The following is a 57,671-nucleotide window of genomic DNA, read 5'->3' as shown; positions in this document are numbered from 1 at the left end:
CATGGAGAGACAGTACAAACAATATTAAGTGAAATTGTTTATTTTGGTATCGCGTTTGCAGCGCGTAACATAGTAGTTCGAACATCACAAATATTAGTGGAACGTTTTGCCGAAAAAACAGGGTCGTTACTAAGAAAACAATTGATAGAGGCATATTTCACATTAGGTCCAAGGTATGTTCAAACTGTTGGAACGGGTCATCTGGTTACCTTATCAATTGAGGGGATTGAGAAATTTAAAACATATATTGAATTAACGATTCCTAAAATGATTAGAAGTAGTATCGTTCCAGGTCTAATTGTACTATATGTTTTTACGCTAGATATTGAGTCTGGAATCATTTTAGTTGTAACGATTCCTATCGTGATTATATTTATGATTCTTCTCGGATTAGCAGCGCAAAAAATGGCAGATAGTCAGTATGAGATATATCGTGTACTTTCGAACCATTTTGTAGATACGTTAAAAGGTTTAGAAACATTAAAGTATTTAGGGAAAAGTGAACAGCACGAAGGAAAGATTGAAAAAGTAAGTAAAAGATATAGAAAAGCAACGATGCGTACTTTGCGAGTTGCTTTTCTTTCTTCTTTTGCATTAGATTTCTTTACGAGTTTATCAATCGCGTTTGTGGCAGTTGGATTAGGGATACGTTTAATAGATGAAACGATTATACTATTACCAGCCCTTACAATTTTGATTTTAGCTCCGGAATATTTTCTGCCGATTAAACAAGTGGGAGCAAATTATCATGCGACATTAGATGGACAAATTGCGATGGAGCAAATAGAAGAGATTTTGCAACAACAAAAAGGAATACAAAAGAAAGATTTAAATGAAGATATAGTATGGAATGCCTCTAGTAGCTTGAAATTACAAGATATCAAAGTTAATAATGCTGAATCTGAAAAGGCTATATTAGAAGGGATTAATTTTACTTGGGAAGGTAACGGTGCTATTGGTGTTATTGGTGAAAGTGGTGCAGGGAAATCGACGTTAATCGACGTATTAGCAGGTTTTTTATCTCCTTCGAGTGGAAAGATGTTAGTAAATGGTGTAGAAGTTGATGGATCTACTCGTGAAGATTGGCAAAAAAATATTGCTTATATTCCGCAGCAACCCTATATATTTCCGCTTTCATTAAAGGATAATATTCGTTTTTATGAAACAAATGCAACAGATGAAGAAGTTGAAAGAGTTATTAATGAAGTCGGCCTTCGTTCACTCGTTACATCACTTCCAAATGGGATGCACGAAAGAATTGGAGAAGGTGGACGTATGCTAAGTGGCGGACAAGAACAGCGTGTTGCTATGGCGCGTGCGCTTTTAAGTAAAAAACCAATCATTTTATTAGATGAGCCTACGGCACATCTTGATATTGAAACCGAATTTGAAATAAAGCAAGCGATGTTACGTCTATTTAATGGAAAGTTAGTATTTTTAGCAACTCACCGTCTACATTGGATGAAACAAATGGACCATATCCTTATTTTAAATAAAGGGGAAATGAAAGAAAGTGGGACGTATGAAGAACTTTTAGAGAATGAGACATTACATTTTCATAGGGAAGAGAGGGGAGAGAAATGAGTAACTGGGTTAAACCTTATATAAAACAAAATAAAGGTAGAATGACTTTAACTATTTTCCTTGGTCTTCTTGGAGTTAGTTCAGGAGCGATGTTACTTTTTATTTCAGGTTATTTAATCTCAAAATCTGCCCTTAGACCAGAAAATGTAATGGCTGTATATGTTCCTATTGTTGCAACAAGAGCGTTTAGTATAGGGCAAGCTGTGTTTCATTATATAGAGCGCTTAGTCGGACATGATGTCGTACTACGTATATTAGAAAAAATGAGAACGAAGCTATATAGAATAGTAGAACCACAGGCGTTATTTTTCCGTTCTCGATTTCAAACGGGTGATATGTTAGGAGTGTTATCCGAAGATATAGAGCATTTGCAAAACCTATATTTACGTACAATATTTCCTAGTATATTAGCGCTAGTTGTTTATAGTATCTTCGTACTTGTTATCGGTGCATTTGACCTTGTGTTTGCACTTATTGTAGGTTGTATGTTAGCTATTATCGTGTTTCTTCTTCCATTTGTATCATTACTTTTGATGAAGAAACACCATGTTACTTTAAAGCAAGGCAGAAGCCGTTTGTATCAACAACTGACAGATGCTGTTTTTGGATTATCTGATTGGCAAGCAAGTGGTCGTAAAGATGAATTTATTAATGAGTATGTAAAACAAAATGATCAGTTGTTAAAAATCGAAAAGAGAGTGAAACGCTGGTATCATATTCGGGACAGTATCATTCAATTAGTAGTAGGTATTGTAGTTATTTCGATGATCATATGGACTGGGAATGGAGCGGCAAGTGAACAAATTGCTCCTACAGTTATCGCAGCTTTCGTATTAATGACTTTATCTGTAACGAACGCGCTTATTCCTATTGCAGATGCCATCGATCGAATACCGTCGTACGTAGAATCTACCCATCGTCTTAATGGCGTAGAAAGTGATAGTGTTTTACATGATGAAACGGATTTGCATGGAGAGAAAGATTATATTGAACCAAAACATGTAGATATTGAACTGAATCACGTATCGTATAGTTATCCAGATAGTAATGAGATTGTATTAAAAGATGTATCATTACAAATAAAAGCAGGGAAGAAAATTGCTATTTTAGGGAGAAGTGGGACAGGGAAATCTACTTTACTAAAATTGTTAACAGGGGCGTTAAGCCCAGTAAATGGCCAAGTTGTATTGAATGGTGAACGAGCTCATACGAATCTTTTATCTAAATATATTTCTGTATTAAATCAAAAGCCGCATTTGTTTGATACGACAATTGGAAATAATGTACGAATTGGCAAACCAGAGGCGACGGATGAAGAGATATGGAAAGCTTTAGAGAAAGCACAACTAGCTTCACATGTTACTTCTCTTCCAGACGGATTACAAACAAAAATGCATGAAATGGGAAAGCGGTTTTCTGGTGGGGAAAGACAAAGAGTTGCTTTTGCTAGAACTCTTATGCAAGAAACACCAATTATTGTACTTGATGAACCGACTATCGGTTTAGATCCAAAAACAGAATTGTCTTTAATTGAAACTATGTTTTCTGCAACGGAAGAAAAGACGGTTATTTGGATTACGCACCATCTTGTAGGAATAGAACATGTAGACGAAGTTATATTCCTTGATCGTGGCCAAATTGTCATGCAAGGTAGTCATAAACAACTTCTGAAAGAAAATGAAAAGTATCGTAAACTTTATGAGTTAGATAAAGGAATATAATTTGAATAAGCAATAATTGTAAAAATAGCTACGCCTAATGGTGAAGCTATTTTTTTGTTAGATTGCAGGTGTATATGATTGTTACGAATTAAAAATGAATTTCATATTATACATATAATGGAGGGATGTGCATGAAGGAGCAATATAAAATCATTGTTTTAAGTGATGAATTATCAGGGGATAGGATTCGAAATACATTAGACAAAAATAAATGTAAAACAATAGTTCATGTTATAGACGTTTCAGATGTTGTTCGAATAGAAAATTCTTTTCAATATATAGTCATTTGGAGAGTGGACGCAGAAAAACTTACAAATGACTTGATAAATAGGGGCGTGCAAAGTTCAAAAATTATTAATTTAACAAAATACATGTATGAATGGAAGGATAAATTAATTTCTATCTATCAAATAAATCCGGATCTTATGTCTTTATACATTTCTATAAAAAAAGCAAAGAGTGATCCGACGTATGAATTGTTTGCTACCGGTTTGTCTTATCCACATTGTGGCATAAGTACGGAGCTCCTCTCAAAAAAGTCAATAAAATTAACACTTCCATCTCAAGATCTATACTATGATTATTTAATAGCGTCACAAATTCTATCAAACACTCATTCATTTCAATATTGTTTAATAGGAATAGCCTATTTCTCGTTTTACTTTGACATGTCGTTATCCTCTGAAGCATATAGAATTCACAAAGTATATTATCCATTGTTTCAAGATGGTCATCATACTGTAGTTCATTCTCCTCTACCCACTGATGGATTCTTACATCTAAATACTCCGAAACCACTTCTTTCTATTTTTAATTTGCATTTTGAATATATTTTATTAGACGAACTAAAAGATGAATCATTGATACTGCCTTGGATAAACGCTGAATGGAATATCATTCCACTTCACATTCCTTTTGAAGAACACGGGAAAATAAGAGCAGCTTCACATGCTAAATTGGTGTATCCTCATACTTTAGTTGAAAATAAAATGATTTTTAAGAAATATTTAGAATTACTGTTGAAAAACGATATAAAGCCATTAATTGTTGTGTTCCCCGTTACTTCACATTATTTCAATTGTAGTAGTAAGAAATTAAAAGAAGATTTTTATAAAGTTATAAATGAGTTTCAAACTCAATATTCTTTTCAAATCATAGATCTATTTGATTCGCCATTATTTTGTGAGGATGATTTTTATGATAGTGATCATATGAATAAAAAAGGTGCAAATAAAATGTCCGCGTTATTAAATATGTTTATTCAGGAACGAAAAGTATGATATTTTGTTTCGTGTTTGCATAAAAGTATATAGGCTCCATACAGTTAAAGTAATGTGATTTTTGTGTCGCGTATATAAATAGTATGCGAAGAGGTGAGAGAGTTAAAATGAGAACTCGTATTGAAAGAACTGAAGAGGTGGTAGAGCAACTTCCATTGGTAAGTGTATTAATTCCTACGTATAATCGTCCTCACTACTTTGAAAAGGCTTTATGTAGTGTGTTAGAACAAACGTACCCTAATATAGAAATTATAGTTGGAGATGACAGCACGAATGACGAAACAGAAAAGATGTTACAAAAATATTTATGTAATCATTCAAATATTATTTATATAAAAAACAGATCAACTCTCGGACAGTTTGAAAATGCGTTAATGTTATTTCATGAAGCGAATGGTGAGTATATAAATTTTTTAATGGATGATGATATATTTCATGTGAATAAAATTGAAAAGATGATGAAGTACTTTTTCAATGATCTAGATAATGAAATTAAGCTAGTAACATCTCATCGTCAAGTAATTGATGATAAAGGGAAAGAACTACGACATATTTATTCAACTGTCCGTTTATTTGAAGAGGATACGATTATAGAGGGGACAGAATTAGGAAATAAGGTAATTGTGGATCAAAAAAATTATATTGGAGAACCGACAACAGTTTTATTTCGTAAAAATGATTTGCAAGAACCGTATGGGATTTTTGATAAGAGGCGGTATTTATGTAACGTAGATATAGCTTCATGGTTATCTTTATTAAGTAAAGGAAAAGCAGTATATATAGCAGAAACACTTAGTTACTTTCGATTACATCCAGATCAACAGTTAAATGAATCTAATAAAATGATGGATGGGTTAGAAGATTTTTCACACAGTATTATAGCAGGAGAACAATATGGTTTCTTATCCACCGAAAAAGAGTTAGACAAAGCGGTAACTAATTTTCTAGATTATGCAAGAAGGATAGTTCCATCATCCATATTATATACATTAGACTATTACCAAAAAATTAGAGCGAAGAAAATAAACATAGAAAAGAAAAAACAACATATAAATAATAATTCTTCTTTACCGAAAGTAAGTATACTTATTCCTGCGTACAATAGACCTTATTACTTGGAATTAGCGCTCAACAGTGCTCTGAATCAAACATATGAAAATATAGAAATTATTATTTCTGACGACAGTACAAATAATGAAGTCAATGCTATGATTCAACCGTACTTACGTGAATATGAGTGTATTACATATGTTAAAAATGAAACGCCGTTAGTTGCCGAAAACTTTAATAAGTGTGTAGAACTTGCGGATGGGAACTATATAAACTTTTTATTAGATGATGATTTATTTCATCATGAAAAGATCGAGAGAATGATGCAATACTTTTTGACGTTAGAAAATATTTCATTTGTGACGTCATATCGTGAACTGATTGATGAGAATGGAGAGATATTACCACCTTCAACATTAAATATGAAAATCGCGAAAGAAACTACACTTTTTGAAGGAAAAGAATTAGGGAATTATATGTTAAAAAACTTGAAAAATGTAGTTGGTGAGCCGACAACTGTTTTGTTTAATCGGAATTTGTTTGACGGGAAGTTTGGATATTTTAAAGGAAAGGCTTATTCTGCTATTAATGACATTGCAACTTGGCTAGATATGATGAGGAAAGGAAAAGTAGTTTATATACAAGAACCTCTTAGTTATTTTAGACAACATAGTGGACAAAATCAAAAACAAATGCATTTTATTTTAATGACAATTGAAGAGTGGGTTGAATTAATTATAGATGCATATAATAGTGGATTTTTAAGTTCCGAAAGTGAGTATAAAGAGAGTTTATCTTATTGTTTAGAAAATGCAGGATTTATAGTTAAGGATGCAGTAAGAAATGGCGAACTAGATCAAATTTATAATGAAAAGATAAAAAAAGGATTAAACAAGTTAGTTGCTCATATGTTCGAGAAAGAATCTTGTTATTGTCAATATTGCAATCAACAATTTGAAAAATTTTCACCTTGGCCAGCACATTATGATTTTCCGAAATATAAATTTGAGATGTGGAATAAAGATACAGGGATATGTCCAGTTTGTAATTCGATGGATCGTGAAAGATTGTATCGTGCGTACATTGAAACGGAAACGGACTTGTTAAATAGAAACTATACAATGCTTCATATTGCACCTGAAGCGAAGTTAAGAGATTGGTTTAACGAGTATAAAAATATTACGTATGTATGTGGTGACTTAGAACCAAAGGATCCATTAATGAAGGAAATTGATGTTACAAGGATTACATATGATAGTAATACTTTTGATGTAATATTATGTAGTCATGTGTTAGAACACGTTCCTGATGATGACAAAGCAATGCGAGAGTTATATAGAGTGTTAAAGCCAAATGGATGGGGAATTATTCAAGTACCAATCGTAATGAATGTAGATTTTATTGTAGAGAATGAATTAATTGTAACACCACAATTGAGGAAACTAGCTTTTGGTCAAGAAGATCATGTGAGAATTTATAATCAATCGGGATTTATTCAACGATTAATGAATGCAGGATTTAAGGTAGAATTATATAACATAGCGGAAAAACAAGGAATGAAAAGTGCTAGGAAATTTGGATTATCTGAAACAGATATGCTCTATATTGTCCGAAAATGATAGGAAGGAATAGATAGATATGGAGAATATTCCTTTTTTACGTGCTTCAACTGTACCTGTAAGTGAGTATTTGGACGAATTGAAGGAAATTGATACATCTCACATATATACGAATTATGGACCTATAAATCAACGTTTTGAGGAAACAATTATGTCAGCGTTTTTTCAAAACAGGGGAGCTGTTACAACAGTAGCAAACGCAACGTTAGGGTTAATGGCGGCTATTCAACTAAAGAAAAGAAGAAAGGGAAAGTATGCTCTCATGCCTAGCTTTACATTCCCTGCGACTGCCTTAGCCGCTATTTGGTGTGGATTGGAACCTTACTTTATTGATATTTCAATAGATGATTGGTATATGGATAAAACGGTACTTTTGGATAAGATAGAAGAATTAAAAGAAGAGGTTGCGATTGTTGTCCCGTACGCCACCTTTGGATCATGGATGAACTTAGAAGAATATGAAGAATTAGAGAAGAAGGGGATTCCGGTTGTCGTAGATGCGGCGCCGGGATTTGGATTAATGAATGGAGGGATGCATTACGGTCAAGATTTTAGTGGAATGATCGTATATAGCTTTCATGCAACAAAGCCGTTCGGAATTGGTGAAGGAGGGCTCATATATAGTAAAAACGAAGAAGATATACAACGTATTAAAAGAATGGGGAATTTCGGATTTGATAAAAATCGTGAATGCACGATGATGGGGTTTAATTGTAAAATGTCTGAATACGCAGCAGCTATTGGGATTGCGACTATAAAAAAGTGGGATCAAAAATTAAAAGAACGCACCCGTATTTCTGAATGGTATAAACAGTTGTTACAAAATACTGGGTTAATGAAAAAAGGGTGGAAAGTCCAAAAGACAGAAGCAGTTATTCACCAATTTATGCCTATCATTTGTCCAGAAGAAGTTCGCAACATACAAGTAATAGAAGAACTGAAAAAACAGAAAATAGAAGCTAGATTATACTTTTCACCATCTTGCCACCAACAAGTTCTTTTTAAAAACTATAAGTCTACAGATTTAACAAAAACGAATAAAATAGCAAAACGAATCGTAAGTTTACCTTTATGGGAAGGAATGACGAAAGAACTAGTAGAGCAAATTGTAATCTGTTTAGAGCAGAAGGTGGTGTCGGTAGATGAATAGTTTTTATAGTCAAGAAGAACTAAAGAAAATTGGATTTTTATCTGTTGGGAAAAATGTATTGGTTAGTAAAAAAGCAAGTATATATAATCCGAGTGCTATATCAGTTGGCAATCATGTAAGAATTGATGATTTTTGCATTTTAAGTGGTAAAATCACAATTGGAAGTTATTCGCACATCTCGGCGTATACAGCGTTATATGGAGGGGAAATTGGGATTGAAATGCATGACTTTGCAAACATTTCAGCTAAAACAATCGTATATGCAGTACTTGATGATTTCAGTGGAAATACATTAATGGGGCCAACCGTCCCGAATCAATATAGGAATGTGAAAGTAGGAAAAGTTATTTTTAAAAAACATGTGATTATTGGTGCTAATTCTATTATTTTTCCAAATGTAACTGTAGGAGAAGGTACGGCAGTCGGCGCGATGAGTATGGTAAAAGAGAGTTTAGATGATTGGTATATTTACGCTGGAGTTCCCGTAAGGAAAGTAAAACCTCGTCAAAAAAAGATGCTAGAGTTGGAAATTGATTTTTTAAAAAGCATTCATTCTTAATAAAAAAGAATGAATGCTTTTTATTTTTATCTCGCTATTTGCCGGGCAGTAAGACTTCACCTCAAAATTCAGCGAAAGCAAAGAAATTAGGTGGGAGCTGATTAAAGTTTCACTTTATGATAGAGCAGAGTGTATCTTAACTTATTATGTTTTAAATTTTGCTGACCAAGGCAATACTGAGCCATAGTGAATGTAAAGTTGGAGGGCGAGCGTATATGTTTGATGAGGATGGGATTGTTTTAATTATGGAACCAGCTGATGAAAGAAACTTGAGGAGATTTATTTTTTCAGTGCCACAGTCAGTGTATGAAAAGAAGGGGATTACATTACACTATGGAGCAGCTATAGGACAAGGATATATGGATATAATTGAAGATATTATAAGCGTACATATAGAAATAGATGTTGTAACAATAATAGGGCATGTAAGAGTATAAATAGCTATTTGAAAAAGGTTGTAAGCAATTTAGCTAGAAGTTATGATAGAGAAAATTATAGACAATTATAAAGACGAAGGGAGTCTGAAATGAAAATAAAATCAATTTTATTAGTATTTATAGTTTCAATTGGTTTAATGGGATGTTCAATAGTGGAGGAAGGAAAGAACTCCATAGATTATGCTCAAAAGGCGACAGACTATGTAAATGAAATAAGCGCATTTGCAAATGAAGCACCGGCATTAGCAGAGAAAGCTATTAACGATGGGACAGCTCGAAAAGAATTAGAAACGAAGCTGAATGAAATTAAACAAGATATACCAGCTTTCAATGAATTAACGCCACCAGATGTAGCGAAGGATCTTCATCAACAAATCGTTGGATATAATGAAAAGCTAAATTCGTTAATTGATACGTCTATGAAAAAGATAGAGGAAGGAAAAATGGACGTAGAGCAATTTAAAAACTCAGAGCTCATGCAGACGATAGATCAAGTTCGTGATTTGAAAGATAAGGTGCAAAATTTAGGTCAATAACAAAAAGCTCCGTTTGTAACAAACGGAGCTTTTTGTTATTGGATACAATAAACGATTACACCAACGATAATAATCATGTTGCCGATGAGTTTACGTTTCGTTATTTTTTCCCCTAGGAAATACCAACCGAAAATTAATATGATGATATAACTTAAGGATTCTAATGCTGATGCTTGTTTTAATTCCATGCCCTTCATGGCGATTACATTTAATCCAGCATTAAGTACAAATAAAGAGTAACCGATAATAACATAAGGATTCACATATTCTTTTATTCTAGAATCGTATTGTTGTAAAGTAGCTTTTTTTAATAATATTTGTGAGTAATTTGCTAAAATTATCCCGAAAATAAACAATAGCATATAACTATTCATCTTTTGTCACCACCACAATTCCGACGATAATAATAGCTGCACCAAGTAAATGATTCCACTGAATTGTATCTCCAAATAGAAATACTGACCAAAGCATTGACCATAGTATAATAATCCCTCGATGTGAATATGCTTTTGAAATTTCGAAATGTTTAATTACTTGTTGCCATAAAATTGCATATCCGAATAAAAGTATAACTAGTCCGAAATAAGCAACAAAAAATGAGATTGAAGCAATTGGAAATTGAGCTGCCCATTTCATGTAAACCATAATGATAGAATATATCAAAAAAGCTACATGTAAAAATACATAATTTTTAATAGTTGGTTTCATTTATTCACTCTCTTTTACATATAAATATCTATTTATATCTGTTTTTTTAATGATAGATATAGAAATATATTTTGTTTAATCTTTCACATTCCAAATTATATAGTATCATGGCTTTTATTGTAAAACAATAGAAGCCATGCATTCATTTTTTCCAAGATTCTACAATATGTATCGTTTTATTTGTTGCATCCAACTCTACTTGAACACCGAAAGGTATAGTAATCATTGGATGTGTATGACAACAATCGAAGTCAGCTAGAAAAGGAATTTTTTGATTTTGAAGTACTTCCAACAGTATTTCAAAAGGTTTTCGATTTGTACCACAATCATCAAATTGCTCATGTTTTCCAAGAATGATACCTGAAATTTTATCAAATACACCGTTAATTTTAAGGAATGAAAAGCTTCTTTCGATAGTAGCTGCATCTTTTGAACTGTCCTCAATAAAGAGAATATCGCCTTCTTGAATATGTGGCATATAGGGGCTAGCCCAAATTCCTTGTATCGTGTTTAAATTCCCGCCAATAATACGCCCAGTAGCTTTTCCTTCAATTACTGAAATCCAATTGTTTGGTCGAAGTTCTTTCTCCTTCGTCTTTTCTTCCCAATTAATAAATTCATCTGACCAAAATAATGGTTGTTTTATATGATAAGGAAGAGATTGATCATGTAGTAAAGTTTCTGCAAAATATTTGTATGTGCAGTTAACAAAAGGTTCAAATTCGCCAAAGGAAGGGACGAGAGCGGGCCCATAAAATGTAGGGATTCCTGTTTTAGCATAAATTCCTAGTAATAAAGCAGTTGCATCTGAATATCCAATCATTATTTTAGGGTTATTTAGAAAAGCGTCATAATCAATATAAGGTAATATTGAATTTGAATTCATCCCACCAATTGTTGACATAATACAAGAAATATTAGGGTTTCTTATCAAGGCATTTAGTTCATCAGCACGCTCTTGTATACTACCAGAACGATAAAAATCATATCGACCTGTTAATGAACCTTCTAATATACGAAACCCTTTCTGTTGAAAGTAAGATTTTGCTCGTTCAAATCTTTTTGGAGAAGTGTAGGTTACTGGTGAAGAAGGGGAGTAGATCCCAATTGTGTCTCCATATTTTAATGATTTTGGAAGTAGCATTTGTATGAATCCCTTCTATTAAATAGTTTATTTACAAGATTTTATTGTTGAATATTCTTATATTTCAGTATTATAAGTGTAACATAAACAAATTAAAATAATAATTCCTGTATATGAATAAATATACTTTTTACCTTGACTGTATAAAGGAATTGTTGTTAAGGTTAAATGTGAGTGTATAAAAGGTTTGCTAAAGGAGTTTTGAAATGAATCGGTTAAAATGGGGAAGGATGACAGTCCTATTAGTCATTATTTTAGGGATATGTTGGTTCTTATTCCAAGGAAATCAAAAGAGCGTAGCGAATGTAGAAGGACAACCTTTGCAAGTGGCAGAACTACCTAAAGCAGGATTTACTGAAAAAGTAGTCCCGCCAAAGTACATCCCACCAGAAATTAACGCAAAAGCGGCTATGATTATCGATGCGAGTGATGGAGATATTATTTATCAATATAATGAAAATGAAGCTTTTGCACCGGCTAGTATGTCTAAGATGATGACAGCGTATCTCCTACTAGAGAGTATACATAACGGGAAAGTTCGCTGGGAAGATCCAGTTAAAATGAGTGCGAAGGCGGCACAAACAGAGGGAGCGAGAATCCCAGTACAAGTTAATGACACATTAACTGTTAAAGATTTATATCATGCATTAATGATTGAGTCAGCTAATAATTCAGCTGTGGCTTTAGCAGAACATATGGCAAAATCGGAGAAAGATTTCGTTCAGCTTATGGATGCAAAAGCGAAACAGTTAAAAATGTCGGAACATGCTAAATTTGCAAATGCTTCTGGATTACAAGAGCCAGATGGAAGTGAAACAAAAATGACGGCTGGTGATGTAGCACAATTGGCGTATCATCTTATAAAAGATTATCCGGAAATATTAGAAGTGACTCATTTACGTCAAAGTCAGCTAGCATTTAATAATATTAATGTTATAAGCACAAACGACATGTTAAATAAAAATAATAAAAGTTTATATATAGAAGGAATGGACGGACTAAAGACTGGATTTACAGATAGCGCAGGATACTGTTTTACGGGGACTGCAAAGCAAGGTGATAATCGAATTATTACAGTGGTCATGGGGACATCAAGTAAAACAAAACGTTTTACAGAGACAAATAAGTTAATGTCGTATGCATTTGGATTAGTTAATTAAGTAAGTAAAATACGAATCTAGATCGCTACATAAGTAAGACTGTTTGTTGTTACTAATTTTAGATAACAACAAACGGTCTTTTTATTTTAACTTTAAAAAGGAAAAAGATTCTAAATACAAGTGTTATCATTTGAGTTTATTTGTTGCTGTGATATTATAAAGTTATAAGCTTATTAATAATAAGTTTGAGGGGCGTAATATGACATATACATATGAAATAGCCTCAATTGAAAATTGGAGGGAATTATGATGGCAAAAGATTTTTACTCAGCAATTGAAGACAGAAGATCTATTTATGCAATTAGTAAAGAGCAAGTAGTTTCTGATGAAAAAATTCAAGAAGTGATTTATCATGCTGTAAAACATACACCTTCAGCTTTTAATTCTCAAAGTGCTCGCGTTGTTGTTTTATTAGGAGAACAACATGATAAATTATGGGATATTACGAAAGAAACATTAAGAAAAATTGTACCTGAAAATAACTTTGCACCTACTGAAGAAAAAATGAATGCATTTAAAAGTGGTTATGGAACGGTTTTATATTTTGAAGACAGTGAAGTTGTGGAAGGCCTTCAAGCAAACTTTGCATTATATAAAGATAATTTCCCAACTTGGTCTCAGCAATCATCAGGAATGTTACAATTTGCAATTTGGACAGCTTTAGAAATTGAAGGGTTTGGTGCTACGTTGCAGCATTACAATCCGCTAATTGATGAAGAAGTGAGAAAAGAGTGGGATGTTCCAGTAAATTGGAAGCTCACTGCGCAAATGCCATTTGGTAAACCGGTAGTACATGCTGGTGAAAAAGAATTCCAACCGTTAGAAAACCGTGTGAAAATTTATAAATAAAATAATTTGATAAAAGGTGAACAGGAATATAACCTGTTCACCTTTTTTATACGTAATAAGGGTTTTTTTGTCCAGCATTTTTCATCTGATTTTTTAATTCATTTTTACGTATTTCAATAGCTGATACTTTTTGTAATGTTATCATTGAAACGAATTGAATAAAAGCATAGTATAGCTCTATATTTTTTTGTATTGGATCATCTATTATATTTCTCACAAATATGCCTCCTCTTTTTATTTCAATAAAACTCGGCATGAATGGGAAGTCCGAGTGGTGAGGACTCTAATAATCATTGGGGATGGATAAAAGCCCTATTGGTTAAAGTTTTACTTTATAAGGGAATGAAAAAATATCAGTTCGCTAAAATTTCAATTTATTTAGATGTGTATATAATACTATAAATATCCTATAAATTCCATGGTTAGAAAAATAGAACAGTTGGTATGATGTGTGTTTTCTTTAAAGGAGAAATGGTTTTTGTGAAATAAATCTTACAATTCGTCAAATTATTTCAAAATTGTAGATAGTATAGAAATTTAGTTTTCTAAAAATATTATACTATTGATAAATAGAGTGATTTTTGTCATGATGAAAGTATACTTCATGTAAGGAGCTTTATAAGGAAATACATAATGTGGTTTGTATTAGGTTAATAGAATTTTTTATAGAAGATAGAAAAGGGATGTTTTATATTGAGATATTAAATGAAATGTCGAATTTTCATGCGATATATAAGAAATTTGAAAAAATCATTGCAAAAACACTATAATTAATGATAAAGTTCACATGAAGTTCACACGGATTTCACTTTGTTCATTTAAAATGAACTCTGTGTGAAAAATAAAACTCTTGCTAAAAAATGGAACTGGATGAATATTTTACTTTGATAATATTGTAAAGTATTAAAGTTTTAAGTTTTTTTTAAGAGGATAGTAGGGAAAGGAAGTAAAGACAACTTATGAAAAAAGTAATTGCAGGTTTAGCAGCAGCTTCTGTAGCTGGCGTTGCAGTTCCAGGAATGGATTCTGCTCATGCACAAGTTTCAAATGAAGCGCTAAAAGAAATTAATGGACAAACTCAAACTCAAACGACTGTAACTGAAACAAAAACTGTAGAAACAACTTCTGAATTAAAATACACAGTAACTGCTGATGTATTAAATGTTCGTTCAGGTGCTGGTACAGGACATAACGTTATTTCTAAAGTGAAATCAGGTCAAGTGCTACAAGTAGTTGGACAAGAAAACGGTTGGTTCAAAGTAAACGTAAATGGTCAAACAGGTTATGTAAGTGGTGACTTCGTAACGACTGGTGGCAAAACAGGAACGACTGTTCAACAAGGAACAGGTACTTACACAGTAAACGTTTCTTCACTTAACGTACGTACAGGCCCAAGTACATCTCATACAGTATTAGGTTCTGTAAACAAAGGTAAAACAGTACAAGTTGTAGGTGAAGTACAAGATTGGTTTAAAATCAACTTCAATGGTGGAACTGGATACGTAAGCAAAGACTTCGTAACAAAAGGTGGTTCTGCTGTATCTAACGAAACACAACAACCAACTACAAACAACAATACTACAACAGTTCAAACTGGTGGTTCTTATGTTGTTAACACTGGTGCTTTAAAAGTACGTACAGGCCCAGCTACATACAACGCTGTAATCGGTGGAGTAACAAATGGTAAAGTACTAAACGTTACTGGCGCTGAAAATGGCTGGTACAAAATTAACCATAACGGCCGCACGGGTTACGTAAGTGCAGACTTCGTTAAGTTTGTAAAAGGCGGAGTAAACAACGTTACAAATAACAATAACGTTACAAATAACGTTCAACAACCAGGTAAAGACGTACAAAAACCAACAACAGGTGGAGATACATCTTCAATCGCTGGATTCGCTAGATCTTTAAAGGATTCACCATACAGAACTGCTGGTACAACACCTGATGGTTTTGACTGCAGTGGATTCATTCACTACGTATTAAATCAAACTGGTCATAAAGGCGCTCGTCAAACAGTTGCTGGATACTGGAGCTCTAAAACAAAAACTAGCAATCCACAACCAGGTGATTTAGTATACTTCCAAAATACTTATAAATCAGGTCCTTCTCACATGGGTGTTTACTTAGGAAACGGTCAGTTCATTAGTGCAGAAACAGATGCAACTGGTGTACGTATTAGTTCTGTAAGTAACTCTTACTGGAGCAAGCACCTATTAGGTTACACAAAAGCATACTAAGAAAAAGTAGTTTTATATACTTTTCGTATAGAGAAAAGGCTTTCCAAGGAAACTTGGGAAGCCTTTTTATAGTTGTATAAATTGGAAGTTTAATAGTTTTTATTTTAAATTTCCATTTAAAAATCGATCATATAAGTCATGGAAATAGTTAGGACGAAATAAGTTCGCTGCATGTCCTGCTAAAGGTATTTCCTTATATAGAACGTTAGGTAAAATAGATTTCAAATCAAATAGACAAGATTTATAGAGATGATCATGCTCTCCCATTACCCATAGTATAGGGTGAGGAAGTGATTTTAATTTAGACTTTAAATCGAATTCTAACCGATGTCGTAATGACTGGGCAATAATGGATGAATGTAATTGTAATCCGAAACGGTAGTAAATATTTCTTGAAATGACTGCAAACGGATTTGCTTTTAGTATACCACTTGGAAAAATAGTATTTGCGTATTGAGAGAGCCATTTAGAGTATTCATCCCCTCGCTTCTCCCAAAAATTTTGGAATACGCTATATAAGCGAGAAGGGTTATTGTAATGTCCTCCAATATGACAAATACTTAATACTTTTTCTGGATGCATTTGTGCAAAAATTGTAGAGATGTAACAGCCGTAACTTAGCGCACAAATATGAGCTTTTTTAATACCTTCTTGTTCATATAAGTTTAATAATTGATCTACGAGACGTTGTAATGAAAAGTCGATTGCTTCTCCTTTATCATCACCGTGACCTAATAAGTCATAAGTTATAATGTTGTAGGAGGCAGAAAATCGTTTTTGCTCCTTTTTGAAGGCGCGACGATTGCCAACTAATCCATGAATAAAAATAATTGTTTCCTTTTCAGAATGTATATTTGTTTGCAAAAAGGATACTCCTTTCACTAACTGGAGATTTATATCGTGTTTTAAATTATTTATCTATAATTCACATAGAATAATATTAAGTACCAGGTAATAATATCAGATGTTTATATCTGTTGTAAAGATGAGTTTTTATGTATATTTTGTAAAAATAGAAAAAGTGTGTTTACATTCAGTTTACATTTGTATCGTATTCTAATTTTAGCAAGAACAGTTTGGTTTAACACGAGGAGATGAACAGGAATGGAAGTTAGAAATGAAATGAAGAAAAAAGGGAGCTGGAGGCAGTTTTTACGCCTTATTCAAGATACAAATCCTCCGAAAGGAATTTTAGTTTTTGCGTTATTAATGAGTTTGCTTTCTACGGGAGCGAGTTTATTTATTCCTATGCTAACAAAAGGATTAGTAGATAATTTTTCGCTTTCTTCAATTAGTGCAGGACAAATTGTTGGGTTAGTTGCTTTCTTTGTAATGCAAACTATTGCGGCAGGGTTGTCTATATATTTACTCAATTATATTGGGCAGAAGATTGTAGCGGGACTAAGAGAACGTTTGTGGAAAAAGGTACTTATCTTGCCGGTATCTTATTACGATCAAAATAGAACAGGTGATACCATTAGCCGTATGACGAATGATACAGGTGTTGTGAAAACGTTAATTTCTGAGCATTTGTCAAACTTATTAACAGGTGGTATTTCAATTGTTGGATCGTTAATTGTATTATTTGTGTTAGATTGGAAAATGACTGCGTTACTTTTAACGGTTATTCCGTTGTCTGTATTAATTCTAGTTCCACTTGGACGAAAAATGTATAAGATTTCAAAAGCGCTTCAAGATGAAACGGCATCTTTTACAAGTGTGTTAACGCAAGTGTTATCAGAAATTCGTTTAGTGAAATCTTCAAATACAGAAAAAAGAGAATATGAAACGGGTAATACAGGTATACAAAAGTTATTACAATTTGGTTTGAAAGAAGGAAAAGTGCAAGCATTAATTTCGCCAGTTATGTCGTTTGTTTTAATGGCACTACTTGTTATTATCGTAGGATATGGCGGGATGAGAGTTTCTAGCGGTGCATTAACAACTGGTGAACTTGTAGCGTTTATTTTGTATTTAGTTCAAATTGTAATGCCGATGAGTCAATTATCTATGTTCTTTACACAATTCCAAAAGGCAATTGGTGCAACGGAAAGAATTAGTACGATTTTAGAATATAAAGTAGAAGATCATGAAACTGGTGTGAAAGTGACAAATGCTAAGCAGCCGATCGTTCTTGAAAATGTACATTTTGAGTATAACGAAGAAGAGCAAGTTTTAAAAAATATTGATTTCATAATTGAATCTGGAAAAGTGACAGCGATTGTAGGACCAAGTGGTAGTGGGAAAACAACGTTATTCTCATTACTGGAACGTTTTTATGAGCCAACTAGTGGTGCCATTAAATTAGGAAAAGAATCAATTACGAGTTATTCATTACAGTCATGGCGACGTCAAATCGGTTACGTATCACAAGATAGTCCGTTAATCGATGGAACGATTCGTGATAATATTTGTTACGGCGTTGAAGGTGAAGTAACGGATGAAGAAATTGAAAAAGTAGCAGCAATGGCATATGTTGATGCATTTATTCATGACTTACCAAACGGTTATGCAACAGAAGTTGGAGAACGCGGTGTGAAGCTTTCTGGTGGACAAAGACAGCGAATTGCCATTGCCCGAGCGTTACTTCGAAATCCGCAAATTCTTATGCTCGATGAGGCAACTTCAAGCTTAGATAGTAAATCTGAGTCTGTCGTTCAAAAAGCGTTAAATAACTTAATGAAAGGCAGAACAACGTTAGTGATTGCGCATAGACTTTCTACTGTTGTAGATGCAGATAAAATTATCTTTATTGAAAAAGGGAATCTTACAGGTAGTGGTACGCATGATGAATTATTACAGACGCATGATATGTATCGTGAGTTTGCAACGCAACAATTGAAAATTAAAGAGGGTGCATTTTAAAAAAATATATTAGATGCTAAGTAGAAAGGAAATGGTTCCTTTGATACCTAAAATGTTAATAGTAGACGACGATCCACACATTAGGGAACTCGTTTCTGTATTTTTAGAACGAGAAGGTTTTCAAACATATGAGGCAATTGATGGAGTAGATGCACTTCGGAAAATGGATGACGTAAAAGTCGATATGGTTATTCTTGATATCATGATGCCAAATATGGATGGATTTGATGTATGTTTTGAATTAAGAAAATACTATGATATCCCGGTTCTGATGCTAACTGCCAAAGGGGAAACATCACAAAAAGTAAAAGGATTTCACCTTGGGACAGATGATTATCTTGTAAAGCCATTTGACCCTATAGAACTAGTAGTGAGAGTAAAGGCATTATTGAAACGTTACCAAATTACAGTTTCACAATCGATTCAAGTTGGAAATGTATTATTAAATCGTAAAACATTCGAAGTTACATCTGGAGAACAAACGGTTATGTTACCGTTAAAAGAATTTGAGCTGCTTTTTACTTTAGGGTCTAAATCGGGAAGAACTTGTTCGAGAGACCAATTAATTGAAGAAATATGGGGATATGATTTTGAAGGGAATGAACGTACACTAGACGTTCATATTAATCGGTTACGTGAGAAGTTTCAAGAAGAGCAGTCGAAATTTAGTATTAAAACAATAAGAGGATTAGGGTATCGCTTAGAGGTAAGTAAATGAGAAAAAGAAAACGAATGAGTAAGTTGAAGATGCTGAAAGTATTTGGAGCGGTATTAGCGCTCTTTTCTTTTCTTACTATCATTTGGTCTATCGCATTTTATGTAGCAACTAGTATATTGAATGCTTTTGACGTAAACGTATCGCCATTTGTTGCCTTTCTAATTAGTGATATGGTCGGTTTTGTATTTATTATTCTTATTTGGACATTAATTGGAATATTAATGAGGCCAAAACGAGAGGCAATGATTTGGACTATTATTGAACCGATACAAAAAATTGCAAAAGGAGACTTCTCCGTAAAAATACGAAATGAAGAAAAGTATGATGGAGAAATTGGTGTGCTCGTAAAAAGTATAAATGATATGACAGATGAACTGAATACGATGGAGAAAATGAGACAAGAATTTGTATCGAATGTTTCTCATGAAATACAGTCACCATTAACTTCTATAAAAGGGTTTGCTAGAGCACTACAAGACGATAATCTTTCTGAGGAAAAAAGAAAACATTATCTTACCATTATTGAAACTGAAACAACGAGATTATCTAAACTAAGTCAAAACTTATTGAAGCTAACTCTTTTAGAATCAGAAGAGTATATACCAGAAAGAGTGAGTTATCGATTAGATCAGCAGTTAAAGCAAATTGTGTTAAATAGTGAACCGCTCTGGGCTGAAAAAGAAATCGAGTTAGAACTAGATTTAGAAAAAGTACATGTTATTGCTGACCAAGAAAGTATGAGTCAAGTGTGGATTAATTTAATTCATAATAGTATTAAATTTACTCCAAGCGGTGGCACGATTACTATCCAGTTAAAGGAACATGAAACAGTAGTGGAAGTGCGCATCCATGATTCGGGAATCGGTATATCAGAAGAACAGAAACAACATATTTTTGAGCGTTTTTATAAAGCGGATTCTTCACGAAATCGTGCCTATGGAGGAAGTGGCTTAGGTTTAGCTATTGTAAAGAAAGTACTCGACCTTCATCAAGGAGAGATAAAAGTAGAGAGTGAAGAAGGAAATGGAACAGAATTTATTGTGTGTATTCTTAATTATGAAGAAAAATAGTGTTAGAAGGAGAGCCTTCTAACACTATTTTTCTTTAAAAATGCATTTACCGTTACTGCAATTATATTGATAAGCTTTTCCTTCGCTATTCATACGGTATGAGTAATCAGATTCTTTATCGTTCTTAAAGTCAACGTATGCTTCTGCACCGTTTTTATCGTCATCTATATCAATGAATTGAACGTTTCGTATAGAATAATCTTTCTTTTCTCTTAAACCTCTTCCTTGCAAGTTTGTATGAATACCATCTACTAACTGGTCAAACAAAGACCAGTTTAAATTAAGATGTTCAAATGACTCAGTATGTCTTCCTAAAATACCGTTGTCTTGTATTATTTTTTTATTATCATCGTATGTATAAGAGTATGTAAAATATGGTTCGTCTTTATATACTACTGTTGCATAATAGCCAATATTATAAATGGGAGTATATTTTCCGGTTATGTCTTGTATTTCTTCTTGCTTATAACCTTTTTTAATATGGAGATAATTGCTAGTATCTTTTTCTATTACTTTATAATTTAGTGGATTACCAAATATAAAGTACAGGGCAAACAATATGATAAATAGTCCGACTGCAGTTAGTAACAAGACCCATTTTTTTCTTTTCATACACATACACTCTCCTATGCTGGATTTGTTTTTATTTTACATGAATAATGGTAAAAACATGAAACTTATAAACAAAAACTTTCTATAGTTACCTACAAGTAACCTACGCACATGAAAGTGCATCATTGCCTTTTTACATAAACATAGATACAATTCTAATATAATACATAACTGAGATGATTAAGGAGTGTTATACTTGGCAGAATTATTACAAGGTAAAAATGCTTTAATTACAGGAGCAGGTAGAGGGATTGGTCGCGCTGTAGCAATCGCATTAGCGAAAGAAGGTGTAAATGTAGGCTTATTAGCTCGTTCAGAAGAAAACTTAAAAGCTGTAGCGAAAGAAGTAGAAGCAGAAGGTGTAAAAGCTGTTATTGCAACTGCTGATGTTTCTTCATACGAAGAAGTGACTACTGCGATTGAAACGTTAAAAAATGGTTTAGGATCTATCGATATTTTAATTAATAACGCTGGTATTTCTAAGTTCGGTAAGTTTTTAGAATTAGATGTTGCTGATTGGGAAAAAATCATTCAAGTAAACTTAATGGGTGTATATTATGCAACTCGTGCTGCTTTACCAAGCATGATTGAACAACAATCTGGTGATATCATTAACATTTCATCTACAGCAGGACAAAAAGGTGCACCTGTAACAAGTGCATATAGTGCTTCTAAATTTGGTGTCCTTGGCCTAACAGAATCGTTAGCGATGGAAGTTCGCAAACATAACATTCGTGTAACAGCTTTAACTCCAAGTACAGTAGCGACTGATATGGCTGTAGATTTAGGATTAACTGATGGAAACCCTGATAAAGTAATGCAAGCAGAAGATATTGCAGAATTTATCGTAGCGCAGCTGAAATTAAATAAACGTACATTTATTAAATCTGCTGGGCTTTGGTCTACTAATCCATAGGAAGTAAATTTAACTTTAAAAGAAGGGATATCTATTCTGTAAGGGGTAGATGTCCCTTCTTTATTTTTTGTATTCGAGACAGAATTTTCGGTATAATCAAAAGTGAATGCTAGAAAGCATTGGAAAATTGAAAGGGGTGATATTTGCATGAGTGGAATTGAGAAATGGACGGCTGTTGATCAATATATGAGTGATGTATTAATACCGAAAGATTCTACATTAGAAGGGGTTCTTCAAACTAATGCTGCAGCTAATTTGCCAGCACATGATGTATCACCAACGCAAGGGAAGTTTTTACAACTGTTAGTACAAATTCAAGGGGCTCGTAATGTTTTAGAAATTGGCACGCTAGGCGGGTATAGCACGATATGGCTTGCTAGAGCATTGCCATCTGGAGGCCGAGTTGTTACATTGGAAGCAAGTGAAAAACATGCTGAAATTGCACGTAGCAATATTGAGCGTGCTAATTTGACTGATAAAATTGAAATACGAACAGGATTAGCGTTCGATTCTTTACAACAAATAGAAAACGAGAAGTATGAACCGTTTGATTTTATTTTTATAGATGCTGATAAACAAAATAACCCTGCTTATTTTGAATGGGCACTAAAACTATCACGACCGGGTACTGTAATTATTGGGGATAACGTAGTACGTGAAGGAGAAGTTATTGACAATACTAGTACCGATCCTCGTGTACAAGGGATACGTCGTTTCTATGAATTAATAGCTGCTGAGCCACGTGTTAGTGCTACAGCGCTTCAAACTGTCGGAAGTAAGGGATACGATGGATTTGTAATGGCAATCGTAAAAGAATGAGGTAAGGAGATAGATAGAATGAAAAAGATGTTTGAAAAATTATAACATGTATCTTGTATAACGAGATTAGCTCGTGGGCCTCCGACATACATAACACTATATTATATATCAAAAAATTGGAGGCTATAAGTAGATGAGAACTGAAAAAGAAATGCTAGACTTAATTATTAATACAGCAAAAGAGGATGGAAGAATTCGAGCAGTTATCATGAATGGATCGCGTGTAAATCCAAATGTGAAAAGAGATTGTTTTCAAGACTATGATATTATGTATGTTGTAAATGATATACAATCTTTTACGTCTAATCATAATTGGGTTCATAGATTTGGAGAAATAATGATAGTACAAATGCCAGAAGAAATGTCGTTAGTTCAACCAGATGAAGATGGGAAGTTTCCGTATTTAATGCAGTTCATGGATGGGAATCGGATTGATTTAACGCTAGTTCCAGTTGAGTTAATAAAAAAGTTCGTTGGACAAGATAGTTTAAGTAAATTACTTCTCGATAAAGATAATTGTATGGAAGGATTCCCGCCAGCAAGCGATAAAGATTACTTAATAAAAAAGCCTACAGAAAAAGAGTTTTTGGATTGTTGTAATGAATTTTGGTGGTGTAGTACGAATGTGGCAAAAGGGCTATGGAGAGAAGAGCTTTCTTATGCAAAAGGAATGCTTGAGGGACCAGTGCGAGATATGTTCATCGTAATGCTAGAATGGTATATTGGTATGAAAACAGATTTTACAGTTAATGCAGGGAAGTTTGGAAAGCATTTCGAGCAATATATTGAAAAAGATATGTGGGTGCAATTTAAAAGAACATTTTCTAATGCAGAATATGAAAACATATGGGAGTCATTCTTTGTCATGGGTGATTTATTTAGGGAAGTGGCGAACGAAATCGCTAACAAATATGAATATCAATATCCGCAAGATGATGATGATAAAGTGACGAACTATTTAAAACATGTGAAAGCTTTGCCAAAAGATAGTACATCGATTTATTAATAATAGTAAGCAGTAAGACTGTCCTAATTAAGGACAGTCTTATTTTTGTTTATGAATAACAATTTCTCTAACAAAGTGCAGATGAATCACATATGAAAATTTAGGGAGGTTTTTTATCATGTATTATTTTTATTCGCCAGAAATGTTTGCTCCATATCAATGGGGACTAGAACGAGATGTTTCGTATGCTTATATGCCATATAACTCATTTTATTATGGAGACTATATAAGCGCATTGCCATACGCATATATCCCTCAAAGCTATGAAGTACAAATGAAAGCAGATGATCGTGGATCGTGGACACCATTTACATGGGTTGAAAAATATGCGTACGCATTTTCAGGACCGTATAATAAAGCGGAAGTAGCTCTTACATTTGATGATGGACCAGATTCAGAATTCACGCCAAAAATATTAGATAAGTTAAAACAACATAATGTAAAAGCTACTTTTTTCTTACTTGGTGAAAACGCAGAAAAATTTCCGAATGTAGTAAAGCGTATTGCAAATGAAGGGCATGTAATTGGTAATCATACGTACAGTCATCCGAATTTAGCGAAAGTAAATGACGCTGAGTACCGTAATCAAATTATAAAAACGGAAGAAATATTAAAACGTTTAGCCGGCTATGCTCCTAAATTTATACGTCCACCGTATGGTGAAATACTTGAAAATCAATTGAATTGGGCAACTGAGCAAAATTTTATGATTGTACAGTGGAGTGTTGATACAGTTGATTGGAAAGGTGTAAGTGCCGATACGATTACAAATAATGTGTTAGGGAATTCATTTCCAGGTAGTGTCATACTGCAGCATTCTACTCCAGGTGGGCATTTACAAGGATCTGTTGATGCACTAGACAAAATCATTCCGCAGTTAAAAACGAAAGGGGCACGTTTTGTAACACTTCCAAGTATGTTCCAGACATCGAAAGAAAGAAAGTGAATGTGTTATAAATTGGAAAAATAAGGGTTGTGTCGTATAATGAAAGTGTAAGTTAGGGGGGGGATATAATTGATTGATGCACTAGTAAACATAGGAATAAGCATATTGATTGGTATTATTTTTATACTTGCGGCAATTATTCTTCAAAAAAATCCACCGACCGATATTAATGCGGCATATGGTTATCGCACGAAACGATCTATGAAAAATAAGGAATTATGGGATGCGGGTAACAGGTATAGTGCAGAAGTGATGAAGCAAAACGGATTTATCATGATGTTAATTGGAAGTGTTATTAGTATACTGTTTAGATATCCACATACAATAATAGCGATTATAGTGGTTATGCTGTTATTAATCATTCGTTTATTTATACAAGTAGAGAGTAGATTAAAAATACTTGAACAATAATAAAAAATAGGACTCTACGCAATATTATGCTAGGAGTCCTATTTTATTTATAAACTATTATTTTTTAATAATTCTTTTCCTTGCTCTATAACAAATTCATAGTATGCAAGATCATACGGATAAATATCTTCAAATGTTATCGTAATCGGTGTATTGTTTAAGACTGAAATAGTCGTTAAAGATGAAATCTCTCCTTTTAATAGTTGTAGAAAAGAAGTTGCATGTACTTTCATCACATCGTCTACTTCTTCACCTGGTGCGAATGGAAGTGGATTGATGACGTTGTGAAAATACATATGACAAAACTCGCGATCAGTAAGATTTGAAATTTCATAATCTATTTTAAAGATTCCCTTGTATGTTAAATCATTAGTTTGAAAGGAAAGCCCTAATTCTTCCTCAATTTCACGAAGACCACCAATTTGTACATCTTCATCATGCATAATATGTCCAGCTGAAGTAATATCCCATATACATGGAGCTTCTTTTTTATTTTTAGAGCGTAATTGGAAATATAAAAACATATCTTCATTATCTTTTTCTACAAACCAGCAATGAAATGTTTCGTGCCAATCGCCGTCACGATGCACTTCATCACGTAATTTCTTCCCAAGTGTATTTCTTTCAGAATCAAATATTGTTAACCACTCTGTCATTTTAATTCCCCTTTCCTCAAATTTTATTATACAATATTTGTATTGAATTTTGGGAAAATAAAGAAAAAGGAGTGGTTATAAGTGGGGATCGAGCGTACGGAAATAAAATCGATTATTTCAACAGAGGAAGAGTTACGGAAAATATTGGGGCAACCAAGTGAGCGAGCGTTGAAAAAAGTCATTTCATCATTAGACCACCATTGCGTAGATTTTCTTTCTAAATCTCCTTTTCTAGTATTATCCACTGGAAATAAGTTGGGGGAGTGTGACGCCTCGCCGCGAGGAGATGCACCTGGATTTGTATACGTACTCAATAATAATAAAATTATCATTCCAGAAAGACCAGGAAATCGTCGTATAGACTCCATTTTGAATATTATTTCAAATCCACATGTAGGACTAATCTTTTTTATTCCAGGTCTTGGGGAGACACTCAGAATAAATGGCCGAGCGTATATTACAAACGACGAAGAAATTTTGAAAGAAATGCAGGCGAATGGACGCAATCCGTTGCTTGGAATTGTTGTTGAAATAGAAGAGTGTTATATTCATTGTGCAAAAGCGTTTATTCGTTCTAAGATGTGGGATCCAGAATCTTGGTTAAATAAAAAAGAGTTACCATCAGCAGCAAAAATGTTGCTGGAGCATGCGAAAGTGAATACTTCAGAAGAAGATGTTGCACGTTCTTTAGAAGAAAGTTATACAAAAAGATTGTATTAAAAATTTTATTAATATAGTTTTGTAGAGCGGATATGTACGGGTTTTAGAATGGGGAATTTATATATGAACCGTTGATTTATAAACTGGAGAAATAACAAAATAGGTAAATTGAGTGGCGGTTGCATAATGATATTGTGAAATATAATAAAAAAAATTCTTGAAAATAGTTAGTAAAAATAGGCTTGCTTTTTAAAAAGTTGATAACTATAATAAATTAACAAATAGACATGAACGAAAAAGTAACGATAAGGACAAGAAATCATTTTTACGGTTTACAGAGAGGGAAGCCAAGGGTGTGAGCTTCCTAACACGAGAAATGATTTTACCACCTTTGAACTTCAATAGTGAACGAGTAATCTAGTAATTATTGACGGTATCAGCCGTTATCTGAACTTGAGCAATCTAGGGAGAAATACGTCTAGATTGGAACAAGGGTGGAACCACGAAAACACATTCGTCCCTTTCCTAGGGATGAGTGTGTTTTTTTACGGATTTAGAGATTGAAAATTTAAAATAATTAAAAAATAGTATTGATTTTGTTTTTTATGCGAGTATAATGAGTTAACAAATAAACATGAACGAAAAAGTAACGATAAGGACAAGAAATCATTTTTACGGTTTACAGAGAGGGAAGCCAAGGGTGTGAGCTTCCTAACACGAGAAATGATTTTACCACCTTTGAACTTCAATAGTGAACGAGTAATCTAGTAATTATTGACGGTATCAGCCGTTATCTGAACTTGAGCAATCTAGGGAGAAATACGTCTAGATTGGAACAAGGGTGGAACCACGAAAACACATTCGTCCCTTTCCTAGGGATGGGTGTGTTTTTTTTATTACTTTGAAGGGAGGTGCGGTAGCATGAAACTATTTATAAGTACGGAAATAACCACCACCTGCATGACAAAAAAGCAGAGTAAGGTGATTTATAGGTGTAACAATTAAACTTTTAGGAGGAGATTAGAAGATGAATAACGTTATAAATGTTGGGGTATTAGGTTTAGGTACGGTCGGAAGTGGTGTTGTTCATATTTTGAAAGAACATTATAAAAAAATCGCTCTTGATACAGGATACGCAGTGAAAGTGAAAACAGTCGTTGTACGTGATTTGGAAAAAGAACGCGATGTTTGTATTGACGGAATTGCAGTCACAAGTCATGTAGATGAAGTTCTAAATGATTCAAATATTGATATTGTAGTAGAGGTAATGGGCGGAATTGAAGAAGCAAAACAGCATATTGTTAAGGCTTTAGAAAATAAAAAACATGTCGTAACAGCAAATAAAGATTTAATGGCTGTATATGGTGCAGAGCTTCTTCAACTGGCAAACGATAATGATTGTGATTTATGTTATGAAGCGAGCGTAGCAGGCGGTATTCCAGTGTTAAGAGGACTAACTGACGGGCTAGCATCAGATCAAATTGAAAAAATAATGGGAATTGTAAATGGTACAACAAATTATATGTTAACAAAAATGAGTCAAAATGGGTGGTCTTATGAAGAGGCTTTACAGGAAGCGCAAAAATTAGGTTTTGCAGAATCGGATCCGACAGCAGATGTAGATGGACTAGATGCGGCGAGAAAGGTAGCAATTCTTGCAAACTTAGGTTTTTCGATGAATGTTTCATTAGATGATGTGCAAGTAAGAGGGATTCGAAAGGTCGAAAAAGAAGATTTACAAATGGCTGAAAAGTTAGGATTTACTATGAAGTTAATTGGGAAAGCAGAAAAACAAGGATCAGCCATTCATTTAAGTGTAGAACCGACACTTTTACCAAGTCGTCATCCATTATCGAATGTAAATAATGAATTTAATGCAGTATATGTTCACGGTCAAGCGGTAGGAGAAGTAATGTTTTACGGACCTGGAGCTGGAAAGTTGCCAACTGGTTCTGCTGTAGTAAGTGATATTATTTCCATCGTTAAAAATATGAATCAAGTGCCGAAAAATAAAAGTGCGTTAAAAGAACCAGTTCCTTATGAATTACAAGGTGATGAAGAAGTAGTTTCGAAATATTTCTTGCGTATTTCATTACGAGATGAGCCTGGGATGTTACAAAAAATAACAGAATGTTTCGTTAATTACTCTGTGAGTTTAAAAGAAGTTATTCAATTACCTTTAAACCGTGAACTGGCAGAAGTTGTTGTTGTGACACATCGAACTTCCAAGTATCAATTCGAACGAGTTTTAGGAGCGATAGAAGCTGTCGCAAGTGAAATAAACAGTTACTACATTATTGAGGAGGAAAAACAATATGTATAAAGGACTATTGAAACAATATGCTTCTTATTTACCGGTGAATGAAAACACACCTGATGTCAGTTTAATGGAAGGAAATACACCTCTTATTCCGTTATTAAATATATCAAAGCAATTAGGGATTCAGCTATATGGTAAGTACGAAGGAGCGAATCCGACAGGTTCTTTTAAAGATCGTGGTATGGTGATGGCAGTTGCTAAGGCGAAAGAAGAAGGTTCAGAAGCAATCATTTGTGCATCAACAGGTAATACATCAGCATCAGCTGCAGCATATGCGGCACGTCTTGGGATGAAATGTATAATCGTAATCCCTGAAGGAAAGATTGCGCATGGAAAATTAGCGCAAGCGGTCGCTTATGGAGCTGAAATTATTTCAATAGAAGGGAATTTCGATGATGCACTTAAGGCTGTAAGAAATATTGCTGCAGAAGAGCCGATTACATTAGTAAATTCAGTGAATCCTTATCGAATTGAAGGACAAAAAACAGCAGCATTTGAAATTTGTGACCAATTGCAAAATGCACCAGATGTTCTAGCTATCCCTGTTGGGAACGCAGGGAATATTACAGCATATTGGAAAGGCTTCTGTGAATATGAGAAAGAAAAAGGTTATAAGAAGCCAAGAATTCATGGCTTTGAAGCAGAAGGAGCAGCGGCAATTGTAAAAGGGCATGTAATTGAAGAGCCTGAAACAATTGCAACAGCAATTCGCATTGGTAACCCAGCAAGTTGGTCGTATGCAGTAGAGGCTGCCGAGCAGTCTTGTGGTGAAATAGATATGGTATCAGATGAAGAAATTTTACATGCGTATAGGTTATTGGCAAAAACTGAAGGAGTTTTCGCTGAACCGGGATCAAATGCTTCATTAGCTGGCGTAATTAAACATGTTAAATCTGGAAAAATCAAAAAGGGAGAAACAGTTGTTGCAGTATTAACTGGAAATGGTTTGAAGGATCCTGATATCGCTATTTCTTCAAATCAACTAGACATCGCAAGTTTGTCAAATGATATAGAACAGATTAAAGATCATATTAAAGGGGTGATTATGTCGTGATACCACTAAGTGTTCGTGTCCCTGCTAGTACGGCAAATGTTGGTCCTGGATTTGATTCAGTTGGAATAGCTTTGTCATTGTATTTAGATGTGGTGGTTAAAGAAAAAGCTGATAAATGGCAAGTAATCCATTCCTTTGAAGAATCAATTCCGACAGACGATAAAAATTTAATCGTTAGCACGGCATGTAAAGTATGTCCTTCTATATCACCCCATATAATAGAAGTTACTAGTAATATCCCATTAACAAGAGGGCTAGGAAGTAGTGCATCAGCGATTGTAGCTGGGATAGAGCTTGCGAATCAACTAGGCAATTTGAACTTAACTGCTGATCAAAAAGTTCAAATTGCTACAAATTTTGAAGGACATCCTGATAATGTTGCTGCTTCTATATTAGGTGGAACTGTAATCGGAGCACTTGATGGAAAGGATATTTCCGTCGTAAGAATTGAGAGCAAGGAATTAGGGGTAATTTCTCTTATTCCGAATGAAGAATTAAATACAGATGAAAGTCGATCTGTATTACCAAAGATGTTTCCGTTTCATGAGGCAGTTAAAGCTAGTGCGATAAGTAACGTATTAGTAGCTGCATTATGTCAAAAGCGGTGGGAAGTTGTAGGTGAAATGATGGAGAGAGACCATTTTCACGAGCCATATCGTTTAGAACTCGTACCGTTATTACCATCTATTCGTAAATGCGCAAAAGAATTTGGTGCGTACGGCACAGCACTTAGCGGTGCGGGACCATCTATTTTTATATTAACGCCATATGAGAAACGTCAAGAAATCGCTGAGCAATTAGCGAGAGTATTTACAGATATGAAAGTATGTGAGCTTGAAATCGACCATAAAGGTATTATTGTAAATAAGCAAGAGCATATTGGATCGTAAAGAAAGCTGGCATGGCTAGCTTTCTTTACGTTGCAAACCTATTTTAAATTAGGTTTTTTCGGGAAAAAATATAAAACAAATGTTGATTTTGAATAATGTAAGTAAAGAGTGCATTCATTTTGGAGGTGATTAAATGAATAAAGAGTCACCAGAAGAAAAAAGAGAGCGTATGAGACAAAGTGAATTAAAAAGTAATCCTACGGGTTCTTTACATGACGGACTCAATAGAGCGGAAACAGGTAGTCCAGTTGATATAGCAGGCGGTATGAATTGGAAAGGTACAGGGATAATCATTTTAGTACTACTTTTAGGATACATTGTATACACTTGTTTTTTCAGTTAAAGAATGCTTGTTAAAATTTTGATTTGTTTAGTTTCATAATTGTTGAGAAAAAATGCAGTTACTGTATTACATATCTTCTAAGCGAATTATAGTTGTTTATATCAACTTTTAATACTCCAAATAGAGCTAGCAAAATGCTAGCTCTATTATTTTTTTGCCACATTCCTGTAACAAACCACCTGTATATTCATTGGTGGAGGTGCAGAGGATGAAAAAAATGATAGCGATATGTCTTCTAACAACTATGCCATTTTCGACTTTAGTCGGTTGTGACGTAAAAGGTAGTAATGCTGTACAAGAGTCTAAAATAAAGAAATCGACGTATAAAGATTTTACTTATGATGTAAATCCAGAAACATTCACATTAACTGTAGAACATGAGGGGGTAAAGGAACAGGCATCACAACCCCTACCGAAAATGAAGGTATCGAATGTAAAAAAAGAAAAGGATCGTACATCGTGGGAATATCCAGATCAAAAAGTAAAAATAAAATTAGAAAAGAAAAAAGACCACTTAAACATTGAAGTGGAATCGACTGGTGCAGAAAGCTTTACATGGCCGAAAGTAGAAGCTGAAAATTATACACTTCCGTTATGGGAGGGTAAGCAAATTCCGAGCAATGATGAGAATTGGAAGAAGTTTTTAAAGGATGATGCATATTCATTTGCTGAATCATTTTCTATGAAGTTTTTCGCTTTAAATGGTTCGAAATATTCAATTGTATATATTGCAAACAATATGTTTAATAATGAATTGAAATTTCATTCGGATCCGAAAATAGGATTTGATTTTACACATGAATTTCCGAGCATAAATAAAAATAAAACATATGGATTTCAATTATATGTGACAAATAATGATGCGGTAAGCATTGCTAAACTGTATAAGGATGATATTGTTCGAAAAGGTGAATTTAAAACATTACAAGAAAAGGCTAGAAAAAATAAAGAAATCGAAAAGTTATATGGAGCGGCGCATTTTTATTTTTGGAATCAAAATGGTTTATCAGAAAATAATATAAATTGGCCAAAACTAAGGGAGCAAATAAATAGCCCGCTGTTTAGTCATATAAAAGAACTTATTCAAAAGAATAGTTCAGAGCCTGGGGAACTGAATGTATTAGATCAAGTAAGTAAACAAGATTTCATTGATAAGTATCAAAAAAATGTTATTTTACGTTATATAAACGAAGTATTATCCATGAAGGAATTTTATAAAGAGGATATTTTTCAAAACGTTGATCAGGAAGCTAGTGTGCTATTAAAGAAAGGTGTAGGTCACTTAACGAACACAGAATTGTATAGCTTAAATAAGCATTTATTAAAGTCGCTACTTGGTGATGCGGTTGAAGAGGTAAGTAAATGGGGTAATGCAGATGGAACGGACATACTAAAGGAAATGAAAGAGGTAGGAATAGAAAAAGCGTGGATTGGTCTGCCGAACTGGGAACAAGGATTTATGCAACCTAATTTCGTGACAAAAGCGAAGGAAATGGGGTATTTAGTTGGTCCGTATGATTCATATCATTCCATTCACGAAAAAAGTGATAAAAATTGGAACACAGCATCCTTTAATGACCCATCATTATATGAAGAGGCTACTGTAACGAAGAAAAACGGAGAAAAGGTGCAAGGCTTTTTAGGCAGAGGTCGCAAGTTAAACCCGACTTTATCGCTGCCTAGTGTAAAGGAACGCATGAATGATATATTACAAAATGGTCCTAAATATAATTCATGGTTTATTGATTGTGATGCGACAGGTGAAATTTACGATGACTATTCAGCGAAACATATAACGACACAAGAGCAAGATTTAAAAGCACGTTTAAAACGAATGGACTACATTGCGCAAGAAAAGGGTATGGTCGTTGGTTCTGAAGGTGGAAATGATTTTGCTAGTAGTACGATTGCATTTGCACACGGAATTGAAACACCTGTTATTAAATGGGACGATGAAGATATGCGGAAAAATAAAACAAGTCCGTATTATGTCGGTGGATATTGGTCACCAAATCAAAATGTTCCCGAAAAATATGCAAAACAAGTACCATTGAAAGAAGAATATAAACAAGTGTATTTAAACCCAGTATATTCGGTACCATTATATAAATTAGTATACAATGATTCCGTTATTACAACGCACCATTGGGAATGGGGAAGTTTAAAGGTAAAAGATGAAGTTGGAAATCGAATGCTGTCTGAATTATTGTATAATGTTCCTCCGTTGTACCATTTAGATGAAGTAGAGTGGAATAAACATAAAAAAGAAATTACAGAGCATCTAAAAGTTTGGAATGAAGTTCATGAAAAAGCAGTAAAAGAAGAGATGACGAATTTTGCGTATTTGTCAGAAGATAAGCTAGTACAATCTGTTTCTTATGGAAAAAATATTAAAATCATTGTGAACTTCTCAAATGAAGACATGGAAGTAGAGAAAACGAAAATAAAAGCAAAGTCGGCTTTTATTGATAATCAGGGGAAGAAAAGCATGTATACGCCGTTTGAGAAATAATAACGTGAAATATACTGTATTCATAGAGGTTTTATCATTAGCTGGACTCTTTATTCATATCGTTTATCTGGAAAAAGATATCCTAATTTAAAATGAAAGAGTTAATGAATTTATAAATTTGCATGTTGCGAAGTGCTAAATTTTTGAAATTGGTAAATAGTGACTTGCCAAAAATAAGTACGAGAGTATAATGTGAAATGGAATACATATTGGGTTTTAGTAGTAACCTTACAAAATTGTAAGGTTAATGAAAGGAAATTCAATATGAAGATAAATAGACTTACATTATACTTGGTAAAGAGAAAGAGAGGCGAATGGGTATGAGCTCTGAATTAGAACAAAATACGAGAAGTAATAAAAAGCGTTCTAAAAGAAAGTCAATAAAATGGTTCATATTAATTCCATTTTTCCTACTTATTTTTGGAGGAGTAGGATATGGTTCGTTTATATATAATAAAGCAAAAGCTGTTGTAAATGATGCGTATGCGAAAATTGAAAAGTCATCAAAGCGTGATAAAGAAGTTGAACCTTTAAAGGATAATATTTCAATATTAATCATGGGTGTAGATGGAAGTGAAATGAGAAAAAGCCAATATGGCGAAGCAGTTCGAACAGATGCACTTTTATTAGCAACAATTAATAAAGATGATAAGTCTGTTAAGCTAGTAAGTATTCCACGTGATTCACGTGTTTATATTCCAACTAGAAAAAAATTAGATAAAATTACTCATGCTCACGTATTTGGTGGCGTAGAAAGCACACGCGATACGGTGGAAAGATTTTTAAATGTCCCTGTTGATTATTATGTGAAGTTTAACTTTGAATCATTCGTACAAATTGTCGATTCAATTGGTGGTATTGATATTGATGTACCAGTTACTTTCACTGAACAAGATAGTAAAGACCAAGCTGGTATGATCCATTTAGAAAAAGGTTACCAACATTTAAATGGAGAACAAGCACTTGCACTTGCAAGAACGCGTAAAATTGATAGTGACGCAATGCGTGGACAGAGACAGCAACTTGTAATAGAAGCAATTGCCAAAAAAGCGATGTCTGTTCAATCAATTAGCAAAATGGGCTCTTTACTAGATGCGGTTGATAAAAACATGAAAACGAACTTAACATTTGACGATATGCTTGCCATTACAAAAAATATGGCAGGATCTAATTTGGAAATGGAAAAAATGCAAATAGAAGGTACAGATAAACGTATCGGTGGTATTTATTATTACATTCCAAATGAAAAAAATGTAAAAGATATTTCAAAAAAATTAAATGATCATTTAGGTGTAACGCCAAAACCAGTTCGAAACGAATAATAAAAAAAAGATTGGCTTTTGCCAATCTTTTTTTTTGGAATGTATTTGTAACTTTTCTGTAACGATTTTTTAGTTTAGAAAAATTATACTCATATGTATGAGTATAATGGATAGGTAAAAAAGTAAAAGGACATATTCAAAATTTGTGGTAAGGAAAGATATCATATGCAGAAATGGTTAAGCATGATGGGAATTATCTTTATATTGACTGGATGTAAAATGTCTGAAGCTCCAACAAGTCTAATGGAAGCTCCTACAAATAAAAAATGGATTAATGAATTAAATGAACAAATTGATAAAGATTTACCTGTTAATTATCGCTTACTTACTCCAATGTCTAATAGAGATAAACAGACGACATGGTCAATGAATTTCGAGCGAGATAATAAAAAAGAAGCTGTCATCGTATATAAAATACCTAATGAAGATTATCATATATATTTAGCCGTATATGAGAAGAAAAATAATGGATGGAATATGAAGTCAACCTATACATTTGATGGGGAAGAAGTAGATATTGTTGAGGTAGGAGATTTCACAGGGAGTGGGAAAAGGGAACTATTGATAGGAATAACTACCAATCGTGATTTATTAGAAAACACAATGTATGTTTTTTCCGATGAGAGTGACGATATAAAGGAATTTTATAGACAGAAGTATACAAAGTTATTTATAGATGATTTAAACAAAAATGGTTTTAAAGACATAAGCCTTGTTTCGCATATGAAAGATGAACAGTTGAAGGTTCAGTTCATTGAAAAGTTTAAGGTATTGTCAGAGGTTACATTTGATCCGTATATAAATAGTATTCAAAGAATACAAATGGGTCGTATTTCTAAATCATTAAAGGCAGTTGTAATCGATGCGGGAACAGGGGCTCATTCAGGTATAACTTATGTAGCAAAATTTGATCAGGATCATTATGAAGTATTACCTATAGATGGGAAAGAAGATTTATTTAATGAATATGTTGTAGAAAGTAAAGATGTTAATGAAGACGGCATTATTGAATTTGTTCGTACTGTACGCCCAAAAGGTTGGGAAGATAAATCACATGGTGATAGTCCGCTTTTCGAACGTTACATACAGTGGAGTGAATCTGGAATTAAACCAATTGAAGAACGATATATAGATATAGAAAAAGGGTATTATGTGAAAATCCCTAAAGAGTTAATAGGGAAAATTACAATACCAGATCAGCAAAAAGAATCAAATTCTCAAAAGTTTTTGGATACAAGAACAAATGAAATATGGCTTGAAGTTCATATTTTTAAGCGGAAAGAATGGTTCAATATAAAAGGCTACAGCGCAGCAATTAAAACGGCTTCTCACGTATATGCAGTACCGAAGCAATCAAAATTTGAAAAAGTGAAAGCATATATAAAACCGCTAGCGGATTATCAACAAGAGTAGGAGGTGAGAATTATGTCAAAAATTTTAGTTTTAGAAGATGAATTAACAATCCGTAGCTTTATTGTTTTAAATTCAAAACGTGCTGGATTTTATGTAATAGAAGCTACTACTGGAGAAGAAGCGTTACAAATTTTGAGTGAACAAACTGTTGATATAGCACTGCTGGATGTAATGTTACCGGGGATTAATGGTTTAGAAGTTTGTAAGGCTATCAGGAAAGAAAATAAAAAAATGGGTATTATTATGTTAACCGCACGTGTACAAGATGAAGATAAGGTGCAAGGACTAGGGATAGGTGCAGATGATTATATTGCAAAACCGTTTAGTCCAGTAGTATTAACTGCACGTATACAGTCTTTATTAAGAAGAATAGAAGTACATGAAGAAAAAACGAATATTGTTACGTCAGGTCCATTTTCGTTAAATATTATAGAAGAAAGATTGTATAAAGATGGACAATTAGTCGATTTAACACCTACAGAGTATATGATATTACAGTATTTAATGAATCAGGCTTCAAAGCCAGTTTCGCGTGATGAAATTTTAAATATGATTTGGGGAACCAATTACGTAGGTGAGACGAAAGTGGTAGATGTAAATATGAGACGGTTACGTCAAAAGATAGAATGTAATCCATCAGAACCTGAATTTATTCTTACGGTGTGGGGAAAAGGATATGTGTGGAAGGAAAGTATAAGATGAAACGGAAAGTGACTTTATATTTTATGACGGTCATTACACTTATGCTTGTATTATTTGAAGTTGTATTTTCAGTCTCAATTTATCGATACTATTATAATGGTATTGTGCAATATATAGAGTCTCATGCGAAAACGAGTACACGTTTTTTTTCAGAATACAATTCACTATACTTTATTCGATTACAAGAATATAGTGGTGACATAATTAGTAGCTTTCAATTAGAAGGAACAGAATTACAGTTAATTGATCGTCACGGCTCGGTTATACAATCTTCAAGTGGTGAAAAGATAGAAGGTAAAGTCAATATTCCACAATCATTATTAGAAGGTGAAATGTATAATCAAGTTACTAAGAAAGGTAATAAAAAACAACTAGAGGTGCTAAGCCCACTTATACATCAAGGACAAACTATTGGTGTTTTAAAATATACGACTGTTTTAACAAATGTAAATAAAAAGATTATTGAAATTATTACGTTTACTATTTCTGTAGGTATTGTTATTTCGGGAGTCGTCTTCTTAATTAGTAGACGTTTGGCAAATTCATTTGTTGAGCCAATTGAATCCATTATTCAAGCCTCTTCACAAATTGCAGAAGGCACATTAAAGCAAAAAATTAAAGAAGATTATCTTGGAGAATTAGGTGACTTGGCACATAGTTTAAATTATATGGCCTATAAAATAGATAAGGCTGAGCAGATGAAAAATGAATTCATTGCCTCTATTTCGCACGAAATACGAACGCCTTTAACAGGAATTAAAGGTTGGAGTGAGACGTTAAAAACAGTAGATCATTTAACAGAAGAAGAAATAAAGCAAGGTATGGGCATTATTTCAGGTGAGACAGATAGGTTGATTCATTTAGTAGAAGAATTGTTAGATTTTTCAAGATTACAATCAAATCATTTTAATTTATATAAACAAAAGGTGCAATTGTACGATATACTAGAGGAGACGATTTGGCAATTAACTCCTAAATCGGAAGAGAAGGAAATTCAATTTATTACTACTATAGACCGAATTGAATTGATGGGAGATCGAAATAGGCTAAAGCAAGTTTTCTTGAATATTGTTCAAAATGCAATTAAGTATTCACATAAAAAAAGCACAATACACATTGAAGCGACTAAAATAGAAGGACAAGCAGTGATTAAGGTAAGAGACGAAGGGATTGGAATTGCTAAAGAACATTTACCATATATTGAGCAATCATTTTACCAAATTAATAATCATGCTGCAGGTGCAGGTATTGGTTTAGCTATCGTTAAAAAAATGGTGGAGCTTCATGGCGGTGCGCTTAGTGTTACAAGTAAAGAAGGAATAGGAACAACAATTTTGATAAAACTCCCATTATAATACAAATAAAATCTATTTATATGGTGAAATAAAAATAAATAGATGTATAATTATATTGGGCGATTTATATATAAGATTAATAGGGAGAGGAATTCGATAGAATGGAAAAAGCTTTAAAAATTAAACAAATAGTAGTCGTTTTAATAGCGATTGCCGCAGTAGCTATTGGGTATTACATGTTTCAATCAATTACTTCACCAGCAAAAGCTGTTGCGAAACAAGAAAATGTAGTGCAGCTTGCAAGTGAACAGCCGAAAGTTGAAATGAATAAAACGGCACCAAGTCGTTTTAATGGAAAAGAAAGAAAAGTTGCTTATCTTACATTTGACGATGGGCCAGGGAAATATACGGCTGAATTATTAAATACGCTAAAACAACATGATGCGAAGGCGACGTTCTTTTTAATTGGAGCGAATGTAAAAGAATTTCCTGATTTAGTGAAACGTGAAAATGCTGAGGGTCATTATGTAGGCATGCATAGTATGACACATAATTTCGCAAAGTTATATAAAAATGGCGAGTATGTAAATGAGATGAAAGAAGATCAAGGTTTAATCGCTAATATTATTGGGAAATCACCTAAATTAACACGTCCTCCATATGGTTCGATGCCTGGATTGAATGAAGGTCTTCGAAATAAAGTGGTAGAAGGCGGATTTAAAGTGTGGGATTGGACAATTGATTCATTAGATTGGAGATACAATAAAATGCCAGTTGATGCAGCTGCAGCACAAATTGCTCAAAACGTATTAACAAATGCAACAAAACCACAAGAAGTAATTTTAATGCATGATATTCACCCGCAATCAGTTGCTGCTGTGCCAGCAATTTTAAAGGGGCTAAAAGAAAAAGGTTATGAGTTTGAAGCTTATCATGAAGAGAGTCACTTCCCAGTGAACTTCTGGCATGATAACCGTATGTAATGGAGGAATGAACGTTGAAGTATGGAAAAGTAGCAGTAGTTGGAGCATTATCAGTAGGACTTTTAACAGGTTGTTTCGGTGAAAAGCCAGAAGAAAATCTATATACAGCTTTTGAAACAGCAGCAACACAAGAAAAATCTTTAATGGATGAAGCAAAAAAATTAGAGCAGTTAGAGAAACAAGGGCAAGAATTATATGCTCAAATTTTGCAAGAAGGTAAAGATCATAATGAAGCAGTTGTGAAGAAAATAGAGCAAGCTACTGCAAATGTAGATGATCGTGAAAAAGTATTGAAAAGTGAGAAAGAAATGCTAGAAAAAGCACAGAAGGAAACGAAATCTGTTCAAAGTAATATAGAGAAGATTGAAGATAAGAAGTTACAAAAACAAGCAAAAGCAGTAGAAGAGTCGTATAAGAATCGTTATGATGCATTCCAAAAGATGAATGAAAATTACACGAAAGTGTTAGCGACTGAAAAAGAACTGTATGAAAAATTAAAAGTAAAAGAAACGAAATTAAAAGAAATCGGTGAAAAAGTTAAAACTGTTAATGAATTAAATGTGGAAGCACAAAAGTCGAAAGAGCAGTTTAACAAATTTACAAAAGAGTATAATGACAGTAAATTAGCATTCTACAAAGGTGCAGAAATTAAGATTAAAGATCAGAAATAAAGAAGAATCTAAAGTGTAATAAAAAGCCGGAGAAACATAGTTATAAATGTTTTTTCGGTTTTTTACGTTAAATGAATAGAAAAGACTGGAATTGATATCATAAAAGAGTTATAGTGAGTTATTCTAAGGGAAACATTGTAAAGTAAGGAGAATGGGAATATGTCATATGAATTTTTACTCAAATTAGGTTTAGCACTCTTTTTAGGATTATTCATCGGGATAGATAGGCAGCTAAAGAATAAACCACTTGGTGTGAAAACAAGTATGGTTATTTCTGTAGCAAGTTGTTTAATTACGATGGTTTCAATTGAATCTGTGCATGTATATTCTGTTCCAGGACATACAAATATGGATCCGATGCGACTGGCCGCTCAAATTGTTAGTGGAATTGGTTTTCTTGGCGCAGGTGTCATTTTACGAAGAAGTAATGACGTTATTTCTGGATTAACAACAGCTTCTATGGTGTGGGCTGCTTCAGCTTTAGGAATCGCAATTGGTGCGGGATTTTATTTACAAGCGACAGTTGCTATGGTTTTAATTATTTTAGCGATTAATGTACTTCCGCAACTTGTGAAAATTGCAGGACCGTATTCATTAAGACAAAAGGATTTATCTATAAAAATTACTGTTAAAGAGCATCATGAGTTAGATGGTATATTTAAGCAAATTAAAAATTTAGGCATGCATGTGAAACGCGTGAAAATTAAAGATATAGATAGTGGAGCATTTCAGCAACTAGAGATGGTTATTTTAGCTCCAGAAGATTTATATACAACAGAGTTATATAGTTCCCTGAAAGAGATTGATCGAGTAGTTTCAGTTGAAGTGGAAAGTAGATAATTGTGATAAAAAAGAGTGAAGTGAATTCACTCTTTTTTATTTGGATTTTTAAGGAATGAAATTGATATAATGATGAGTAACAAGGGGGAGAAATGATGGGAATACATATTAGAAGAGCAATAAAGGATGATATACCAGGTATAGCAAAGGTGCATGTTGATAGTTGGAAAACAACGTATAAAGGGATATTTGCTGACGAAATTCTAGATAATATAGCATATGAGAAACGAGAAAAACAATGGGAAGATATTTTTCAACAAGAAGGTAATCATCAATTTAGATTTGTAGCAGAGAATTTAAATGGAGACATAGTTGGATTCATCGATGGGGGAGTAGAAAGAACTGGTACATATAATTGTGATGGAGAATTATATGCAATCTACCTTTTACAAGAGTATCAAGGAATGAAAATAGGACAAAAGTTATTTCAAGCTTTATTATCGGATTGTATAAACAATGATATGCAATCACTTTTAGTTTGGGTTGTTACGAATAATCCTTCTAAAAAGTTTTATGAAAAATTTAACCCTGAAAAAATTGATACGAAATTTTTAGAGAGAGTAAGGGTAGAAGAAACAGCGTATTGTTGGAGAGATTTGAATTTGTTATACAAACAGTTATATAGATTTACTTAAATAATATTATTATGTAAACTTTATGTTTGAAAGAGGTATACCAATTAAGGTATACCTCTTTTGTTTAACCATTTTGGATAGATTACTAATGAAAAATAGTAAGTATGTAGTTTGAAACTGAGTATTTTTTTCGTGTATTTTTAACTAGATTAAAGAAAAGAGAGAAAACAAGAAAAATTAAATCAGATAAAAAAATTCTGAAATATACTCTTGAATTGAATATCATTATCAATTAGAATCATAATTGATAACGACATTCAATTATCGTTTATTATATGAAATTTCGATAGCTTTAATATAAAGAGGAGGACCAGTATGCAGCATGCGAAACAAATCGCAGAACATGCAACATTACAAAGCTTTTTAAACTGTTATTTAAGAGAAACGGGGAGTGGAGAATGGATTACAGAGGATGAAAGAATGAAGAGTATCTTCAGTAATACGTTGAATAGAGATACAGTCCCCACATATTTATGTTGTCGGCTATCGGCACAGAACGTTACTTTGTATGGAGAAGTTATATATAAATCATCAACAGATCGTCATTTGTTTGGAGAACAATTGTATTATCAAATTGGAGATAGTAATTCTGTTATTAAAGCAGATTACGTTACAGTTATTACATTTTTAATAAAAGAGATGTCTATCAACTACGGAGAAGGAACGAATCCTGCGGAACTTATGCTTCGAGTTATCTGTAGTTGTCAAAATATTGAGGAATTTACAAAAGAGAGAATAGAAGATACATCCGCATTATACGGTTTCCATACAACTTTTATAGAAGCGGAGCAGTCTTTATTATTTGGGCATTTAACTCATCCTACACCAAAGAGTAGACAGGGGATATTAGATTGGAAAAGTGAAATGTATTCTCCAGAATTAAAAGGAGAATGTCAGCTTCATTATTTTCGGGCCCATAAAAGTATAGTAAATGAAAAATCATTATTATCAGATTCTACAACAACGATTATAAAAGAAGAATTAAGTAATGATGAGATGGTTAGTAAGGAATTTATAGCGAAGTACTGTAAGGAAGATCAATATGCATTAATTCCAATTCATCCGCTTCAGGCAGAATGGCTCTTGCATCAAGCTTACGTACAAGATTGGATAGTTCAAGAATTGCTTGAGTATATTGGACCTGTAGGTAAGTATTATATGGCAACATCATCACTAAGGACACTGTATCATCCCGATTCGAAGTATATGCTTAAGTTTTCATTTCCGGTGAAAGTAACAAATTCAATGCGTATTAATAAACTGAAAGAACTTGAGAGTGGTCTTGAAGGGAAGGAAATGTTAAATACGGCTATTGGTGAAGTACGAGAAAGATTTCCAGGCTTTGATTTTATTTGTGATCCAGCCTATATTACATTAAATTATGGAACACAAGAATCTGGATTTGAAGTGATTATTCGCGAGAACCCTTTTTATAGTGAACATGCAAACGACGCAACATTAATTGCTGGGCTAGTTCAAGACGCTATACCTGGGGAGCGTACGCGGTTATCGAATATTATTCATCGCCTAGCAGATTTAGAAAGTAAAAGCTGTGAAGAAGTAAGCTTAGAGTGGTTTAGACGATATATGAATATTTCTTTAAAGCCAATGGTATGGATGTATTTACAGTATGGTGTTGCATTAGAAGCTCATCAGCAAAATAGCGTTGTTCAGCTAAAAGATGGTTATCCGGTCAAATATTATTTCCGTGATAATCAAGGATTTTATTTCTGTAATTCAATGAAAGAGATGCTTAATAATGAATTAGTTGGTATTGGAGAACGTACTGGAAATTTATATGACGACTATATTGTGGATGAGAGATTTCGTTACTACTTAATTTTCAATCATATGTTTGGCCTCATTAATGGTTTTGGCACAGCAGGATTAATTAAGGAGGAAATTCTTCTCTCGGAATTAAGGTCTGTACTTGAATCATTCCTTCCGTATAACCGGGAACCTTCAACATTTTTAAGAGAATTATTGGACGAAGATAAGTTAGCGTGTAAAGCAAATTTACTAACGAGATTTTTCGATGTCGATGAGTTAAGTAATCCATTAGAGCAAGCAATTTATGTGCAAGTACATAATCCGCTCGTTAGAGAAGTGGCTGTTCGTTCATAAATAGCGTTAAAATTTCACGTAATACAAATAATGGTATTTTGTCATAAGGTGGAGGGTTTTATGAGAGTGGACATGTATCATACGAAAGTATTGAAGGCGCTCGAATCAGAAGATTACATTTCAGTACGAAGAAGAGTGCTACGTCAATTAGTAGAATCGTTAATTTATGAGGGGATTATTACACCGGTTCGCATAGAAAAAGAAGAACAAATTCTTTTTATAATACAAGGACTTGATGAAGAAGAAAAAAGTGTCACGTACAAATGCTATGGCAGGGAACGGATGACATTTGGACGTATTTCTTTAGACTCATTAATAGTAAGAGTCCAAGATGAACAGCAAGAAATACAATCTGTCTCGCAATTTCTAGAAGAAGTTTTTCGGGTTGCTAGTGTAGAACAAGCTAAATTAGATTCTTTTATGCACGAATTAGAACAAACAATATTTAAAGACACGATTGCACAATATGAAAGAAATAATAAGAAAGAATATACTCAAAAATCTTACGATGAGTTTGAAAGCCATTTAATAGACGGCCATCCATATCACCCTAGTTATAAAGCACGTGTTGGATTTCAATATCGTGACAATTTTCAATATGGATATGAATTTATGCAGCCAATAAAACTCATTTGGATTGCAGCGCATAAGAATTATGCGACTGTAGGTTATGAGAATGAAGTGATGTATAACGACCTTTTAAAAGAGGAGATTGGCGATCATAAATTAGAAGAGTTTATGGAACGAATTCGTAATAGGGGATGTTATCCAAAACAGTACGTGTTTATACCTGTTCACCCATGGCAGTGGGTGAATTTCATCATTTCAAATTATGGGGATCATATACAGGGTAATTTTATTATTTATTTAGGAACATCAGAGGACGATTATTGCGCGCAACAGTCAATGAGAACGTTAAGAAATATTACGAGTCCAAAGAAACCGTACGTTAAATTATCGATGAATTTACTCAACACTTCAACACTCCGTACACTGAAACCATACTCTGTTGTGAGTGCACCAGCAATATCAAATTGGTTAAATGATGTTGTAAGTAATGACGCCTATTTAATGGATGAAGCACGTTTAATCTTGTTAAGCGAGTTTTCAAGTGTAACGTATGACACGAATAAGAAAGCTATATATGGTTCATTAGGATGTATTTGGCGCGAAAGCATTCATAAGTATTTAGATGCACAAGAGGATGCAATTCCTTTTAATGGTTTATACGCTAAAGAGAAAGATGGTACACCAATTATTGATGCGTGGTTGAACAAATATGGAATGAAGGATTGGCTACAATTACTTATTCAAAAAGCGATAATACCAGTTATACATCTTGTTGTAGAGCATGGTATCGCACTGGAATCACATGGACAAAATATGATTCTAGTCCATAAAGAAGGGGTGCCTGTTCGTATTGCGTTAAAGGATTTTCATGAAGGGCTTGAGTTTTATCGTCCATATTTGAAAGAAGTTGACAAATGTCCCGACTTTACTAAAATGCATAAAACATATGCGAATGGAAAAATGAATGATTTCTTTGAAATGGATCGCATCGAATGTTTGCAAGAGATGGTGTTAGATGCACTTTTCCTGTTTAATTTAGGAGAATTAGCATTCGTACTTGCGGATGAATATGGATTGAAAGAAGAACATTTTTGGATGATGGTTGTTGAAGAAATTGAAGATCATTTAAGAATATATCCACATTTGAAAGGTAGATTTGAAAATATTCAATTATATGCACCTACATTCTATGCTGAACAATTAACGAAACGTCGATTATATATGGATGTGGAATCGCTTGTTCATGAAGTTCCAAATCCATTGTATAGAGTAAGACAACTTATGAAACAAAAATCAGTTGTTACAGGGGGAAATTATGCTAATCGTTAATAAACAAGAGTATAGCAAAAGTGATTTTAATTTGAGATTACAAGTTTATGAGGAAATGGAACAATTTCAAGAAGCAGAAGGAAATAGATTTGCACTTTGTCTGAAAGATCCATTCGATATTATTACGCTTGTGTTTTTCTTAAAAGAAAAGAAATCATCAGTATTACTTATACATGAAGATACGCCAAAAGAAACGGCTATTGAAATGGCAAAGCGTGCAAATTGTGTAGGAGTTTTATATGGAGAATATGGCGATTTTACAAAATTAGAAGTAGGGAACTTTTTACTAGAAGAGCCTTCTTTATTGCAATATAGTTCGGGAACTACGGGAGAACCGAAACTGATTCGTAGAGCATGGATGGAAGTTGATACAGAAATTACTGCCTATAATGAAGCTTTAAACTGTGAAGTAGATGAAGTGCCAATCGTTATGGCTCCTGTTTCACATTCATACGGACTAATATGTGGTACGTTATCAGCAATTACGAGGGGGAGCAAGCCTGTAATCATTACGAACAAAAATCCTAAATTCGCATTAAATGTAGTTCGCAATACAGAAAAACATATTATATATGCAGTACCACTTATGTTACACATTATGGGGAGTTTTCCATTAGGAACGTTTCAGTTTCATAAAATTATGACATCAGGATCGCCTTTGCCAGAAGCACTATTTTATAAACTAAAAGAAATGACAACATATATGATGCAGCAATACGGTTGTTCTGAAGCAGGTTGTATTAGTATATGTCATGATATGAAGAGCCATTTAGATTTAGGAAACCCTCTACCTCATGCGAGTATAAGCATAGGTTCAGATGAAAATGCACCGGAAGAAATCGTCGTGAAAATGAATGATAAGGAAATTTTCACGAAAGATTTAGGGTATAAATCTGAGCGTGGCATTCATTTTATGGGGCGTATGGACGATGTAATTAATGTTTCAGGATTAAAAGTCTTTCCTATAGAGGTAGAAGAAACGATGCTTCGATTGGAAGGTGTGCAAGAGGCAATTGTATATCGAGGGAAACATCCTGTCATGGGCGAAATAGTTAAAGCGAAAGTGATATCTCATGTTGATCCAGTACAAATAAGAGAATGGTGTATTCAGCACTTACCTTCTTATAAAGTTCCGCATGAAATTGAAAGTGTAAATGAAATTCCTAAAAATAAAACTGGAAAAGTAAGTAGAAAGTTACTAGAGATGGGAGAGGTTACAACATGAGACGGGAAGCGTTAAAGAATGCCGTGTTAAAAATTATGATAGAAAAAATGGAACTGAAAAATGTAACGCATTTAGAAGAAACGATGCGCTTAAATCAAGATTTATATATAGATTCGGTAATGATGTTACAGCTTATTGTATACATAGAAATGGATGTAAAGCTATGCGTTCCAGAGGATGAGGTAGATCCAAAGGCATTTCTTACTGTAGGATCTTTGCTTGATTTTATGGAGGAGTTACAGCCGTTACAGGAAGTAAATGTGAATAACTAACCTTTAGGAAAGTGGATGAGAGTATGACTTCAATTAAAGTGCACTGTTTAGTGAGTTGTTTTTGTGAAATTATAAAAAGGCGTAGCGACATTGATTTTCGTCCATTTTATTTTGGACTATGGGATGGAGATTTTGATATAACAGAAGGCGGAATTATTTCATATCACTCTGAAAACATTAACCATGATCATTATTTACTTTGGTTTGAAAAATTGTACGGTATTAAAGTAAACGAATGGTATGATCATGCAAAAGATAAAGAGAGCAATGTAGAAACGTTTTTAGAATTAGTAGAAAACAAGCCGGAAAATCGTTATGTCATTGTAATGGTTGATATGTCTCTATTACCAGAGAGGGAAAATAAATTTCATCAAAAACCGTTTCCACATTATTTAATGATATCAAAAACAGAGAAAGAAGAAGAGTGGTTCATGCTAGATCCTGATTTTCGTTGGGAAGGAAATATGGAAAGAGAAAAAGTACTTCACTCTATTCAAGATAACCCATTTGGTGGAGGGTATTTCATTGATATAGAAGGAATTGGGGAGCCAACGCAAGAAACAGTAGCTAGTTATTTCACAGAAACATTCAAAAAGAACGACAATGAACTGACTATGGAACTGAAAAATTTAATTGTAAAAATGGCAAATGAGGAAGAAGGATATGCGCTTTCTGGACTTGTAGCAGCAGTAAAACAAATACCAGTACTTGCAATTCGTAAATATAGTTATGAGCATGCCTTTGCATACTTCCGTGAAACGTTGCAATATTCGGAGCAAGAATTTGATTATTGGTGTGATCGGGTAGAGGATATTGTACAAGGATTTACAAATGTACAGTATCGTGCAATTAAAATGGCGATGACGAATAATAAAGGTATGCTAGTATCGATTATTGAAAAACTGGATGAAATGAATGCAATTGAACTGCAAATTAAGAAGGAATTAGAGAGACAGTTTCTATCATGGAAAGGTATGAAAACAAATCAATCTGTCGCAACTCTTTAATAAGCTAACTGAATTTAAGATAGGGGAGTTTAATGCTATGAAATATTCGCTATGTACCATTTCATTTCGTCATCAATTAATTTCATTTACTGATATTGTTCAATTTGCATATGAAAACGGTTTTGAAGGAATTGAATTATGGGGGACGCATGCACAAAATTTGTACATGCAAGAACGTGAAACGACAGAACGAGAATTGAATTTTCTAAAGGATAAAAACTTAGAAATTACGATGATAAGTGATTACTTAGATATATCATTATCAGCAGATTTTGAAAAAACGATAGAGAAAAGTGAACAACTTGTAGTACTAGCTAATTGGTTTAATACGAATAAAATTCGCACGTTTGCTGGGCAAAAAGGGAGCAAGGACTTCTCGGAACAAGAGAGAAAAGAGTATGTGAAGCGAATACGTAAGATTTGTGATGTGTTTGCTCAGCACAATATGTATGTGCTGTTAGAAACACATCCCAATACACTAACGGACACATTGCCTTCTACTATAGAGTTATTAGAAGAAGTAAATCATCCGAATTTAAAAATAAATCTTGATTTTCTTCATATATGGGAGTCTGGCGCAGATCCAATAGACAGTTTCCAGCGATTAAAGCCGTGGACACTACATTACCATTTTAAGAATATATCTTCAGCGGATTATTTGCATGTGTTTGAACCTAACAATGTATATGCTGCAGCAGGAAGTCGTATTGGTATGGTTCCGTTATTTGAAGGTATTGTAAATTATGATGAGATTATTCAGGAAGTGAGAGGTACGGATCTTTTTGCTTCCTTAGAATGGTTTGGACATAATGCAAAAGAGATATTAAAAGAAGAAATGAAAGTATTAATAAATAGAAAATTAGAAGTAGTAACTTCGTAATGTGAAATGATGTGAGAGTCTCGTTTTAGAGGCTCTTTTTTTATGGTAAAAAATAACCAAAAATTTCCATGTATTTTAATTTGAATTTAACACAATTTATATATAAATAAGGAGGTGATTGGTAATGGCTAGAAATCGTAATTCTAATCAATTAGCATCACATGGAGCACAAGCAGCTTTAGATCAAATGAAATATGAAATTGCACAAGAGTTTGGTGTACAACTTGGCGCTGATACTTCTTCACGTGCAAACGGTTCTGTAGGCGGTGAAATTACAAAACGCCTTGTAGCGATGGCAGAACAACAACTTGGTGGCGGATATACTCGCTAATTGTAGAAGGTTATAGGAGAAAGGAAGGATTCTTCCTTTCTTTTTTTTTCAATTAATTGGTATGGATATATTGTGAACTGGATTCAAAGAATAGGAATAATACTATAATTTCCCCAATTTCTTTTGTTGTGAATGGGAAGTAGTAAAGATGTAATAGCCCTGGTGGAATGAAAAGTTACGTTCCAGCGGGGCTATTATATGGTAAGAAATATATGATGAAAGGTTTCGAAGCCAACATGTTAAAAAAAGAAAACTGTTGTTTAATTGCGCTTGCATCAGTTCCACTTGTTATGACATTAGGGAATTCAATGCTCATCCCAATTCTGCCGACTATTGAAAAGAAATTACATATTTCATCGTTTCAAGTATCCATGATTATTACAATTTACTCTATCGTAGCCATTCTACTTATACCGATTGCTGGTTATTTATCAGATAGATGGGGACGAAAGATGGTAATGGTTCCGAGTTTGCTGATTGCAGCTATAGGAGGAGCGATAACTGGTTGGGTATCTTGGAAAGTTGATAATCCCTACAATTGGATATTGATTGGTAGAGCGATTCAAGGTATTGGTGCTGCTGGTGCAATGCCAGTTGTTATACCGTGTGTTGGTGATTTATACAAAGACGAAAAACAAGTTAGTACAGGTTTAGGAATCATAGAAACATCCAATACATTTGGGAAAGTGCTGAGCCCTATTTTAGGGTCTGCTCTTGCTGCTGTTGTATGGTTCTTACCGTTTTGGGCGATTCCAGTTTTATGCGTAGTATCAATTGTTTTATTACTTGTTCTAGTAAAGGCAAAGAAACAAGAAGGAGAAGTACCACCACTTAAAGAGTTTATAAAATCTATTCTTTCTACGTTTCGAGAAAAAGGAAGATGGTTAATTGCCATTTTTGCATTAGGTGCAATTATTATGCTTATTTTATTCGGAATTCTCTTTTATTTGTCGACTATACTGGAATCAAAGTATGACATTCATGGTATATGGAAAGGGTGTGTGCTTGCTATCCCGTTACTTGTACTGTCAATTAGTTCATATATGGCCGGTAAAAAAATTGGAGATAATCAAAATGTTATGAAGAAGTGTATTTATATTGGTTTTTTAATGGCAGCTGCATCAGTCATCATTCCTTTATTTATAAAAGGGATTTATTTACTACTTCTTTGTCTCGTTATTATGGGGATAGGGATTGGTATGGCTCTCCCATGTTTAGATGCCCTCATTACACAAGGAATTGAAAAGGAGCAGAGGGGAACGGTTACGTCCTTTTATAGTTCAATGCGATTTATCGGTGTAGCAGCTGGACCACCTTTATATTCTTTTTTCATGAAAGGGGCGGACCATGAAGTGTTTTATTTGACTAGTATTTTCGCTGCCATTGGTGCTGTCATAGCAATCATTTGGATTAAACCAGCAAAGGATGCAAAGGCGGTAAAACAGAAACCGGAACCTACTTCATAATTTGTAAGAGAATTGCATGATGTTTTGAGTAACATGTAATTCTCTTTCGTTCATTAAGAATAAATAACTTGTTTTAACATATAAAGTGCGACACCCCATATGATGAGACCAGAAAATTTATTTAATAATAAAATTGTCTTTCCGGTTGAGTCTAGTCTTTTTAGAAATTTCCCCGCTAAAGCTAAGCTTATAAACCAAATCCAAGAAACGATAATAGTTGCAAGTGTGAAAGCCCATTTTTCACTTCCTATGTATTGAATAGAATTTGTTCCAATTACACCGATTGTGTCTAAAATAGCATGTGGATTTAATAACGAAACTGATGCTGCGAAAAGGATTTGCTTTTTTAAGGGCATACTTTTTTCTTGTTTTACATCGTTGGAAGGGTTACTTCTCCAAATAACAAAGCCCATGTATAGAAGAAAGAAAAATCCAATTATATATAACGAGTTAGTTAGCCAAGAAAAAGTAAGGAGTACAAGGGAGACACCTTGCACTGCAATCAATATGAGTAACGTATCACATATAGAGGCAGTTAATATTACGGGGGCTACCCTCCAAATGTTTGGTTGGCTCGCACCTTGGTTAAAGACAAAAACATTTTGTACACCTAATGGAATGATAAGTCCAAATGCAAGAATGATACCATGAATAATTGCTTCACTCATCATATTACCTCCTATTTTAATTCATTATGATAGTGTATATTGTATAGAAGAAATGAAAATTTGTATCCATCCATATGGTTGGGGAGGTTACCAACCAAAAAGAATATAAGGTGATATAATGGAAAGATTCGTTTGGAAACCGAATATGTCTCTAGCGACTCCTCTGTATAAACAAATAGAAACGTATATAAAAGAAAGGATCGTTAATGGAGAATGGACCGTTGGAACGAAATTACCTTCACAAAGAGATTTGGCACATACATTTGGTGTGAATCGAAGCACAATTGTAATGGCTTTCGATGAACTAGTTGCGAAGGGATACATTGAAGGGAATGGCAGGAAAGGAACAATTGTTGTAAATAATAATGAGAATGCTTCAACTTACGCACCCCCGCCTAATTGGCAGTCTTATGTAGAAACAGGACTTCATTATCCGAATCTCCCAGCTATTCAGGAGATTAATCAAGCTGAATTTTATCCACATGTAATTCGATTAGGAACAGGTGAGCTCGCGCCGAGTCTCTTACCTGAGAAAAAGATGAAAGAAATTATGAATAAGCTTTTAAAGTCAAATGTGACGCTTGGGTATGAAGAGCCGAAAGGAAATTTTTATTTAAGGGAAAAGATTTCCGAATACTTAAAGGGGCATGGTGTATATGTATCTCCTGACTCTATATTAATTGTTTCAGGAGCAATTCAAGCGCTGCAACTTATCTCTATGGGGCTGCTTCCAAAAGGGGCATCCATCTTATTAGAAAAACCATCCTATTTATATTCGCTTAATGTTTTTCAATCCGCAGGAATGCGTTTCATTGGAATACCAATGGATGAGAACGGTTTAAATACATCATATATTACAAAATATAAGAAGCAATTTAATGCATCTATTTTATATACAATCCCGTCTTTTCATAATCCAACGAACTTTAGTATGAATGCGAAGAAACGAATAGAAGTGATGGAAATATGTAATGAAATTGGATTACCTATTATAGAGGACGCAGTGTATCAAGACTTATGGGTTGATGCACCTTGTTCGAAACCTTTAAAAGCCTATGATAAAAATGGAATCGTACTACATATTGGAAGCATGTCCAAAGTAATTAGTCCAGGGTTAAGAATTGGATGGATTGTTGGACCTGAGCCAGTAATTCAAAGATTGTCAGACATAAAAATGCAAACAGATTATGGTTCAAGCACTATATCCCAGCAAATTGCAGCGGAGTGGTTTACAAATGGTCTATATGATGAGCATTTGCGCTTTGTAAGAAGTGAATTGAAAAAACGAAGAGATTTTATGTTACTAATGTTAGATAAATATCTTCGTGAAATAGCAACTTGGCATGAACCAACAGGGGGATTTTATATATGGGTACATATAAAAGTACCCATTTCATATCGCAGTTTATTTGATAAAGCTCTGCAAGAAAAGGTTTTATTAAACCCAGGTACTTTATATGATAGAAGTGCAAATCAATTTTTGCGCCTATCGTATTCATACGCAACGTTAGAAGAAATTGAAATAGGTATAAAAAAACTTGCACAACTAATGAAAAAGTAAGAGGAGAAAGTAATGAAACAATATGTAATTTGCCAAATGATCAATGGAGAAAAATATTTAGCTGCTTATGCGGAGACGAAGCAAGAAGCGATTGAAAAAGCAGAACTGTTAGGATTAAGAACGGGAAATCGTTACATAGTTATTACTGCAGAGGAAGCCGAAGGGTTAACGTATCCTTAAACAATGTACGAGATTATATAATAATAAATAAGCCTAGTAATATAAGAAATTACTAGGCTTATTTATTATTAAGTTGTTAAACGTTCTCGTATTTATATGCAAAGTAATAATATTATGAGTCAAGTTGACGAAAAAATCGATTTGTCTTTCGGTCTTGATTTCCTTTTCTATATTCATCAATATATTGCCTAAAGTTCCAAGCTTGTAAAAATTTATTAGCAGAGTTATAACCAGAATTGTAAAGCCATTCTTTTTCTTCCTTCGTCAGTTCAAAATTAGTACTTGTAATCGTTCCTGTTGGAATTGTAATCGTTCTTGCTTTTGATTCCTTATCTAAATGACGTAAATCATGAGCTTGCATCATTGTTTTAAATAGTCCTTTGAACATAGAAATAGGCTCGTTATAGTGAGCAGGGTCAGCTTGAATCTCATCTTTTACAAAATGAAATCCGAAAGTCGGCCAGCGAGGAGTGGTAGGTGAATCGAAGATCCAAATTGGATAATTACTTAGAATTCCTCCATCAACCATATAACAAGGCTGCTTCCATTTTGGAGTTCTCCATTTTACGGGTTCAAAGAAGAAGGGGATTGTACTACTCATTCTTACCGCTTTAGCGATAGAGAAGCGATAATTTAAAAATCCGTAGTTTGGTAAGTCGTCAGGAAAGACAACCATTTTACCATTACTAATATCAGAAGCGATGATTTTGAGTTTGTTTAGATCCGGTAAATCAGTAAATAAATGAACACCTTTTTTTCGAAGTAATTCTTCAATCCATTCTTCTATAAATACATTAGAGTATATACCTAGAGTAGTCCATGCACTTAGTCCTTTTCCGATAAAGGGGATTTTGTCAATAAAGGTTTTCTTCGTAAATTTGTTATAATCGATATCAGTTATAATGGTTTTTAGCTCTGAACAAGAATATCCTGCAGCTAAAAGTGCCGCGATAATTGCACCAGCTGATGTTCCAGCTACACGTTCCCATTCATAACCTTTTTCGGCTAATGCGCAAATCGCTCCAACATGTGCAATACCGCGTACACCGCCTCCTTCAAAAACACCATCGATCTTCATTAAACATACTTCCTTTCAAATAAAAGATTTGGAAATGGCAAAAAAGCACGTAGTGTACGTGCTTTTTTACAATGGTTTTTAAGTTTACTAGCAGCCTACAAAGCCGCCCCAACAGCTAGCTCCGATGATGATTAGAAGGATAAATAAAACGATTAATAAAGCGAAACCTCCGTAACCACAACCACCACAGCTACCGCCGTAACCGTAACCGCCGCAACTATATCCGTAACCCATGTGGAATTCCTCCTTATATTAAAAATAAAAATGAACGAGGGGAAAATGTACTGGAAGAACTAAAGAACTATCGTGTTTGTAGGAACAATGTATAGTATGCTTTTTTAAACTTGTTCGCGTACGAAGGATAAGCCCGTTTTTTGGAGGCTTGTTGATTTTGTAAAGAATGAAGTATAATCTTTGTACTATGATATAAATAAGTATGTAAATGTAAGGAGAATTTATGAATAAAAAAATTGAAGTATTAATTGATAAATATGAACTAACACACTTGAAAGATGAACTTATTAATACTGTATTTCCTTGTATAAAAGTTGTGCCAAAGCAGCAGGAAACTGTTGCGATAGGTAGTTCGAAAATGGGAGGAGTTCCTGATTTACCAGCTTTATTTGAATATCCAAAGCATAAAGGAAATCCACTACAATTTATCGCGCAATTTAACTTAAGTGATTTACAAAACGTTGGTATGGATCACAATCTTCCTAAGACGGGGATGCTGTATTTCTTTTGCATTGAAAATTATTTTGAAGAAAATGTGAAGCTAACAGAGGCTGGGCGTGTACTTTATTATGATGTTCCTGTAGAGCAATTACGAAGAGGAAATGAAGTACAAGCGAAATATAACCAGTGTACAATTACTTTTGAACTGACATACAAATTACCAGAACTTTTCATTGAAGATGAGGCTGATTCAGATCGTTTCTTGCAATTACTTGAAGAGCTAATTCCGGATAACTACGATAACCATCAAATTTTTGGTGAGCCATTCTCTGTACAAGAGGAAGTGTTATATGAGACAGGAGAATATATGGGAGTAGACCCGCAACAAATGACTCTTTTATTCCAAATTGATTCAGATCATAAAAATTGTAATATGGTTTGGGGAGAACTAGGGATGCTATATTTCTGTATTAGTAATGAAGATTTGAAAAATCAACGTTTTGAAAATACATGCTGTGTATTACAAACATGCTAATGAAAAAAGGTTGTTCTTTTAAAAAGAACAACCTTTTTATGTGAATTAGTTAATATGCATAATCTCATATGACCTATACGAAAAAGTATTGTATACTCTGAAACTATACGATACTTTTTCGTATAGTTATAGAATATAAGGAGTGACAAGATGGGAAAGACAAGTAAGTATGTGACAGCTGCCGCACTTTGTTCAACTATAGTAATGGGAGGCTTGCAAGCGTCATCTGTATCTTATGCAGCTACAAATCCGACTACAGTGACAGCACAATCAGATGTAAAGTTATTAGATGATTTCAGAAAAGAATTAAAAAAACAGATTGATAATCGAGAAGAAAATATTACAATCACATATAAAACAAAAGATAGAAATGCTAGAAATATTATGGATCAATTGTATGGTGAGTTTAATAAAATTGTAGATGCTGATGAGTATGTAAAATATAATGTAGCGTCTACTAGATATTCTATTAAAGGAATGCCAGGGGACTATACGTTTACACTGCAAGTAAAATACCGTGAATCAAAAGAACAAACTCAATATGTAAAAGCTCAGGCGAAATCAATTGTTGGATCAATTGTAAAACCAGGGATGGATGAGCATGAGAAAGTAAAAGCTATTCACGATTACGTTGTTAAGCATGTGTCTTATGATACGTCTTATCAAGCGTATACAGCATATGAAGCATTAGCGAATCGTTCTGCCGTTTGCCAAGGATATACATTATTAACGTATGAGTTGTTAAAAGAGGCAGGTATTCAAAACCATATTGTAACAGGCACAGGAAACGGACAAGCTCACGCGTGGAATTTAGTGAACATTGAAAACAAATGGTATCACCTAGATACTACATTTGATGATCCAGTACCAGATAAAGCAGGGCGTGTAACTTACTCATATTTTAACATGTCTGACGAACAGTTAAGTAAAGATCACGACTGGGATCGTAGTAAATATCCAGCAGCAACTACAAGTTATTTTGGTGAATTAACAAACAAAATAAAAGCTGGTAGCTCAAAAACGGTCGTATATGAGCAGATGTTAAAAGAAACAAATTTACAATACTTATCTGCAGAATACGGAGCAGAAAATTATAATGAATTTAAGCAAAAGTTGCAGCAACAGTTTGCAGCCAAACCAGAAAAAGTAGAAGTGCGATATAAGCAGTCCATGGATGGGACGATGCAAGATATAAAGAAAGTATTAAATGAAATAAATTGGCCAAAAGGTGCAAAGCGTGTGTCTTATCAAGTAGCGCCTTATAGTGCATTGGCTGGTTATTCATTGGCGACAATTACATTTACGTATTAAGCAATGAGAAAGAGCATCTGTAAAAGATGCTCTTTTTATATTTGTTGATCACTTTAAAATATTGGGAATTATGTGATAAAATAAAAAGGAGAGGATGTGAATGCTGAATGAACTTGTTCGAAAGTAATATTTTCACATTGATATATACTTGTTTAGTAATCGGACTTATCGTTTTGTTTTTCATATCATTTACTTTGTTTATTAGAAGAGTATTACAAAGCAGCGTTGCAAAGAAACACCACGTGATTAATATGAACCAGAAGCTAGATCGAATTATTGAATTGCTTGAAAAAGATAAGAAATAGCGATAGAAGAAGTATGAAAAGGGGAAGAGAATGGCGAATTATATAAAAGAATTACGTGAAAAAGTAGGGCATGATTATGTTTTCTTAAACTTTGCCGGTGGTTGTGTATTTAATAAAGAAGGGGAAGTATTACTGCAAAAAAGAGGAGACTTTAACGCTTGGGGCTTTCCAGGTGGCGCAATGGAGATAGGAGAATCGGCTGCGGAAACTGCAATCCGAGAAATAAAAGAAGAAACCGGGTATGATGTAGAAATAAATGAGCTTATTGGAGTGTATACAAAATATTTTCAATCATATCCAAATGGAGACAAGGCACAGTCAATTACGATGTTCTTTTCATTCTCAATAGTTGGAGGCGAAAAAAAAGTAGATGGTGATGAAACGTTGGATTTGAAGTTTTTCCCGTTAGACGACATGCCACCGTTATTTTGTAAACAGCATGAAGATTGCCTGCAAGA

57 protein-coding genes and 2 other annotated features (2 of these 59 running past the window's edge) are annotated in these 57,671 nt (G+C 33.8%); of the genes, 47 read left to right on the top strand and 10 right to left on the bottom strand.

Annotated elements, in window-relative coordinates:
- The 8 genes from cydD to ACS2FK_RS15375 form a co-directional block, all read left to right on the top strand.
- Positions 1 to 1,584: the 3' portion of a thiol reductant ABC exporter subunit CydD gene (gene cydD / locus ACS2FK_RS15410; RefSeq protein WP_063547079.1), read on the top strand. 138 nt of this gene lie to the left of the window's left edge; only the last 1,584 of its 1,722 coding nucleotides appear in the window; its start codon lies beyond the left edge, outside the window; the stop codon is at positions 1,582 to 1,584.
- Positions 1,581 to 3,305 (top strand): thiol reductant ABC exporter subunit CydC, encoded by a 1,725-nt coding sequence (gene cydC / locus ACS2FK_RS15405; RefSeq protein WP_000073638.1) that lies wholly within the window; start codon positions 1,581 to 1,583, stop codon positions 3,303 to 3,305. The genes cydD and cydC overlap by 4 nt, the downstream gene beginning before the upstream one ends.
- Before the next feature lie 131 nt (positions 3,306 to 3,436).
- Positions 3,437 to 4,585 (top strand): hypothetical protein, encoded by a 1,149-nt coding sequence (locus ACS2FK_RS15400; RefSeq protein ID WP_063547080.1) that lies wholly within the window; start codon positions 3,437 to 3,439, stop codon positions 4,583 to 4,585.
- Between the two features lie 107 nt (positions 4,586 to 4,692).
- Entirely contained in the window at positions 4,693 to 7,254 is a 2,562-nt protein-coding gene (locus tag ACS2FK_RS15395; RefSeq protein ID WP_063547081.1) for a glycosyltransferase, read from the top strand.
- Between the two features lie 19 nt (positions 7,255 to 7,273).
- Positions 7,274 to 8,404 carry a DegT/DnrJ/EryC1/StrS aminotransferase family protein gene (locus ACS2FK_RS15390; RefSeq protein ID WP_000427961.1) on the top strand — a complete coding sequence of 377 codons (1,131 nt, stop codon included), beginning with the start codon at positions 7,274 to 7,276 and terminating at the stop codon, positions 8,402 to 8,404.
- On the top strand, positions 8,397 to 8,963 hold the full coding sequence (locus ACS2FK_RS15385; protein WP_001084183.1) for an acyltransferase: 567 nt from the start codon (positions 8,397 to 8,399) through the stop codon (positions 8,961 to 8,963). The genes ACS2FK_RS15390 and ACS2FK_RS15385 overlap by 8 nt, the downstream gene beginning before the upstream one ends.
- A 215-nt stretch (positions 8,964 to 9,178) precedes the next feature.
- Positions 9,179 to 9,400: a hypothetical protein gene (locus ACS2FK_RS15380; RefSeq protein ID WP_000459105.1), complete on the top strand. Its 222-nt coding sequence runs from the start codon at positions 9,179 to 9,181 to the stop codon at positions 9,398 to 9,400.
- Between the two features lie 89 nt (positions 9,401 to 9,489).
- Positions 9,490 to 9,936 (top strand): DUF6376 family protein, encoded by a 447-nt coding sequence (locus tag ACS2FK_RS15375; RefSeq protein ID WP_000695205.1) that lies wholly within the window; start codon positions 9,490 to 9,492, stop codon positions 9,934 to 9,936.
- A 35-nt stretch (positions 9,937 to 9,971) separates the two neighbouring features.
- On the opposite strand, the gene ACS2FK_RS15370 is transcribed toward ACS2FK_RS15375, so the two are convergent.
- The 3 genes from ACS2FK_RS15370 to ACS2FK_RS15360 form a co-directional block, all read right to left on the bottom strand.
- Positions 9,972 to 10,310: an EamA family transporter gene (locus ACS2FK_RS15370; protein ID WP_001089874.1), complete on the bottom strand. Its 339-nt coding sequence runs from the start codon at positions 10,308 to 10,310 to the stop codon at positions 9,972 to 9,974.
- Positions 10,303 to 10,644, bottom strand: coding sequence for an EamA family transporter (locus ACS2FK_RS15365; protein ID WP_000805130.1), 342 nt, complete (start codon positions 10,642 to 10,644; stop codon positions 10,303 to 10,305). The genes ACS2FK_RS15370 and ACS2FK_RS15365 overlap by 8 nt, the downstream gene beginning before the upstream one ends.
- Before the next feature lie 142 nt (positions 10,645 to 10,786).
- Positions 10,787 to 11,788, bottom strand: coding sequence for a S66 family peptidase (locus tag ACS2FK_RS15360; RefSeq protein WP_063547082.1), 1,002 nt, complete (start codon positions 11,786 to 11,788; stop codon positions 10,787 to 10,789).
- A 206-nt stretch (positions 11,789 to 11,994) separates the two neighbouring features.
- On the opposite strand from ACS2FK_RS15360, the gene ACS2FK_RS15355 reads away from it, so the two are divergent.
- Positions 11,995 to 12,948 carry a D-alanyl-D-alanine carboxypeptidase family protein gene (locus tag ACS2FK_RS15355; protein ID WP_001080881.1) on the top strand — a complete coding sequence of 318 codons (954 nt, stop codon included), beginning with the start codon at positions 11,995 to 11,997 and terminating at the stop codon, positions 12,946 to 12,948.
- 246 nt (positions 12,949 to 13,194) lie between these two features.
- Complete coding sequence (locus ACS2FK_RS15350) at positions 13,195 to 13,797, top strand: nitroreductase family protein (RefSeq protein WP_172794252.1); 603 nt, start codon at positions 13,195 to 13,197, stop codon at positions 13,795 to 13,797.
- A 46-nt stretch (positions 13,798 to 13,843) separates the two neighbouring features.
- On the opposite strand, the gene ACS2FK_RS15345 is transcribed toward ACS2FK_RS15350, so the two are convergent.
- Positions 13,844 to 14,014, bottom strand: a complete 171-nt coding sequence (locus ACS2FK_RS15345) for a hypothetical protein (RefSeq protein WP_063547083.1) — start codon at positions 14,012 to 14,014, stop codon at positions 13,844 to 13,846.
- A 742-nt stretch (positions 14,015 to 14,756) separates the two neighbouring features.
- Here ACS2FK_RS15345 and entFM point away from each other — a divergent pair.
- Entirely contained in the window at positions 14,757 to 16,037 is a 1,281-nt protein-coding gene (gene entFM / locus ACS2FK_RS15340; RefSeq protein WP_063547084.1) for an enterotoxin EntFM, read from the top strand.
- Between the two features lie 99 nt (positions 16,038 to 16,136).
- On the opposite strand, the gene ACS2FK_RS15335 is transcribed toward entFM, so the two are convergent.
- Entirely contained in the window at positions 16,137 to 16,901 is a 765-nt protein-coding gene (locus ACS2FK_RS15335; RefSeq protein WP_023521720.1) for an alpha/beta fold hydrolase, read from the bottom strand.
- Positions 16,902 to 17,141: 240 nt separating this feature from the next.
- On the opposite strand from ACS2FK_RS15335, the gene ACS2FK_RS15330 reads away from it, so the two are divergent.
- The 3 genes from ACS2FK_RS15330 to hitS are packed head-to-tail and all read left to right on the top strand — an operon-like array spanning position 17,142 to position 20,690.
- Positions 17,142 to 18,902 carry an ABC transporter ATP-binding protein gene (locus ACS2FK_RS15330; RefSeq protein WP_061660373.1) on the top strand — a complete coding sequence of 587 codons (1,761 nt, stop codon included), beginning with the start codon at positions 17,142 to 17,144 and terminating at the stop codon, positions 18,900 to 18,902.
- A gap of 40 nt (positions 18,903 to 18,942) precedes the next feature.
- Positions 18,943 to 19,620: an envelope stress response regulator transcription factor HitR gene (gene hitR, locus ACS2FK_RS15325; RefSeq protein ID WP_063549284.1), complete on the top strand. Its 678-nt coding sequence runs from the start codon at positions 18,943 to 18,945 to the stop codon at positions 19,618 to 19,620.
- Entirely contained in the window at positions 19,617 to 20,690 is a 1,074-nt protein-coding gene (hitS, locus tag ACS2FK_RS15320) for an envelope stress sensor histidine kinase HitS (RefSeq protein ID WP_063547085.1), read from the top strand. The genes hitR and hitS overlap by 4 nt, the downstream gene beginning before the upstream one ends.
- 24 nt (positions 20,691 to 20,714) lie before the next feature.
- Here the strand turns inward: hitS and ACS2FK_RS15315 are convergent, their stop codons facing one another.
- Positions 20,715 to 21,308 carry a DUF3139 domain-containing protein gene (locus tag ACS2FK_RS15315; RefSeq protein ID WP_003270270.1) on the bottom strand — a complete coding sequence of 198 codons (594 nt, stop codon included), beginning with the start codon at positions 21,306 to 21,308 and terminating at the stop codon, positions 20,715 to 20,717.
- A 190-nt stretch (positions 21,309 to 21,498) separates the two neighbouring features.
- On the opposite strand from ACS2FK_RS15315, the gene ACS2FK_RS15310 reads away from it, so the two are divergent.
- The 5 genes from ACS2FK_RS15310 to ACS2FK_RS15290 all read left to right on the top strand — a co-directional run bounded on the left by ACS2FK_RS15310 (position 21,499) and on the right by ACS2FK_RS15290 (position 25,400).
- Positions 21,499 to 22,218 carry a 3-ketoacyl-ACP reductase gene (locus ACS2FK_RS15310; RefSeq protein ID WP_000818985.1) on the top strand — a complete coding sequence of 240 codons (720 nt, stop codon included), beginning with the start codon at positions 21,499 to 21,501 and terminating at the stop codon, positions 22,216 to 22,218.
- 147 nt (positions 22,219 to 22,365) lie between these two features.
- Positions 22,366 to 23,037, top strand: a complete 672-nt coding sequence (locus ACS2FK_RS15305) for an O-methyltransferase (protein ID WP_063547086.1) — start codon at positions 22,366 to 22,368, stop codon at positions 23,035 to 23,037.
- Positions 23,038 to 23,170: 133 nt separating this feature from the next.
- Positions 23,171 to 24,043, top strand: a complete 873-nt coding sequence (locus tag ACS2FK_RS15300) for an aminoglycoside 6-adenylyltransferase (protein ID WP_001258527.1) — start codon at positions 23,171 to 23,173, stop codon at positions 24,041 to 24,043.
- Positions 24,044 to 24,161: 118 nt separating this feature from the next.
- Positions 24,162 to 24,989, top strand: a complete 828-nt coding sequence (locus ACS2FK_RS15295; protein ID WP_000291203.1) for a peptidoglycan-N-acetylglucosamine deacetylase — start codon at positions 24,162 to 24,164, stop codon at positions 24,987 to 24,989.
- Positions 24,990 to 25,061: 72 nt separating this feature from the next.
- Positions 25,062 to 25,400: an SdpI family protein gene (locus ACS2FK_RS15290; RefSeq protein ID WP_025118474.1), complete on the top strand. Its 339-nt coding sequence runs from the start codon at positions 25,062 to 25,064 to the stop codon at positions 25,398 to 25,400.
- A gap of 47 nt (positions 25,401 to 25,447) precedes the next feature.
- Here the strand turns inward: ACS2FK_RS15290 and ACS2FK_RS15285 are convergent, their stop codons facing one another.
- The gene (locus ACS2FK_RS15285) at positions 25,448 to 26,056 is read right to left on the bottom strand and encodes an NUDIX hydrolase (protein WP_023521722.1); all 609 of its coding nucleotides are present in this window, start codon (positions 26,054 to 26,056) and stop codon (positions 25,448 to 25,450) included.
- Between the two features lie 81 nt (positions 26,057 to 26,137).
- Between ACS2FK_RS15285 and ACS2FK_RS15280 the strand changes: the two genes are divergently transcribed.
- From ACS2FK_RS15280 to ACS2FK_RS15175, 22 genes are all read left to right on the top strand, one after another.
- Positions 26,138 to 26,776, top strand: coding sequence for a pyridoxamine 5'-phosphate oxidase family protein (locus ACS2FK_RS15280; protein WP_000510726.1), 639 nt, complete (start codon positions 26,138 to 26,140; stop codon positions 26,774 to 26,776).
- A gap of 233 nt (positions 26,777 to 27,009) precedes the next feature.
- Positions 27,010 to 27,241, top strand: a binding site (T-box leader).
- 115 nt (positions 27,242 to 27,356) lie between these two features.
- Positions 27,357 to 27,588: a binding site (T-box leader), on the top strand.
- A 155-nt stretch (positions 27,589 to 27,743) separates the two neighbouring features.
- A complete protein-coding gene (locus tag ACS2FK_RS15275; protein WP_023521724.1) occupies positions 27,744 to 29,039 on the top strand; it encodes a homoserine dehydrogenase in 1,296 nt (431 codons plus the stop codon).
- A complete protein-coding gene (thrC, locus tag ACS2FK_RS15270) occupies positions 29,032 to 30,090 on the top strand; it encodes a threonine synthase (RefSeq protein WP_000276434.1) in 1,059 nt (352 codons plus the stop codon). The genes ACS2FK_RS15275 and thrC overlap by 8 nt, the downstream gene beginning before the upstream one ends.
- Positions 30,087 to 30,980: a homoserine kinase gene (gene thrB, locus ACS2FK_RS15265; RefSeq protein WP_063547087.1), complete on the top strand. Its 894-nt coding sequence runs from the start codon at positions 30,087 to 30,089 to the stop codon at positions 30,978 to 30,980. The genes thrC and thrB overlap by 4 nt, the downstream gene beginning before the upstream one ends.
- 133 nt (positions 30,981 to 31,113) lie before the next feature.
- Entirely contained in the window at positions 31,114 to 31,323 is a 210-nt protein-coding gene (locus ACS2FK_RS15260) for a DUF6366 family protein (protein WP_063547088.1), read from the top strand.
- 208 nt (positions 31,324 to 31,531) lie between these two features.
- On the top strand, positions 31,532 to 33,835 hold the full coding sequence (locus tag ACS2FK_RS15255; RefSeq protein ID WP_053564716.1) for a glycoside hydrolase: 2,304 nt from the start codon (positions 31,532 to 31,534) through the stop codon (positions 33,833 to 33,835).
- A gap of 320 nt (positions 33,836 to 34,155) precedes the next feature.
- Positions 34,156 to 35,157 (top strand): LCP family protein, encoded by a 1,002-nt coding sequence (locus ACS2FK_RS15250; protein WP_002093954.1) that lies wholly within the window; start codon positions 34,156 to 34,158, stop codon positions 35,155 to 35,157.
- A gap of 165 nt (positions 35,158 to 35,322) precedes the next feature.
- On the top strand, positions 35,323 to 36,570 hold the full coding sequence (locus ACS2FK_RS15245; RefSeq protein ID WP_001174878.1) for a hypothetical protein: 1,248 nt from the start codon (positions 35,323 to 35,325) through the stop codon (positions 36,568 to 36,570).
- A 12-nt stretch (positions 36,571 to 36,582) separates the two neighbouring features.
- Complete coding sequence (locus ACS2FK_RS15240; RefSeq protein WP_063547089.1) at positions 36,583 to 37,272, top strand: response regulator transcription factor; 690 nt, start codon at positions 36,583 to 36,585, stop codon at positions 37,270 to 37,272.
- Entirely contained in the window at positions 37,269 to 38,627 is a 1,359-nt protein-coding gene (locus tag ACS2FK_RS15235; RefSeq protein WP_063547090.1) for a sensor histidine kinase, read from the top strand. Before ACS2FK_RS15240 ends, ACS2FK_RS15235 begins: the two co-directional genes overlap by 4 nt.
- Positions 38,628 to 38,728: 101 nt before the next feature.
- Positions 38,729 to 39,550 (top strand): peptidoglycan-N-acetylglucosamine deacetylase, encoded by an 822-nt coding sequence (locus tag ACS2FK_RS15230; RefSeq protein WP_000409484.1) that lies wholly within the window; start codon positions 38,729 to 38,731, stop codon positions 39,548 to 39,550.
- Between the two features lie 14 nt (positions 39,551 to 39,564).
- Positions 39,565 to 40,221 carry a YkyA family protein gene (locus ACS2FK_RS15225; protein ID WP_023521729.1) on the top strand — a complete coding sequence of 219 codons (657 nt, stop codon included), beginning with the start codon at positions 39,565 to 39,567 and terminating at the stop codon, positions 40,219 to 40,221.
- A gap of 159 nt (positions 40,222 to 40,380) precedes the next feature.
- Positions 40,381 to 41,061, top strand: coding sequence for an MgtC/SapB family protein (locus tag ACS2FK_RS15220; protein WP_000119510.1), 681 nt, complete (start codon positions 40,381 to 40,383; stop codon positions 41,059 to 41,061).
- 92 nt (positions 41,062 to 41,153) lie between these two features.
- On the top strand, positions 41,154 to 41,696 hold the full coding sequence (locus ACS2FK_RS15215; RefSeq protein WP_003270281.1) for a GNAT family N-acetyltransferase: 543 nt from the start codon (positions 41,154 to 41,156) through the stop codon (positions 41,694 to 41,696).
- Positions 41,697 to 42,011: 315 nt separating this feature from the next.
- Positions 42,012 to 43,820, top strand: coding sequence for an IucA/IucC family protein (locus tag ACS2FK_RS15210; RefSeq protein WP_001163357.1), 1,809 nt, complete (start codon positions 42,012 to 42,014; stop codon positions 43,818 to 43,820).
- A gap of 60 nt (positions 43,821 to 43,880) precedes the next feature.
- Positions 43,881 to 45,719: an IucA/IucC family protein gene (locus tag ACS2FK_RS15205; protein ID WP_001261823.1), complete on the top strand. Its 1,839-nt coding sequence runs from the start codon at positions 43,881 to 43,883 to the stop codon at positions 45,717 to 45,719.
- Positions 45,706 to 46,944, top strand: a complete 1,239-nt coding sequence (locus ACS2FK_RS15200) for an AMP-binding protein (protein WP_023521730.1) — start codon at positions 45,706 to 45,708, stop codon at positions 46,942 to 46,944. The genes ACS2FK_RS15205 and ACS2FK_RS15200 overlap by 14 nt, the downstream gene beginning before the upstream one ends.
- Positions 46,941 to 47,216 (top strand): petrobactin biosynthesis protein AsbD, encoded by a 276-nt coding sequence (gene asbD / locus ACS2FK_RS15195; RefSeq protein WP_001250562.1) that lies wholly within the window; start codon positions 46,941 to 46,943, stop codon positions 47,214 to 47,216. The genes ACS2FK_RS15200 and asbD overlap by 4 nt, the downstream gene beginning before the upstream one ends.
- A 23-nt stretch (positions 47,217 to 47,239) precedes the next feature.
- Positions 47,240 to 48,223, top strand: coding sequence for a DUF6005 family protein (locus ACS2FK_RS15190; RefSeq protein ID WP_063547091.1), 984 nt, complete (start codon positions 47,240 to 47,242; stop codon positions 48,221 to 48,223).
- A gap of 37 nt (positions 48,224 to 48,260) precedes the next feature.
- A complete protein-coding gene (locus tag ACS2FK_RS15185; RefSeq protein ID WP_063547092.1) occupies positions 48,261 to 49,103 on the top strand; it encodes a sugar phosphate isomerase/epimerase family protein in 843 nt (280 codons plus the stop codon).
- Between the two features lie 124 nt (positions 49,104 to 49,227).
- Positions 49,228 to 49,434, top strand: coding sequence for an alpha/beta-type small acid-soluble spore protein (locus tag ACS2FK_RS15180; protein ID WP_000113545.1), 207 nt, complete (start codon positions 49,228 to 49,230; stop codon positions 49,432 to 49,434).
- Between the two features lie 236 nt (positions 49,435 to 49,670).
- Positions 49,671 to 50,900, top strand: a complete 1,230-nt coding sequence (locus ACS2FK_RS15175) for an MFS transporter (RefSeq protein WP_063549286.1) — start codon at positions 49,671 to 49,673, stop codon at positions 50,898 to 50,900.
- A gap of 53 nt (positions 50,901 to 50,953) precedes the next feature.
- Here the strand turns inward: ACS2FK_RS15175 and ACS2FK_RS15170 are convergent, their stop codons facing one another.
- Positions 50,954 to 51,568, bottom strand: a complete 615-nt coding sequence (locus ACS2FK_RS15170) for a LysE/ArgO family amino acid transporter (RefSeq protein WP_001287319.1) — start codon at positions 51,566 to 51,568, stop codon at positions 50,954 to 50,956.
- Positions 51,569 to 51,686: 118 nt separating this feature from the next.
- Between ACS2FK_RS15170 and ACS2FK_RS15165 the strand changes: the two genes are divergently transcribed.
- Both ACS2FK_RS15165 and ACS2FK_RS15160 read left to right on the top strand, forming a co-directional pair.
- The gene (locus tag ACS2FK_RS15165; protein WP_063547093.1) at positions 51,687 to 53,129 is read left to right on the top strand and encodes a PLP-dependent aminotransferase family protein; all 1,443 of its coding nucleotides are present in this window, start codon (positions 51,687 to 51,689) and stop codon (positions 53,127 to 53,129) included.
- Between the two features lie 12 nt (positions 53,130 to 53,141).
- Positions 53,142 to 53,309 (top strand): DUF3933 family protein, encoded by a 168-nt coding sequence (locus ACS2FK_RS15160; protein WP_000816389.1) that lies wholly within the window; start codon positions 53,142 to 53,144, stop codon positions 53,307 to 53,309.
- A gap of 112 nt (positions 53,310 to 53,421) precedes the next feature.
- Here the strand turns inward: ACS2FK_RS15160 and ACS2FK_RS15155 are convergent, their stop codons facing one another.
- Entirely contained in the window at positions 53,422 to 54,387 is a 966-nt protein-coding gene (locus tag ACS2FK_RS15155; RefSeq protein ID WP_000686790.1) for a patatin-like phospholipase family protein, read from the bottom strand.
- Between the two features lie 87 nt (positions 54,388 to 54,474).
- Entirely contained in the window at positions 54,475 to 54,621 is a 147-nt protein-coding gene (locus ACS2FK_RS15150) for a YjcZ family sporulation protein (RefSeq protein WP_000540425.1), read from the bottom strand.
- 223 nt (positions 54,622 to 54,844) lie between these two features.
- On the opposite strand from ACS2FK_RS15150, the gene ACS2FK_RS15145 reads away from it, so the two are divergent.
- The 4 genes from ACS2FK_RS15145 to ACS2FK_RS15130 form a co-directional block, all read left to right on the top strand.
- Complete coding sequence (locus ACS2FK_RS15145) at positions 54,845 to 55,597, top strand: YwqG family protein (RefSeq protein WP_001034827.1); 753 nt, start codon at positions 54,845 to 54,847, stop codon at positions 55,595 to 55,597.
- Between the two features lie 150 nt (positions 55,598 to 55,747).
- Entirely contained in the window at positions 55,748 to 56,908 is a 1,161-nt protein-coding gene (locus ACS2FK_RS15140; protein WP_000520862.1) for a transglutaminase domain-containing protein, read from the top strand.
- Between the two features lie 107 nt (positions 56,909 to 57,015).
- Complete coding sequence (locus tag ACS2FK_RS15135; protein WP_001048104.1) at positions 57,016 to 57,213, top strand: DUF4083 domain-containing protein; 198 nt, start codon at positions 57,016 to 57,018, stop codon at positions 57,211 to 57,213.
- Positions 57,214 to 57,243: 30 nt separating this feature from the next.
- Positions 57,244 to 57,671 carry the 5' portion of an NUDIX hydrolase gene (locus ACS2FK_RS15130; RefSeq protein ID WP_023521733.1) on the top strand. Its footprint extends 34 nt past the window's final position, so 428 of the gene's 462 nt are visible here — the first part of the coding sequence; it begins with the start codon at positions 57,244 to 57,246; its stop codon lies off the right edge, out of view.

Origin of the sequence: Bacillus cereus group sp. BceL220, from assembly GCF_051776965.1 — a bacterium.
In the GTDB taxonomy this organism is placed as follows: domain Bacteria; phylum Bacillota; class Bacilli; order Bacillales; family Bacillaceae_G; genus Bacillus_A; species Bacillus_A cereus.
This window is presented reverse-complemented; position numbering and strand designations above follow the sequence as displayed.

Bases quoted from the DNA above. Each gene is read 5' to 3' on its own strand.
- ACS2FK_RS15260 (WP_063547088.1), top strand. From the start codon at position 31,114: ATGAATAAAGAGTCACCAGAAGAAAAAAGAGAGCGTATGAGACAAAGT.
- ACS2FK_RS15245 (WP_001174878.1), top strand. From the start codon at position 35,323: ATGCAGAAATGGTTAAGCATGATGGGAATTATCTTTATATTGACTGGA.
- ACS2FK_RS15300 (WP_001258527.1), top strand. From the start codon at position 23,171: ATGAGAACTGAAAAAGAAATGCTAGACTTAATTATTAATACAGCAAAA.
- ACS2FK_RS15150 (WP_000540425.1), bottom strand. From the start codon at position 54,621: ATGGGTTACGGATATAGTTGCGGCGGTTACGGTTACGGCGGTAGCTGT.
- thrC (WP_000276434.1), top strand. From the start codon at position 29,032: ATGTATAAAGGACTATTGAAACAATATGCTTCTTATTTACCGGTGAAT.
- ACS2FK_RS15380 (WP_000459105.1), top strand. From the start codon at position 9,179: ATGTTTGATGAGGATGGGATTGTTTTAATTATGGAACCAGCTGATGAA.
- ACS2FK_RS15315 (WP_003270270.1), bottom strand. From the start codon at position 21,308: ATGTGTATGAAAAGAAAAAAATGGGTCTTGTTACTAACTGCAGTCGGA.
- ACS2FK_RS15160 (WP_000816389.1), top strand. From the start codon at position 53,142: ATGAAACAATATGTAATTTGCCAAATGATCAATGGAGAAAAATATTTA.
- ACS2FK_RS15285 (WP_023521722.1), bottom strand. From the start codon at position 26,056: ATGACAGAGTGGTTAACAATATTTGATTCTGAAAGAAATACACTTGGG.
- ACS2FK_RS15355 (WP_001080881.1), top strand. From the start codon at position 11,995: ATGAATCGGTTAAAATGGGGAAGGATGACAGTCCTATTAGTCATTATT.
- ACS2FK_RS15205 (WP_001261823.1), top strand. From the start codon at position 43,881: ATGAGAGTGGACATGTATCATACGAAAGTATTGAAGGCGCTCGAATCA.
- ACS2FK_RS15135 (WP_001048104.1), top strand. From the start codon at position 57,016: ATGAACTTGTTCGAAAGTAATATTTTCACATTGATATATACTTGTTTA.
- ACS2FK_RS15395 (WP_063547081.1), top strand. From the start codon at position 4,693: ATGAGAACTCGTATTGAAAGAACTGAAGAGGTGGTAGAGCAACTTCCA.
- ACS2FK_RS15155 (WP_000686790.1), bottom strand. From the start codon at position 54,387: ATGAAGATCGATGGTGTTTTTGAAGGAGGCGGTGTACGCGGTATTGCA.
- asbD (WP_001250562.1), top strand. From the start codon at position 46,941: ATGAGACGGGAAGCGTTAAAGAATGCCGTGTTAAAAATTATGATAGAA.
- ACS2FK_RS15235 (WP_063547090.1), top strand. From the start codon at position 37,269: ATGAAACGGAAAGTGACTTTATATTTTATGACGGTCATTACACTTATG.
- ACS2FK_RS15170 (WP_001287319.1), bottom strand. From the start codon at position 51,568: ATGAGTGAAGCAATTATTCATGGTATCATTCTTGCATTTGGACTTATC.
- ACS2FK_RS15165 (WP_063547093.1), top strand. From the start codon at position 51,687: ATGGAAAGATTCGTTTGGAAACCGAATATGTCTCTAGCGACTCCTCTG.
- ACS2FK_RS15180 (WP_000113545.1), top strand. From the start codon at position 49,228: ATGGCTAGAAATCGTAATTCTAATCAATTAGCATCACATGGAGCACAA.
- ACS2FK_RS15185 (WP_063547092.1), top strand. From the start codon at position 48,261: ATGAAATATTCGCTATGTACCATTTCATTTCGTCATCAATTAATTTCA.
- ACS2FK_RS15230 (WP_000409484.1), top strand. From the start codon at position 38,729: ATGGAAAAAGCTTTAAAAATTAAACAAATAGTAGTCGTTTTAATAGCG.
- ACS2FK_RS15240 (WP_063547089.1), top strand. From the start codon at position 36,583: ATGTCAAAAATTTTAGTTTTAGAAGATGAATTAACAATCCGTAGCTTT.
- ACS2FK_RS15305 (WP_063547086.1), top strand. From the start codon at position 22,366: ATGAGTGGAATTGAGAAATGGACGGCTGTTGATCAATATATGAGTGAT.
- ACS2FK_RS15175 (WP_063549286.1), top strand. From the start codon at position 49,671: ATGTTAAAAAAAGAAAACTGTTGTTTAATTGCGCTTGCATCAGTTCCA.
- ACS2FK_RS15275 (WP_023521724.1), top strand. From the start codon at position 27,744: ATGAATAACGTTATAAATGTTGGGGTATTAGGTTTAGGTACGGTCGGA.
- cydC (WP_000073638.1), top strand. From the start codon at position 1,581: ATGAGTAACTGGGTTAAACCTTATATAAAACAAAATAAAGGTAGAATG.
- ACS2FK_RS15385 (WP_001084183.1), top strand. From the start codon at position 8,397: ATGAATAGTTTTTATAGTCAAGAAGAACTAAAGAAAATTGGATTTTTA.
- ACS2FK_RS15350 (WP_172794252.1), top strand. From the start codon at position 13,195: ATGATGGCAAAAGATTTTTACTCAGCAATTGAAGACAGAAGATCTATT.
- hitS (WP_063547085.1), top strand. From the start codon at position 19,617: ATGAGAAAAAGAAAACGAATGAGTAAGTTGAAGATGCTGAAAGTATTT.
- ACS2FK_RS15215 (WP_003270281.1), top strand. From the start codon at position 41,154: ATGATGGGAATACATATTAGAAGAGCAATAAAGGATGATATACCAGGT.
- ACS2FK_RS15330 (WP_061660373.1), top strand. From the start codon at position 17,142: ATGGAAGTTAGAAATGAAATGAAGAAAAAAGGGAGCTGGAGGCAGTTT.
- ACS2FK_RS15200 (WP_023521730.1), top strand. From the start codon at position 45,706: ATGCTAATCGTTAATAAACAAGAGTATAGCAAAAGTGATTTTAATTTG.
- ACS2FK_RS15250 (WP_002093954.1), top strand. From the start codon at position 34,156: ATGAGCTCTGAATTAGAACAAAATACGAGAAGTAATAAAAAGCGTTCT.
- ACS2FK_RS15145 (WP_001034827.1), top strand. From the start codon at position 54,845: ATGAATAAAAAAATTGAAGTATTAATTGATAAATATGAACTAACACAC.
- ACS2FK_RS15390 (WP_000427961.1), top strand. From the start codon at position 7,274: ATGGAGAATATTCCTTTTTTACGTGCTTCAACTGTACCTGTAAGTGAG.
- ACS2FK_RS15365 (WP_000805130.1), bottom strand. From the start codon at position 10,644: ATGAAACCAACTATTAAAAATTATGTATTTTTACATGTAGCTTTTTTG.
- ACS2FK_RS15190 (WP_063547091.1), top strand. From the start codon at position 47,240: ATGACTTCAATTAAAGTGCACTGTTTAGTGAGTTGTTTTTGTGAAATT.
- ACS2FK_RS15360 (WP_063547082.1), bottom strand. From the start codon at position 11,788: ATGCTACTTCCAAAATCATTAAAATATGGAGACACAATTGGGATCTAC.
- ACS2FK_RS15140 (WP_000520862.1), top strand. From the start codon at position 55,748: ATGGGAAAGACAAGTAAGTATGTGACAGCTGCCGCACTTTGTTCAACT.
- ACS2FK_RS15375 (WP_000695205.1), top strand. From the start codon at position 9,490: ATGAAAATAAAATCAATTTTATTAGTATTTATAGTTTCAATTGGTTTA.
- ACS2FK_RS15400 (WP_063547080.1), top strand. From the start codon at position 3,437: ATGAAGGAGCAATATAAAATCATTGTTTTAAGTGATGAATTATCAGGG.
- ACS2FK_RS15255 (WP_053564716.1), top strand. From the start codon at position 31,532: ATGAAAAAAATGATAGCGATATGTCTTCTAACAACTATGCCATTTTCG.
- ACS2FK_RS15220 (WP_000119510.1), top strand. From the start codon at position 40,381: ATGTCATATGAATTTTTACTCAAATTAGGTTTAGCACTCTTTTTAGGA.
- ACS2FK_RS15370 (WP_001089874.1), bottom strand. From the start codon at position 10,310: ATGAATAGTTATATGCTATTGTTTATTTTCGGGATAATTTTAGCAAAT.
- ACS2FK_RS15295 (WP_000291203.1), top strand. From the start codon at position 24,162: ATGTATTATTTTTATTCGCCAGAAATGTTTGCTCCATATCAATGGGGA.
- entFM (WP_063547084.1), top strand. From the start codon at position 14,757: ATGAAAAAAGTAATTGCAGGTTTAGCAGCAGCTTCTGTAGCTGGCGTT.
- ACS2FK_RS15210 (WP_001163357.1), top strand. From the start codon at position 42,012: ATGCAGCATGCGAAACAAATCGCAGAACATGCAACATTACAAAGCTTT.